This window comes from Chitinophaga japonensis, assembly GCF_007830125.1.
Classification (GTDB): Bacteria; Bacteroidota; Bacteroidia; order Chitinophagales; family Chitinophagaceae; genus Chitinophaga; species Chitinophaga japonensis.
In genome coordinates this window covers 312,328-369,998 of sequence record NZ_VLLG01000002.1, presented here as the reverse complement: position 1 = coordinate 369,998, position 57,671 = coordinate 312,328, and the positions used below count along the sequence as shown (strand labels likewise).

Below are 57,671 nucleotides of genomic sequence, written 5' to 3'. Positions count from 1 at the left end.
CCGCCGTACCTCAGTATAAGCGCGGTCAGGAGATATTGGACAGATTCCCGGATGCAAAGCTGATCGAGGTACCCTCACACTGGAAAATCCCTTCCCTTCATGGGTTTCATGGAGCAGTTGAAAACTGGCTGAAGATAAAAAGGAATGTGCTGATCCTGGGCGTGAAAAAATCTTTAAGCTGCCGGCCCAATAGCCGCAGCTCGAATTTTATATCTCCCTCGGAATCCAATGGCTGTACCATGTCATGTGCTTACTGCTATGTGCCCCGCCGGAAAGGATATGCAAACCCTATTACCTTGTTCGTAAACATAGAGCAAATAATGGGGTACCTGGAAAGGCATGCAAAAAAGCAGGGGCCTAAAACCCTGCCGGACGCCGTTGACCCCCTGTACTGGGTATATGAGATCGGGGAAAACGGAGATTGTTCCGCTGATGCAGCCTTATGTGACAACATAAAGGATCTGATGAACCTTTTCAAAAGGATTCCCAATGCCAAGCTCACTTTTGCAACAAAGTTTATTAACCGGGATATGCTGGCTTATGATCCGCAGGGGAAAACACGCATCCGGTTTAGTTTAATGCCTCATAAGCTGAGCAAGCTGGTAGATGTGCGCACTACTTCCATATCTGACCGGATAGATGCTATGAATGATTATACCGCTGCCGGGTATGAGGTAAATGTTAATTTCTCCCCGGTCATTTACTATGAAGGATGGGAAGCTGACTGGAAAGATCTTTTTACAGAACTGGATGACAAGCTGGATGCCAGGACGAGGCAGCAACTTACCTGCGAGATCATTTTTCTTACCCATAACGAACACCTGCATGAAGTGAATATGGGATGGCATCCCAGGGCGGAGGAACTGCTGTGGGTACCGGCCCTGCAGGAATTTAAATACAGCGAGACCGGCGGAAGGAATGTACGGTACAAAAGAGGGCTGAAAGCCGCCCTGGTAAGGACGCTGGTGGAGATGGTACACCGGCGGCTGCCCTACTGCAATATCCGCTATGCCTTTTAACACCTGGTGGCATGGCTGCTATTACAAATTAATTCCCGACGGTATCCTGCTTGCTGGAGCCATCTGCTTAACTTTCCCGGGTACCACTCAGGGTGCTTTCGCCGATTGATGAAATCTCCGGAACTGAAGGGGGAAGACGCCTGAAGTATAAGTTACCCGTATACCTGCTTTGATCCTAATCTTTTTTAGGCTATCTTTCTGCGCAACCCATATTCAATTACACTAGATGAAAAGACAGACTGCACTGCCTGAAAAGATCAATTATGTCCTGCTGCTAACCGGGTGCCTGGCACTGGTATTGCCGGCATGCCGGCAACAAGCCACGGACAAGCGGATCAAACAGATGGATTCCACGAAAACCGCACAAATTGCCGCTGCTATAGAAGCAGCGATGAAACCGGAGCTGGCCGAAGGGCTATCCCTTACACTATGGGGTATTGACTCGCTGGTGATTTCCCCGATCGCCATTGATATTGACGATCATGGAAAGCTGTATTACACTACTACCAACCGCCAGAACCATTCCGAGTTCGATATCCGCGGCCACCGCGACTGGGAGATACCTTCCATCAGCCTGCAGACCGTGGAGGACCGGCGCGCTTTTCTCCATAAAGAACTTTCTCCCGGGAACAGTGAGCGGAACCGCTGGCTGGAAGATATGAACGGCGACAGCTCCCACGATTGGCGGGATCTCACCGTGGAAACGGACCAGGTGTACCGCATGGAAGACCTGAACGGCGACGGCGTAGCCGACCTGTCGCAACTGGTGGTGGATGATTTCCATGATGAGGTGAGCGATGTGGCAGGAGGCGTATTGAGCGAGGGCGATGACCTGTATGTGGCGATAGCGCCGGACCTGTGGCGGATGAAGGACCGGAACGGCGACGGGATCGCTGATGAGAAGACCTCCATCTCGCATGGCTACGGCGTGCACATCGGCTTTAGTGGTCATGGTATGTCCGGCGTGGAGATGGGGCCTGACGGCAGGATCTACTGGCAGATCGGCGACATCGGTTTTAATGGCAAAGGCCCGGACGGAAAGCAATGGTCGCATCCCAACAGCGGCGTAATTGCCCGCTCCAATCCCGATGGCAGCGACTTCGAGATATTTGCATACGGGTTGCGCAATACCCACGAGTTTGCATTTGATGAATACGGGAACCTGATCAGCGAAGACAATGACGGCGATCATCCCGGGGAAAAAGAGCGACTGGTGTACATCGTGAACGGATCAGACGCCGGCTGGCGCAGCAACTGGCAATATGGCAAGTACCGGGACCCGGACAACAACACCTATAAAGTATGGATGGACGAAAAAATGTACCTGCCCCGTTTTGAAGGACAGGCTGCTTATATCACGCCCTGCATCAGCAATTTTGTGAGCGGGCCCGCCGGTTTTGTATATAACCCCGGCACCGCCCTGGGCCCTGCTTACCGGAACACTTTCTTTGTAGCGGAGTTTGTAGGCAATCCCTCCAATTCAGGCGTGCACAGTTTCCGGCTGACGCCTAAAGGCGCCACCTTTGAGCTGGGCGAGCATAAGAAGATACTGAGCGGGGTACTGGCCACCGGTATGGATTTTGGCCCGGACGGCGCACTGTACGTAGCAGACTGGATCGACGGATGGGATACGCATAAATACGGGCGCATCTGGAAGCTGGATGACAAAGCGGAGGCCCTTGCCGGGATACGTAAAGAGATCAGGTCCATCCTGGCGGCCGACCTATCGGAGTATGAAGAAGCCGCGCTGGGCGGCATGCTGAAGAACCCGGATATGCGGGTAAGAATGAAGGCGCAGTTTGAGCTGGTAAAGCGGAAGGAAAAAGGCGCGGAGATCTTCCGGCAGGCGCTGGCGCAAAGGGATAACCAACTGGCGCGGGTACACGCCATCTGGGGCCTGGCCCAACTGGGCCGCCAGGATAAGCAATATGCGGCCGCCATTGTCCAGGTGCTGAAAGACAGCGATCCGGAGATGAGGGCGCAGGCAGCAAAATGGCTGGGCGATATCCGCTACGTAGATGCCGGTCCGGCATTGATCCCTTTATTAAAAGATACGGCCAGCCGCGCCCGCTTTTTTGCAGCGGAAGCGCTGGGAAGAATAAAATATGAGCCGGCAGTAGCTGCTATCATCGCCATGCTGGCAGACAACAACGATGCGGATGCCTACCTGCGGCATGCAGGCTGCCTGGCATTAGCGCGCATCGGGAAAGCGGAGCCGGTGGTAGCGCTGTCCGCCAGCCCTTCCCGTGCTTTAAGGGTAGCAGGGGTAGTAACGCTCAGGAGAATGCAGCACCCGGGTATTGCCAATTTCCTCAACGATCCCGATGAATTTGTAGTAACGGAAGCGGCCCGCGCCATCAACGACGATCTTTCCATTGAAGGAGCCCTGCCCGCGCTGGCTGCTTTGCTGGATAATACCCGTTTCACCAACGAAGCATTGCTGCGGCGCGTGATCAATGCCAACCTGCGGGTAGGTACGGATACGGCTTTGCAGCGGCTGATCCGTTACGCGCAGCACGCGGGCGGCCCGGCCGCCATGAGGGCGGAAGTGGTGGATGTAGTGAGCGTATGGGCCAAACCATCTGTGCTGGACCGCGTGGACGGTCGGCTGCGGGGACCTGTTCAGCGGAACGCCACCCAATTGGTAAATGTATCTGCTACTGCGCTGACCGGCCTGTTGACCGATAAAGCGCTGCCCGTAAGGCTCAGCGCTGCAAAAGCCATTCACAAGCTCAATATAAAAGCTGCTGCGGAGCCGCTGCTGGCTGTACTGAAGAATGACCGGGAAGCAGCCATGCGTGCGGAAGCATTAAAGGCGTTGGCTGCGCTGAAAGGACCGCAGGTGGAGCCTGCCATCCGGCTGGCGTTGTCGGACAAAGAAAAAACAGTAAGGGTAACCGGGTTGGAGCTGCTGGAGCAACTGGACATTCCCAAAGCCGTAATGGTAAACCTGCTGGCGGACGTGATCGCCTCCAAAACCCTGGAGGAGCAGCAGGCCGCCGTGCTCACCCTGGGCAAGCTGCCGCTGGCCAATTCGCAGCCGGTGCTGGAGGACCTGCTGAATAAAATGGCGGCCGGCAAACTGGGCGCCGGTATTTACCTGGAGCTGGGTGAGGCCATTGACAGCGCCCGCGCTCCGCAGTTGCAGGCCCGCTATAAGGAGATCAGCAGCAAAGTGGCGTCCGGCGATGTGCTGGCGTCTTATGCCAGTTGCCTGCAGGGCGGCGATCCGGAGCGGGGCAGGCAGGTGTTCTTCCGCAATGAGAACGCACAATGTATGCGGTGCCATGCATTCGACGACCGTGGAGGCAATGCCGGCCCGCGCCTGAATGGCGTGGCTGGCCGGATATCACGGCAACAGATACTCGAAGCGCTGATCACGCCCAGCGCCCGCCTGGCGCCGGGCTTTGGCATGGTGACGCTGGAGCTGAAGAACGGGGAAAAGCTCACCGGCGTACTGGCCGGGGAAAGCAAATCCGGCCTGAGCATAAAAGACGGTTCGGGGCCGGACCGCTTCATTCCCGCCGGCGAGATCACGAAGAAAACATATGCCCTCTCCAGCATGCCGGATATGAAAGCGTTGCTCTCCAAAAAGGAGATCCGTGATGTGGTGAGCTTCCTGGCCGGGTTAAAAGAGGATAGCTGATATGGCCACGCCCGTTCCTGGCGATATGTTGAAATTATCAAAAGACATATTGGCCGCATGCGTACGGATACCCGCTTTGCCGCTGATGATGGGTGAAGGGTCCGTATAGTCGATCACCGGCGTGAGCATGTCGTCCAGGTATACCTTGATATTAGCGCCGCTTACTACCGCCCTGAGATGATAGAACTGGCCGGGAGTAAGCGGCTGATTATTCCGGGAAAGCTGCGCCCAGTTGTAATTTTGTTTGCCCAGTACAATACCCCCCGCTTCTATACCGGCATAATACCCCTGGAAATAATCGGAGCTGAGGGCGTCGGAGGTGCCGAACTGCGCTGCAGCCGGGTTGCGCACGCGAAACACCAGGCCGCCATTGCCGGAGGAGGGGCATTGCACATCCGCTTCCACCGTGTAATCCGTCCAGCCCACATCCCCCATGGTCCGCTTGCCAAAACCATCAATGCCGGCCCGGCCGGAGCTAATGGTATAATTGCCGTTGCTGTAATTCCACAGGCCGGAAAAGCTGCCGGAATCAAAATTGTCCGACCCATTGGGCAAGGTAGCAGCGCCGGATTCAAACCGCAGGGCGGCAAAATCAAATTCTCCTTCCACGGTTTCCAGGCGGATGGTATGGTAGCCGGCCGGCAGGTTTAGATTTTTAAGAACAGCCGTGCGCCAGGCGGACCAGCTACCGGTAGCCGGGATGGACACGATGCCGGAAACGTCTGCGCCATCGCAGTAGACGCGCAGCTTACAGGCCGTGAAAGTAGTGGCATAGCGCAGGCCCAGGTGATAGGGCCCGGTCGATTGTACGTTCACGTTATACTGGTACCATTCCCCGGTCTGGTTCCAGCCGATGTTTTGCCCGCCTTCTTCACAGTCGCGTATATCCACCCGGTCCGCCCGGTATTTGCCGCCTATGTTGGCGCTGCTCAGGTCATGGTAGCCCACGCCCTCCCCGCCTTCATTGTAATGCACGGCGGGGATGACGCCCGGCACCGGTTTATGAAAACTGAACACCCCGCTGCCGTTTACGTGGTTGCTGAAGGCCGTATACCCGAAATCGGCATGGTCATGGTAGGTAGTTACGCCGATCTTTCCGCCGGCCGTAATATTGGCGGTGCGGGCGGATTTGAGCATGCCATCCACGTAGATGCGGAACGTTGTGCCTTCCTTTTCCACGCGTATCACGTGCCACTTTTGATAATCCCATCCGGGCGGCAGCGGCACGGCGCTCACGCCAATGGATACACCGTTTACTTTGATATCTGTTTCCAGCGTATTATCGTAGCTGCTCAGCAGGGCGGAGCCGAAGGTGTTTTCATCGACATAGGAAAATACGGCTCCAAAGCGCGCATCGGTACCGCCCCGGCTCATTTCCTTGAGGTTGAATTCTGCGGTATAGTTGGCTGCGGTGGCGGCCGTGCTCACCTGCCGGTACCATTGCTGGGTGGCTTTATTATCCTGCCATAGCAGCTCCTGGTTGTAGATACCCCAGTTGCCGCCATTGATATTGGTCCAGTTGCTGCCGATAGCGGTGCGGTCAAAACGATCGTAAAAGGCGGGCAATGCAGGGGCGGGCTGCGCCCAGTTGGTAGGGCCGTACACCAGCAGTTGGCTCCCGTTAAAACCCATGGGGTCAATGTTCAGTTTGCGGTTAGGGCCTACAATGCTGCTGGGCCCCAGCAGGTTGTGGTAGGCAATGAACCAGGTATCCAGGTCGGGTCCGATGACGGAGCCGCTATGCCCCAGGCCAAAGAAGGCACCTTCCGTGTTCAGTACCACCGGGTTATTGGCGCCCGCGGTATAGCTGCCCAGCGGGGCGGCAGCGGTGCCATACACCACCCGGTAGCCGCTGCTGAAAACATGGTTGCCGCAATAGGTGAGATAATACACGCCGTTGCGCTTGAAGAGGGTAGAGCCTTCTGTCCAGCCATTGAGCGAGGTGCCGCTGATAGTGCTCCCGGTGCCGATGGACAGCGGGCTGCTCATGGCAGCGCCCCGGATGCCGCTGCCACCGGCATAAGTAAAATATAGCTGGGCGTTATCGTCAATAAATACGGAGCCGTCGATGCTGTAGCCCAGGTTGCCTGTTTGCACGGAAAAAGGGCCGGTAGGGCTGCTGGCGGACAGAACGTAGTGCCCGTTGCCCGCCGGCGAGGTATACATATAGAAGGTGCCGTTCCAGTAGATCACTTCCGGGGCGTAGGCGCCTTTGGTGGTGGTAACGGAGGCGGGCACGCACAGCCCTTCATAGGTCCAGTTGGCCAGGTCCCAACTGCTCCAGCATTTTACGCCGCTCTGGTCGTCGCGCGTGCTGCAGTACAGGTAGTATTTGCCCCTGAACTTCAGGATGTAGGGATCACCGATGCCATATTCTCCCCATTCCTGGTCAAGGGTGCGGGGGTTGGTAACCTGGGCGTAGGTAACGGGGATAAAGGTTAGGAGCAGCGCGAGCAGGAGTATCGGGTGCAGTGTAAAGGCGTTTTTCATAACAGTAAGGGTTGTAAACAAGATAAATTTAATATGTGGCGGCCGGGCCGGCTATTCACAACGGATCATTATTTATTCAAATTAGGTCAAATTACCGGTATATTTAGCATCCATCGTCTCATCTTATTTATATGAAGACAGCAGACATTATCCTGAAAATAAAACAGGGCGAGCTACCCGGGAAAGCAATCACCGTTGCCCGGAATGAGTTGCTGAAGATTAACGGCACCGTTGATACGAACATCTATTTCATTGAGAGCGGGAGCCTGCGGATCTTTGTGTTGGATGGCGATGAAGAACGGATCATCCGTTTTGGCTATAAGGACAATATCATTGTTTCGCTGGACTCCTTCTTATCCGGGCGGCCTTCTGAATTTTATATGCAGGCCATTAAAAAAACAAGTTTAAAGGTTATTACAAAGCAGGCCTTCCTCGACTTCATCCGTGCCAGTGAAGCCAACCTCCATACCTGGGTAGCGGTGCTGGAGAACCTGGTGCTGCAGCAAATCGAACGGGAAAAAGACCTGTTGATCAGCGCTCCGCGCGAAAGGTATGAACGGGTATTGAAAAGGAGCCCGCAATTGTTCCAGCAGATACCACACAAGTATATCGCCAATTATTTAAGAATGACCCCTGAAACACTATCCCGCCTGAAAAAGTCTTGATCCCGGTCAATATCTGTGTAGCAGGAAACCGGGAATTTTGCAGGCAAAAAGTATGGCTATTGCATCAGCACAATTGATCGCGGAGCTGTCGGCGCTTACCCGCCAGCATAAAGCGGCCGTGGAACTGCTCAGGGACAGGAAAGAAGAGGAGCTTGCCTGGAGAGCCTCCGTCCAAAGCTGGAATATACTGGAATGCCTGGAGCACCTGAACCTGTACGGCCGTTTTTACCTGCCGGAAATAGAAAAACGTATCCAGGCTACGAAGACCCGGCCGGATGAACAGTTCACCCCCGGTTTTATAGGGAACTATTTTGCCAATAGTATGTTGCCGAAGGGAAAGCTGAACAGGATGCAAACGTTCAAAAACATGAACCCTATTTATAAGGACCTGGACATGCGCGTGCTGGACACATTTCTTCACCAGCAGGACCATATGCTGGAGCTGCTGCAGCGCGCCGCAGGCGTGAGCCTGAACCGGGTAAAGACCGGTATCAGCATTACCGGGTGGGTCCGGTTAAAGTTGGGGGATACTTTCCGGGTAGTGGTTTATCACAACGAGCGGCATATGCAGCAGGTGAAAAGGATATGGGGGGAGATGGCAGCCATGACCGCTTTCGCAACCGGGTGATGCCGGTAGGCCGGCCCGGCAGGCCGTTCGCCCTTCAATTTATCCTTTTCACCGGGCGTTTGTGCTGCCGGAGCCTGGCGCCGGTTTACATTTGCCCTGCCTGTAAAAGCACCCTCAGATGATGAAACAGTTTTTCTGCCTCCTCCTGGCCGTGCTGCTGTTGGCGGGATGCATCAGCAGCCGGCAGAGCGGTACCGCTTATGGCCCCGGCTGGTCTGCCGTGCATGCTGATGGCCGGAATTCCGACTGCGCCCCTTTCAACGGACCGGGGAAAATAACGCCCGCCTGGCAACGAAAGTTCGACGGCCGGATCAACCTGGGGGCCACTACCAGCCGGGATGGTAAAGTATTTGTAACCACCAGCGGCAAGGGATGCCATCTCTATGCCCTGGACGCCCGGACCGGTGAAACACTTTGGTGCACAGAGGAAGTGAATAGGTTTGCCGTGGCATCTTCAGCGCTGCTGGACCGGGAGGGCCATATTTACCTTGCAGACAATGAGGCCATGCACGCCTTTGATGGAAAGGGCGCTTTGCTCTGGGAAACGCCGATAACAGGTTTCCCGCTGTCTGCACAGTTCACCCAAACCGGCAGGCTGATCTTTATTACCCATATCGGGAAAGTATATGTGCTGGACCGGAAAACCGGGCAGCCGCTGATAGGCGGATGGGACCTGTCGCCAGGAAACATGCCGGATGCAGGGTTTGACCCGGTTGCCTGCATGAAAGGCACTGAAGCCTGCCCCTGCGCCAATACGCTCGCTTTTGACCAGCAGAACGGACGTTTTTATTTTACTTACTGGAAGCCCGGCACGGCCAGTGCCGCCTTGCGGGCCATGCAGTATACGGAACAGCCGGTGCCCACTGTAACAATGGTATGGGAGAACAGCGCCCTGCCGGGCGGCAGCGCTTCCAGCCCGGACATTGCCGCCAACGGCAGCCGGGTGTATGTAAATGACAATGCCGGTTTCCTGTATGCGCTGGATGCCGGTACCGGCCATATTATCTGGAAATATGAGATCGGGTTTGAGCCAGGCGGCAGCCAGTCCACCTCGCCGGACGGATATATTATGCCGGCAGGCGCCAATGGCGCGCGGCTGCTATGCATAAAAGATCTGGGAGCGCATGCGGAACTGGTATGGCAGTGCGACAGCCTGCATAACCGCGGTGTGGCCACACAGGCAGGCGGTAAGCTGGCTTATTGTACTGTGGCATCGGGGCGCGGCCGGTTCCAAAATGATCTGGTGGTGGTAAATGTGCTGACCGGCGAAATACTCGACCGGGAGCCGCTGCCGGGTGTTACCATTTTTACGGTGGGTACAACCCTGGGACCGGAGGGGAACATATACGTACCTTCATTTAACGGCGCCCTGTTTGCATTCCGGCCGGACTGAACGGCGGCGCCGGAAAAGATATATCATGCGTAATAATTTGAATCACTCTGCCCCGCTGCAAAAGCTATGGGCCTTATCCTTGCTGGTGATGCTGGCACTCCCGTCTTACGCGCAGGAGCCGCAGGCCCGGCTGGATGTACATCTGCAGAATAATGACCAGCGGGAGCAGCTTACCCGCGATCAGTTGCTGCGGCTCATAGCTGAGCATAACGTAGCGAAATGGATATTTACAAAGAAAATAACGATAGCCGGCGGCCGCAAAGTAGTGCCGCATAGCCATCCTGTGCTCACCCTCAACACCCGCCATATAAAAGACGACGAATTGCTGTTGGCCACTTTTATCCATGAGCAGCTACACTGGTTTATAGACAGCCACCCTTCCAAACAGGCCGCCTATGAGCGCTTAAAGGCCCTGTACCCGGATCCCCCCGCCCGTTTCCCGGAAGGGAGCGGAGGAATAACGGATACCTATTACCACATTATCATATGTTACCTGGAGTTTAAGGCTCTGCAGCAGTTGCTGGGGGAGTTAAAAGCCTGGCAGGTGATCAAGTTCTGGCAGCAGGATCATTACCGGTGGATCTACAGCACCGTGCTGGAGGACCGGTACCGGCTCGAAGAACTGGTACAGGATCTTGACCTGGACATTTGATGATTCCATCCATGTTTTAACTACAACAACCATAGATTCGGCTACAGATAGTTTCCTGCCGTTGCGGAGCTTTGCACATAAAAAACAACGGACATGAAAATTATCGTAACAGGTTCAGTAGGGAACGTCAGCCAGCCCCTGACCAGAGAGCTGGTAAAAAGAGGCCATACCGTAACCGTGATCAGCAGCAGGCCGGAAAAACAAAAGGACATTGAGGTCCTGGGCGCCAGCGCTGCTATTGGCTCGCTGGAAGATGTCGATTTCCTGGTATCCGTCTTTACAGGGGCCGATGCCCTGTTTGCCATGGTGCCGCCTAACTTTGCCGAGGCTGACCAGGCAGCATATTACCGCAGGATCGGCGGCCACTATGTACAAGCTATTCAGCAGTCGGGTATCAAACGGGTAGTGCATCTCAGCAGTTACGGCGCGCACCTGGACAAGGGCACCGGGTTCATACGCGGATCTTATTTTGTAGAAGGCATGCTGAACGCGCTGCCGGACGTAGCCGTTACCCATCTCCGCGCCGGCTACTTTTATTATAATCTCTACAACTTTATGGATATGATAAAAGAGCTGGGTTTTATTGGCTCGAATTATGGCGGCCATGACAAGCTGCTGTTGGTGGCCCCTGCAGATATTGCTGCCGCCGCTGCGGAAGAGCTGAGCGCTCCTGCTGCCGGCCAGCGGTTGCGCTACGTTGTAAGCGACGAGCATACTGCCAGCGAAGTGGCGCATGTACTGGGCGCTGCTATTGGCAAGCCGGACCTGCAATGGAAAATTTTTACCGATGAACAGTTGAAAAACAGCATGGAGCAGCGGGGAGTGCCTGCGCACATTATAGCCAATGTGGTGGAGCTGGGCGCCAGCCTGCATAGCGGCAGGCTGTATGAGCTGCATGAGCCTATCGCCATGGGCAAGGTAAAATTGGAAGATTTTGCAAAGGAATTTGCCGCTGCTTTTAAAAAGGGCGATTGATTCCTGTTTCGATTTTAAGCGCTATCTTAAGGATAATGAAACACGCACAGCCATTTAGTGTTAAAACAGTCACGGAATACCATCAACTCAAGGAGCTGCCCAGCCCGGAGCATCCGTTGATCAGTGTAATAAAATTTGAGTCTATTAAAGACCTGGAGGATAAGCCGAAAAGTATCCTCCTGAATTTCTATACCATCGCGCTGAAAAGGAATTTTAACGGTAAGCTGAAGTACGGCCAGCAGGAATATGATTTTGACGGAGGCATTATGAGCTTCATGGCGCCGGGGCAGGTGCTTACCATTGACGTGGATGAAGCTTTGAAGCATGAAGGGTACCTGCTGATCGTACATCCCGATTTTTTATGGAATACACCGCTGGCCAAAAAAATAAAGCAATACGAGTACTTCAGCTATTCCATCAGCGAAGCCCTGCACCTTTCGGAGAAGGAAGAAGCAACGATTACCGGCATCATACAAAGCATTGAGCAGGAGTACCGCTCCAATATTGACAAATTCAGCCAGCAGGTGATCATTGCCCAACTGGAGCTGCTGCTGACCTATGCGGAAAGGTTTTACCACCGCCAGTTCATCACCCGGAAAATTGCCAGCCATCAGGTACTCAGCCGCCTGGAAGATGTGCTGACGGAGTATTTCAACCGCGATGACCTGGCAGGGAAAGGGCTGCCTACCGTGCAATACATCGCGGATACGTTAAATGTATCGCCCAATTACCTGAGCGTATTGCTAAAGGTATTGACCGGTCAAAGTACCCAGCAGCACATCCACGATAAGCTGATAGCAAAGGCGAAGGAAAAGCTATCCACTACGGACCTCACAGTCAGTGAAATAGCGTATGAGCTGGGCTTTGAGCATTCCCAGTCGTTCAGCAAGCTATTCAAGAGTAAAACCAGCTTTTCACCGCTGGCGTTCAGGAATTCCTTCGTTTGACCCTTTCCCGGGCCAGCGTCTGCAGCAGGTGGTAACACTTTTCTGCCAGCGCGGCGTCTTTCCCCTCAAAGCTGCACAGGCGCTTCCGGAGTTGGGGATGCTGTATCCATATTCCAACGCTGCCGGCGTTCCGCTGTAGGGAAAGCTGGTCCTGCTGCAGTGCGGAAAAGGGGATGCGCAGCTTCCCGCTACGCAGCTCCTGCTCCAGCAGTAGCAGTGTTATGCCCGACCTGTTGCCGGAAATAAATACCAGCGCAAGGAAGAATATCATCGGGAAAAGGTATATCCACCAGGGCAGCGGCATGCTGCCTATGTACAGCACCACATCCGCCAGCGCGGATACCAGCGTGGCGGCCAGGAACAGGAGGGCCAGGCCCGTATATGCCAGGATGCTCCGGCTTTCGTTAAATGAAATGCTGTGCTCCTGCTTGTGATACACACATGCGCATCTTGTGTGTCTGGTCACCAGTTCGGTAAGCTCCTGGATGCGGTCGTTCATAAGAATGGTTTTTCACAAAGATATGCGCAGCTCCAGCCAGCAGGTCAATTCCGCTGACTATACAGTGACTATAGAACAGCGACGAAGCGTCTACAAATTGTCTACATATGCATACAAAACAAAGCAGCCGCCTCGTTTCCGGGACGGCTGCTTTGTTTTATCAGATGTTAAATATGGCTTAGTACCCCTGGTTCTGGGTAAACGCATCCGAAGCGTCCAGCGTGGACTGCGGGATGGGGTAAACCCTCCTGAAAGGTTGGGAAACCGGTTTGGCGGTGCCGGCGGCCTCGTATTTACCGAAGCGGATAGCCTGCTTTCTCCTGTACATTTCCCAATACAGTTCGAACCCTATTTCATTGTAGAGCGTCTGCTCGTTAAGCGTGCTGATGGCAACACCGGGAGCATTGTTATAGAGCGCCTCCCTTGTCCGGGAAGTGCGCAGCTTGTTGATATCCGCCATTGCCAGGTCGGTCTGGCCTTTGCGGAAATAAGCCTCCGCGCGCATGCAGTATATGCCTCCCAGCCGGTACAGCGGGATGTCTACATTGCTGGAACCGTTATCCTTTTCCGGGTCAAACTCGTATTTGAAGACCCGCACACCCTGGTTGATCTGCGCCTGGGTGAAAATGGACTGGCTCGGGTTGTCAAAATTAAGCGCCGGTGTAAAATCAACGGGCAGGGTCGTGTTCTTTTCGCAATAGAGCATGATCACTTTAATACGCCCGTCCGGTGTGCGCTCGAAATCGCCGGTAGACAGCAGGTTGGGCCCGTATTGCTGCCCGGCCATCAGGCCGCGGTTGAAGTGGAACCAGGGTTGTGAGCTGCCGGCTACGGTGCTGGTAGCGGGCATGCTTACGTCTGTACCGTCGTTCATGAACCAGGTACCGTCGTCATACTGGTAGTGCCGGTGGAAACGCGGATCATCGTGGTTGCCGTCCCAGGTCGCGTAAAACTCGGGGGTGGTGCAGGAAGCGTTGGTACCCCGGTTCACCGGCGAGGGTTTCTGGATCCTTTCCATCGGCATATAGGCAAAATCATTGTCGCTGCTGCGCTGGGTATTGATCTCCTGCGTTACTACAAAGATCAGCTCCTGCCTGCCGGAGTTGTCAATATCGAAATTCCTGAAATAGTTGCTTTCCAGGTTGAATTGCCCGGACTCAATAAGCAGGGTAGTGTATTCAATGACCTTGTCCATATCTGTACCACTGCCGCTAACGGCCGGCTCACTGAAGTTGAAGCTGGAAGCGTAACGGTCCTTGAACACGGCGCGGTTCAGGTACATATCCGCCAGCAGGCCATAGGCAGCCTGCCTGGTAAACCTGCCGTTGTGGGTGTTCTGCTGGCCCAGCTCAGCCAGGTCGGGCAGTAAGGATTCCACTTCCGTGATCAGCTCATCGATGGCGGTAGCTGCCTGACGTACTTCCAGCGGAGCATTATCCACGTTGGGATCGCGGTAGGGCGCCTGGCCAAAAAGGTCCAGCGTATGGAAGGTGTAAAGTGCCAGCAGGCCCCTGGCTTCTGCCAGCAGTTGGGCTTTGTTGGCAACATTCTGGCTGTTGTTGATGCTGCTGATAGCGGTCAGCGATTGGGTGATGCCGCTGTTCAGGGCATTCCAGGTCCTGGTCACCACGGAATTATCCGCTCCCCAGGTAAACTCATGGATGGCGCGGTAAATGCCGCCGTCACCCCAGTCGCTGCCACGGGTAGGCAGCAGGGCTTCATCCGTTGAATATTCCTGCAATGCAAACACATGGCTGTGATCCACGAAGGTGGCGCTGCCCATTTGCCCGTAGGCGGCGGCCAGCGCATTTTCAGGATTTGCATTATTGGAGCCCAGCACCTCGTCGATCACTTGTTCTTTCAGGTCTGTACAGCTCACCAGGCTTGCAAAGAGCAAAGCGCCGGCTAGTTTTTTATGTAGTTTCAATGAAGTCATAGCTCGATGGATTAAAATTTAATGGTTGCGCCTAACAGGAAGGTTTTTGCCGCCGGGTAGGTGGTATAGTCAACCCCCAGGGACTGGTTGCCGTCTACGGTCTTCGTGGTGTTCACCAGCGGGTCATAACCGGAGTAGCCGGTGATGGTAAACAGGTTCTGGGCGCTTACATATATATTGAATGATTGCAGCCAGGGCACCTGGTTGAATGAGAACGTATAACCCAGCCGGAGGTTGCTCATGCGGAGGAAATCCGATTTCTCCAGGTACAGCGATGACAGTTGCACGGCATTGCTGGTGCTGGCCCCGGCATCATAGTACTTTTTCAGCACGTTGCGGTCCGATGCCAGGCTGTTAATGTTCAGGTCCAGCGCGGTATTGTTCACCAGGTATCCGCCGGTCTGTCCGATGAAAGCCACCGAGAGGTCGAATTTCCGGTAACGCAACTGGCTGTTGATACCGAAGTTGAAATTGGGAATGGCGCCCTCGAAGATCTGCCGGTCGTCTGCATTGATCACGCCGTCGCCGGTCTTGTCCTCAAAAATATCCTTGCCGTCCTTGTCATACCCCATATGTTTCAGCATATAGAAAGAGCCGGCCTCATACCCGCTTTTGTAAATGTTGGCGTTCACGCCGGACAGGCCGGGGCCGGATATGCTGCCGGAGTACAGCTCGGACACCGGCAGATCCTTGATGGTGTTGGACAGCGTGGCGCCGTTCACGTCTACGGACCAGGTCAGGTTTTTAGTGTTGATCAGTTGAGAGCCCAGCATGAACTCAAATCCCTTGTTCACGATCCGGGCATCCACGTTCTTCCACACGGTGGTGGTGGGGCTGAGCGGTTCGGAAGGAATGTTCAGGATCGGGTCCTTGGTGGTTTTGTTATAGTATTCCAATGAGCCGTACAACTTGCTGTCCCAGAGGTCGAAGTCCAGGCCCACGTTATACTGTTCCACCAGCTCCCATTTAAGACCGGGGTTGGCCGTGCGGTTTACGATCACGCCGTTTACCAGCGCCAGGTCGTCGTACAGGTAATACCCTGCAGATGGCGTCAGGGAGTAGCTGGCCTGGGTGATCTTGTTCGGTACTTCCTGGTTGCCCGTCTGGCCCCAGCTTGCGCGCAGCTTCAGGTCGCGGATGGCGGTTACGTCTTTCAGGAACTGTTCGCGGGAAAGCGTCCAGCCCAGTGCAAAAGACGGGAAGTAGCCGTACTTGTTGTCTTCACCGAAACGTGTAGAACCGTCCGCACGGAGGGAGGCCGTCAGCAGGTAGCGGTTGTCGTAATTATAGTTCACACGACCAAAGAAGGACTGCAGCTCGTTTTCCTGCGCGTAGCCGCTCGGCGTGGTCGGTATGCCGGAATAGCCCGGGTTGTACTCAGGCGGCACACCGGTTCCCTGGTTGGCGATGTTCTGCATGCCGAAAGCCGTGCCGGAGAATTTGAACTGCTGGTAGGAGAAACCGCCCAGCACTTCCACCTGGTGTTTCCGGATCGCCAGGTTATAGGTCAGGTAGTGATCCAGCAGGGTGGTTAATGACTGCAGGTTGTTCTGCACATAGGCGCCGTTGGGCGTACGGTCCGTTACGTTCGGGTAGATGGTGGAGTTACGCTCCGAAGTGGACTTGTCGATACCGTAATTGAAGCGGTAGTATAGGCCGGGCAGTATCCGCAGTTTGGCCTCGATGTTGCCCAGCACCCGGAAAGTGTTGGTCTTGTCGTCATAAATGCTCAGCAGGTAAGCCGGGTTGTAGTGCGCATTCATGTTGAAGTTGGTATACTCGCCGTTGTCGTCGTACACGGAACGGGTAGGATTGGCCATCAGCGCATGTATGATCAACTGGCCGTCAGACCCCGCGGTGTTCCCGTTGGGAATGCCTGTTTCGTCAATGTTGCTGGCGGTCAGGTTCATTTTGATGGTCAGCCGCTTGTCGTCAAAGAACGACTCCTCGGCATTGAGCCTGGCCGTGGTCCTTTTGAAGCTGCTTTTTTCCACGATCCCGTCCTGGTCCAGGCGGGAGATGGAGGCCAGGTAGTTACCGGTATTGGTGGACTTGGCAAATGACAGGTTGTGGTTCTGGATAAAACCGTTGCGGTAGATCACATCCTGCCAGTCGGTGCTGCTTCCGTGGTCATAGGCCGGGTCGGTTATTGCCTGCCTGTATTCTGATGCAGGCAGCACGTCCAGCTTTTTGATAACGGAGGAGGTGCCTACGTACATATCATAGGTCAGTGTAGGATCGCCTTTTTTACCCCGCTTGGTAGTGATCAGCACTACGCCGTTGGAGCCGCGGGCGCCGTAGATGGCTGCCGCAGAGGCGTCCTTTAAAATGGTGATGGTCTCAATATCGCTGGTGTTCAGGAAATTCAGCGGGTTTTTAGCCTCGGAGCTGCCCAGGCCGAAGTTGGGACCGCCTGCGCTCACGTTGTCATTGCTCAGAGGAACGCCGTCCACCACGAAGAGGGGCGTGCTACCGCTCCGGATGGAGCCCACGCCGCGGATGAAGACGTCCACTCCCGCGCCCGGCTCGCCGCTGGACTGGGCGATGCGTACACCGGACACCTTGCCCTGGAGCATGTTGTCCACGGAGATATTGACACCTTGTTTTATGTTATCTGCCTTTAACTGGGTCAGGGCGCCCGTTACGTCCGATTTGGTCTGGCTGCCATAGCCTACTACCACTACTTCGCCCAACTGGCTGCTGCCTTCTGTCAGCGTTATGCGCAGGGAGCTGCCGCTTACCGTTACCTCCTGCTGGCTGAAACCGATGTAGGAGATCACGAGCTTCTCACCCTGGGCCGCCTGCAGGGTAAACTCCCCGCGGTCGTTGGTGGTGGTGACCCGGCCGGTGGAAAGTGATCTCACTGTGGCGCCGGGTATCGGCGTGCCGTCTTTGCCGGCAACTACTCCCCTTACAGGCTCCTGGCGGGCAGCCTGGTCATAATTACTAAAGTATGGCGCACCAGCCCGGGACAGGCTAACGGACGAAAGCCATACTGCTACCATTAAAAGATACCGAATGTTCATAGGGAACGCTATTATGATTATTGATATAAAGCTTTGATATGAAAAAATGGAAAATTGTCCTCCTCATGATGTCATATACGTATAGGAGACCTGCCGTGGAATGCTGGGGGCCAAATTACTGAAAAATAATGCAAACCGGATGAAGCATGTTTTGTAGTGTGTAAAAATCCCCATAGACCCTCAATTTTTATGAAATTGCCTGCAATGATAGGGCTATTCCGGAATTTTGTCTATTTATCAAAGTTATGTTTACTTTAATTAAAGCGTTTTAAGCCGTCCCGTAAAAAATATCCCCTCCCAATAGTACCTGCCCCCTTCCCATCCGACATCTTCAACGGAGCAAATTCCTTCAAAAAAACCATATACTATGAAAACAAACCAATGGATAAGAGCAGGCATCCTGTCCTGCTTATTGCTTATCACATCCCTATTTTCCCTCGCGCAATTTAAAGTGGTAGGGTATATGCCCTCCTGGTCGGGTAATGTAAATGCTATACAGTATAGCAAGCTTACGCACATCAACTATGCTTTCCTGCTGCCAACCGCTACCGGTGGCCTGCAGCCCATTGAAAACCCTTCCAAGCTGCAAAGCCTCGTGTCTATGGGCCATGCCAACGGTGTAAAGGTGCTGATCGCTGTGGGCGGCTGGAACAATGGCGATGACAGCGGCTTTGAATCACTGGCGGCCAATAGCAGCTACCGTGCCGCCTTTGTAACCAATATGCTCAACTTTGTTAATCAATACGGCCTCGATGGTGTTGATATTGACTGGGAATACCCGGACCAGGGCGCATCCGCCAACAATTTCGTGGCACTGATGACACAGTTGTCCGCTGCCCTGCATGCCCAGGGGAAACTGTTGACCGCCGCTGTAGTAGGCACCGGGGGGGAAAGCATTCTCAGCTCCGTATTCTCACAGGTCGATTTCCTGAACCTGATGGCCTATGATTTCAATAATTATGATCACTCCACGTATAACTACGCCTCCCAGTCACTTGCCTACTGGAAAGGCAAGGGGCTGCCTGCCGCCAAGGCAATACTGGGCGTTCCTTTTTATGGGCGTCCCAGTTGGGAGAGCTTTGCCACGCTCATAGCACGTGGGGCCAGCCCTTATGCCGATACCTATAATGGGGTGGGGTATAATGGCATTACTACTATTAAGAGTAAGACCGACCTGGCTTACACCCAGGGCGGCGGCATTATGATGTGGGAGCTTTCGCAGGATGCGGTGGGCGCCTATTCCCTCTTGTCTGCCATTCATGAGGAGGTGCTGGCCAACGGTGGTGGCGGCGGCAACCAGGCGCCCAGCGTGACCATTACCTCCCCTGCAGCGAATGCCTCCTTTACAGCGCCTGCTACGGTGAATATTACCGCTGCTGCTGCAGATGCAGACGGCTCCGTTACCAAAGTGGAATTTTACAATGGCGCCACCAGGCTTGGTGAGGACAATGCCAGCCCCTTTACCTATTCATGGACAAATGTAGCCGCTGGCAATTATACACTTAGCGCCAGGGCTACGGATAATGCCGGTGCGGTTACTACGTCGGCAACAGTGGCGATTGTTGTGAACGGGACCGGCGGTGGTTCCTGCAACGGCATACCAGCCTGGTCTGCATCCGCTGTTTATGTGAACGGGGACCAGGCCGTCTATAACGGTAAATTATATACGGCAAAGTGGTGGACGCAGAATGAGCAGCCGGACATCAATTCGGGCGATGCCAGGCCCTGGGCTTATGTGCGTGATTGCTCCGGCGGGGGAGGCAACAATGCGCCGGTGGTGAACATTACTTCGCCGGCCAATAATGCCACATTCACCGCGCCTGCCAGCATCAGCATCCAGGCGGCCGCTACAGACAGCGATGGCTCCATTACCAAAGTGGAGTTCTTTAACGGTAGCGCCAAACTGGGCGAAACCGCCAGCGCTCCCTATAGCTTTACCTGGGCAAACGTAGCGGCGGGCACATATACGCTCACCGCAAAGGCTACCGATAATGCCAATGGCGCCACTACCTCCGCTGCCGTAACGATCGTAGTGAGCACAGGCGGCGGGGGCGGCAACTGCGCCGGTGTGCCTGCTTATGAGCCTTATCCTAAGATCTATAATAAAGGAGATCGGGTGGTATATAATGGTGTGCTGTACGAAAGCCTGTCCGACGCATTGTATAATGTAACGCCGGGAACTGCGGACTGGTGGTGGAAGCCGGTCGGCACCTGCACCGGTACCGCGGCTATCGCTGCCACCAGCACCACCGTGCAGCCTGCAGCCGCCACTAAGACGCTCACCGTATATCCCAACCCTGTTACCGGTTCCACCTTACGGATAGCAATGGAAGCACGGGTTGCTGAAAAGATCTATATCGATATCTGGAGCGTTAACGGCAGCAGCCCTGTACTGCACAGGGAATATGTTACCGGGGCAAAAGGCGGGCAGTTTATCAGCGTGGATGTTAGCCAGCTACCGCCGGGCACCTGGATCATCAAAGCCAGCGATGCCAATGGCATACCCAGGGGCAGCGCCAAGATCATACGCATGTAATAACAATAAATATACAGGGCTGATCCGGAGATCAGCCCTGTTTTTTTCTTTTGGTCTCAGTCGCTGACCTGGTTTCCCCGGCATTCAACAACAGCTTTGATTCAACGCATGTTGCCATTTCAGCATGTCTCCGTGGTGGACTTCAATAACCCGGCAGCCAGATCATTGGCGGCTTTTCAAGTGGTGGGAACTCCACTTTATAGCTGCATTTTGATGATGTTTTCTACACTGGTTGCCTTTCTTACAGGCCCGTCAGAAAATCCGGAATATGGCCATAGGTGGTTGTAAACCACAAGATTCGGGAAAATGTCGTTTGGGAATGGCAGGTACGGCATGGATATTTTGCACCTAATCAGCATTCGTTCATAATAAAATATTCATATTATGAAAAAGATGACAATTACAGGCCTGGTGCTCGGAATGTTCATTGCTGCTATTGGTTGCGGTCCCTCCAGTACAAGGGCCATAGGTGAAAATGTCGACCCTGACGTAACGAAGCTGGAAGATGCCAAAACCTATGGTTGGATCACGGATATCGACAACATACCTGACGCCCGTGCGTTTATAAGTCCAACCGGCATTTATGTATTTAACAATGAATCGGCCAGGGAAAGGATCAAGGATGCTATAGCATATGAGTTGAGCGCCCGTGGATATGAAAAGCAGGAGGCTACAGGTGGGGAGCCCGGCATAGAGGTTTCATTCCTGGTGCTGGAGCAGGCGGATACCTTGCGCAGAACAGGAGATTATGTGACGGTGCAGGGCGATGCGGTTATTCCCGAGGATAATGTAGAGCAGGTGCCTGTTATGCCCGGAACGCTTATTATTAATCTTACGGATGGCAAGACAGATAAAATGGTGTGGCAGGGGTTTGCCTCAGGAATAATTAAACCGGAAGATGTAAATGATAAGTCAAAGATCAGGCAGGCCGTTTCCTCTATATTCAGCCAGTTCAACCCCGATGCAATCAGCGGGGGATAAGCCGTTGTGCTCTTGCAAACAGGAAAATAAGGCAGCGTTAGTGCAACCTGGCGCTTACCGGCTTCATCATTAAAGCATCGAAAGCGGCTGCCACCGTGTCGGGATCAATCCCTTCCTTAAAGCTACTGATGTACTGATGCCGGGGATCGTCAGGTTGCAATCGCCACATCATGGTGCCATCTTCAAATATATGGTTGTAGCCCTGGGTATTGAGATGAAAGAATGCTTCCCAACCCCGGACGGCTACGTACACGGCTATCAGGTCGGCGCTGTGGTGGTATTTTCTTTTCCAGCTTTTTAAAAACAGTTCATAGGCCCGTGAAACCGGGTTCGAGGAGGGCTTTAGATCAAAGGTTGGCCGCCCGGTTTTAATGGCATTGGAAAAGTCGCCGCCACCGGTGAAAATGATGCGGGTAGGCCATTCTTTCGCCACGTATTGAACAGCGCCCGGGTCGGGCTTAAAATTTCCCCATTTCCCGGGATTTTGTTCGTAGGGGTATCTTCCTCCCATGCAAACCAGGTGCTTTACCTTTTTCCGGACCAGCTCTTTTCCATTCAATGGGCTGATGGTGTCCGGGGCGCTTTGCAGCAGGTAGGACAAATTGGTCAAATAACCTACGGTCACTATTACGACGCTCTGATCAGGTTGAGCGGCCAGGAGCTGCCGGTACAGCATAAGCGCATCGGGCGCTTCTTCTCCCAGCCCGATATCCTGGGGAAACTCTTCTGAAATTGCCCTGGCATACACGGAGTTGCGGTATACGCCCAACGTTTTCACCGCACCCACCGGGACATCCGGCCGGTGGCAAAAGGTGTTAATGGCATCTGTCGCGGGAACGGACCAGGGGTTCAGGCTGCATACCATGGTACCCAGGATCTCGGCCTCTCCAAGATCCGCCAGGCCATGCAACATGGCCAGCGCGCCTACATCGTCTACGTCGGACTCCATATCGGTATCAAAAATGATCTTAACAGGCTGGGCTATTGACCCGGTAGAAAAAAGGGATACGATAATAACTACAGACATTACCTTGAGAAAGTCCTTCATTGGGAGTGTTTTGGTCAACAGCGGTAAGATAAAGCAAAAAATCAGTTAAAGCATCCTCCAAAACCACCGGCCGCAAAAACAAAAATGCCAAAGGCAATAGTGATAACCTTTGGCATTGGTTTGTGTTTTACCTGTTAAACGCAATCAAGGGTGCAATCCAGGGTACGGCAACCGCAGGTGGTCTGATCAATGGATGTTAGACAAATACCTGCCTTCATTTGTTTGGGTTTGCTGAGATTGGAAATCTTGATCTTGGTCAAATGGAGTTTTTTCTGATTGGTGCTCTTTTTCATAAATGGATAGCATTTAATAAATAGTCCTCTCCTGTCTTTAGCTTGGGGCGCAATGCCATGGAGCGGTTGTTCAGCATATAATTATAGCTCCGGTAAGGGGCAGTTGGTCTTGTTAATTACAGGTGATTGTACAGGGTTAAAGGAGATCAACTCCAGGGGGAACAGCAAATGGGGGCCTGCCTTCATAGGGTTCAGCATTTGGGTGTTAAGAAATGAGTCGTGCTTACTAATTTATTGAAATTCTTTCAAATGTTGAAAAAATGTTTTACCAGGCATGCTTTATTTTACTTAGCAGGTAATGCAGGACCAGCGCAAGGATGGTCCAGTAGAAAGCAAACCCTGCGAGAAAAAATGGAGGAGGTGTATCCGGGTCCTGTTGTAAAAATTTGATAAAAGGCAATAGCGGCCCTATCAGTATAACCTTAACAGGAGATAGTATTGTGGATACCACCGCTTTCCAGGTTGTTTGCGATGATGATCCCAGGAAAGATTCCACGGGCTGATCCAGAAGCGAGATGGTGCCAAAGAGAAAGGCAAACGCGAAAATGAGGAAGATGGAAACAAATTTTATCCTTGAAGTTTTCATATGCGATCACATTTAAAGGTTAATTTTCCTTTGTGAATATCCTTTCAACCCCGAGGCGCTTCATGATCATCTGTTTTTTGGCTGCGTTGAATTCAAACGTTACCCCGTTGGTGCCTTCGATCTTGAATTTATCCTGTGCCGTTGCTTCGAGCGGTGCTGCAGACTCTCCTGGCGGCTGGATATAAAGCGTTGTGCCATTCCTGGTAATCGTAAATTTCACGGGAGCTCCCGTGGTAGCATAAACTCCGGTATATTGGTCCAGCACTTCCGTGCTAATGGCCACCGGCTCGAAAGCGGGGATATCAAAGGGTTTATTGTAGTAGATATCCATAACGCTTTTCATAATGTTTCCCACAGGGTAGACCTTCGCATTTGAAGTATAAGCGAGCGCCAGCTTTTCTTCCGGCATATAAGCAAGCCAGGCGCCATAGTTATCAGCTCCGCCTGTGTGGCCGTAGAAGGTTCTGCCGGCGAACAGGAAGGGCTCCATTCCTGATCCATCGCCGTCCCTCATTGTTTTCATCAGTTCGAGATGTTCCCGGGAGATCAGTTGCAGTTCAAACAGGGCATGGATGAACCTGGCCATATCATTTGGTGTGGAGATGATAGCGCCGCCGCCGAAAAGATTGCTTGGATGGGTTTCCGGCGTTTGTTTCCAGCCGCCGCTGTACCTGTAGGTAAGACTTTCATTTTTCTTCACATCAATGTTCCCGGTTGCAACATATGTATCATGGAGCCCGATCTTTGAGCTGATCCTTTCCTGGAGGTTCTCCCCGTAGGATTGGCCGCTTAGCTTTTCGATGATGAGTCCCAGGAGCGCATAACCGGAATTGCTGTAAGAATGCCTGGTGCCGGGCTCAAAATCAGGGGCGCCTTTGGAGATAATGCTGACTAATTCCTCCTTCGTTATTGGGACTGTCTTTGGTGCAGACCGCAATTTCCTGTCCTGGAGCGCATCATGTATCCCGCTGCGGTGGGCGAGCATCTGTGCGATAGTAATTTTCCCCGCATTCGGAATCTGCGGGAAGAATTTGTCCAGGTGATCTGTCAGCTTTAATTTCTTTTCTTCAACAAGCTGCAGGATCATCACAGCGGTGTACATTTTGGTGATGGAAGCAATCCGGTATTTGCTTGCAGCCGTTAGCGGTTGCTTGTCGTTTTCACTGATGCGGCCATAGCCGATGGACCGCGAGTACAGCACCTTGCCATCTTTGGAGATGACGAGGGTGCCCATTGCTTTATTTTTTTCTGCGAGCCGGTCAAAATACCGGTCCAGCTTTGCCTGGTCGAATGTCTGCGCATAGCCTGCGGTAAACATTGTCAATGTCAGTAACGACGCGAATAATATTTGAAGGTTCATGGATGCGATTTTTGGATGTAAAAAGTACTTTGTATTGCAAAGTTAATTGAATACTTTGAATTGCAAAGCACTTTTTGAGAGTGATGGGCTGAATTATCCTGAATCCTACGGGAGGGGTGGGGATAATGTTTGTCCTAAATTGAATGAATATTGTCATTTAAGACATGCCTACTCCCCGCTATCTTTGAGGAAATATAAAAATGATCAGAAATGTTAAGAGTTGCAATAAACGGGTTTGGAAGGATTGGAAGAATGACCTTCCGGAAATTATTTAACCAGGACAATGTTAAGATCGTAGCGGTTAATGACCTGAGCACGCCTGAAATGTTGGCTTATTTGTTGAAATATGATTCTGTACATGGCGTATTTCCGCATCCGGTGAGCGCTGGTCAGGGAGCGCTGATCATTAATGAACAGCAGGTCAATGTATATGCTGAGCGAAATCCTGAGCGTCTGCCCTGGGATAAGCTGGATATTGACATCGTGCTCGAGTGTACCGGAATATTTGAATCCAGGGAAAAGGGCTCATTACATCTGGCAGCCGGTGCAAGAAAGGTGATCATATCGGCGCCTTCGGATAATGATGTCAAAACAATAGTATTTAATGTTAATCATCATATACTCAGGAGTGACGACCGGATCATAAGCGCAGCATCGTGTACTACTAACTGCCTAGCTCCACTTGCCAAAGTTTTACATGAGCATTTTATAATTGTATCCGGGCAGATGAACACCATTCATGCTTACACCAATTCACAGCCGTTGATGGACGTACCGGATAAAAAAGCCGGATTCCGGAAATCCAGGGCCGCTGCCGACAGTATCATTCCATTTACAACAGGAGCAGCCAAGGCTATTGGACTTGTTATCCCGGAATTAAATGGAAAACTGGACGGATCATCCCAAAGGGTTCCTGTACATTCAGGCTCACTGGTAGAGTTGTATACAATTTTAGAAAAAGCAACTTCCCCGGAAGAAATTAATGACGTTATGAGAAACGCTGCAAACGCGTCTTTCGGGTACAATGAAGATCCCATTGTATCGCAGGACATTATTGGAACAAGTTATGGAGCTATATTTGATGCCACGCAGACAAAAATAACCGGAAGCGGCAGCCGGCAGTTGGTAAAAACTGCTGCCTGGTATGACAACGAGATGTCATTCGTTTCACAGATGGTCAGAACCATGCTATATTTCGGCGCTTTGTAGTTTTGGGCCGAAATTTTTTCTATAGATGCCCGGGCTGGTATTCAGGTGGCGCATGAATAGTCGCCGTAAGCCATTAGCGTTTACCAGCCCACAGGTTTGTGCCACCTGGTCCAGGCTTAAATTACTTTCTTCCAGGTATCGCCGGGCAGCTTCCACTCTTACTTTCTCTACATATTTCGCCGGGGAGATACCTGTTTCTTTCGTAAACACCCGCGAAAAATTTCTGCTGCTCATAGATAACCTGTCTGCCAGTCTCTCTACGGACAGGTCTTCACTTAAATGCTCCTGGATAAATTGAACGATCTGGTTTACAGGTAAATGATTGGTTGACTGCGTTATTAGCAACGTGCTGAACTGGGACTGATTCCCGGGTCGCTTTAGGTATAAAACCAGTATCCGGGCTACTTCCATTGCCACATCCCTCCCTACATCTTCCTCTACCAAACCAAGTGTCAGATCAATCCCGGTGGAGATGCCGGCCGAAGTATAAAAATTTCCGTCTTTTATAAAGATAGGGTCTCTTTCTACTGTTATCCGGGGAAACTGTAGGGCCATCTGATCGCATAGCATCCAATGTGTGGTGGCTTTCCGGCCATTCAGCAATCCTGTTTCAGCGAGAATAAAAGCGCCTGCACAAACCGATGCTATTCTTGTTTTGGGATGCTCTTTCGCAACAGATCTTAACCAATCCAGGATGCTTTGAGGAATATGTTGCTTATATATTCCCCGACCTGCAATGATAACAGTGTCTATTGAATAAAAAATACCGGAAAGTCCTCCTTCGCATATAACAGGCATTCCACACGAGGTTGGAACAATAGAAGTGTTATCCATTGATACCAGGTGTGTAATGTAGTAAGGCCTGTTTTGTTTGTTAGCGGATACCATACAATCATTAGCCTTCGACAAAACTTCCAAGGGCCCTGCAACGTCTAATATTGAAGTTTGCGGAGGTATTAATATTACCACGTGTTTCATGCGTATGAATGTAATTTAAATGACGCATTTTGTGGGGTCTTAAAAAGGATGAAAAGTTAAATATAAGACAAAGTATTGATTTGTAGATTTATCCCCGGAGAAACCTGCCTGAACAGTTCCTATGTTATGACACAAAAAAATGTGAAACCTGCGGATTTCACATTTTTTTGCTTTTGTTCCAATAAACGGCGTTTATAAAAGCATAGTTGGCAAAGCTTTCTTTGATCCTTATTTAACCACCGTTGCTTCCAGCTCTACATTCAGTGTTTCGTACAGGGCAACCACTTGCATCAGGGTAACTACCTGTTTCATTCCGTGCTTTGCAACAAAATCCTGGAATACGTCAAAACAGTTTTTGATAAACTCATCAGAGGAAGTCGTGTAAACTGTCAGCCTGACGATATTATGGCATTCGTAGCCCGCTTCACTGATGACGGTTTCGAGGTTCTGTATCGCCAATCCGAGCTGGGTGCGCATATCGGCATTGCTGGATGTGCCATCGGCGTGTACCGCAGCCTGCCCGGCGCAGTACAATGTTCCTGCTGTCTCTTTCACTTCTACGGCCTGTACGTAACTCCGTTCTTCCTGCCAGGTCCAGGGATTGATGATCCGCTTTTTCATTTACTTAAATTTTTGGATGTTAATAATTTGATGTATAGCGTTGATACAGTGCAAAGGTCCACGTTAAACATGAATTATACCTGTGATGTTTGTCACGATTATGCGATGCACCGGATCGCTAAAGGTTTTCTGTCCAGGAACGGGGTATAAAAAGGAGGAAGATGATATAAGCGGGCGCAATGCCTTCTTATTTTTGAAGGAGCTGACGCCTGACACGGCTCAGGGTGTCTTTAGTGATGCCAAGGTAAGAAGCAATGATATGTTGTGGGAAGCGGTGCAGCAGCTCGGGATAACAGGCGGCAAAATCTGTATATCGTTTGCTTGCGGTACCACTTATAGATGAGGTCAGCCTCCGCTGGTTGGCAATATTATTCCGCTCGTCAAGCTGGCGTATCATTTCACAAAAGGCAGGTACCGTCCTGATGAGGTCAAGAGTATTGGCCCTGTCGATCAAAAGCATTTCGGAGTCTTCCCAGGCATCGATATTATACAAGCTTGGCGTAACCATGACCCAGCTTTCCCGGTCACCCATCCACCAGCCTTCCACGCCTAACCGCACGTTGTGTTCATATCCCTTGTCATCCACCGAATACATCCGCATGGAGCCCTTTACAATAAAGGCAAAATGTTTGCACTGGTTACCAGCCTGCAGGAGATACTGTCTTTTTCTCAATTTGAACGGAGTAAATGCCTGGCTAAGCCGCATTTTTTCGTCTTCTGAAAGTGGATCAGCACTGAATTTTTTCAGGTAGTCAAAAAAAGCTTCGTTCATATTAACCTCGCGTATCTTTCTTATAATAAATGATAGCCTGGAATAGTCAATTGTTGTATAAACAAATATACTGATTAAAATGCGAACTGTCTTATCGCAAACGCCCCGGCAAACGTAGACATTTGTCTACTTTATTTTTCGACATATATCATCTTTCTCTTTTTGCCGGTTCCTGAACTTTGTGGAAGCTTGAACGAACCAGCGGCCTTACATCTGCCCCCGTAATTTTCAATTTTAGTAATTAATATACAAAATCAACAACATGTCAAAAAATGTGAAAACAGGCCTTGAAGCCCTGCTGCGTCCGGAGGACAGTATCTTAGTATTGATCGATCATCAGCCTTTCCAGTTCGCCAACCTGAACAGCCACGAACCAACGATGATCATCAACGCTGTGGCGGGAATTTCAAAAGCGGCAAAAATTTTTAATGTACCGACCATTCTGACCACGGTTGTAGAAGAACGTGGCGGTTTGATCATCCAACAGATCCAGGAAGTATTTCCGGAACAAAAACCCATCAACCGTACCCTCATTAATACCTGGCAGGACCCTGCTGTCACCGGCGTTGTGGCAAAAAGCGGCCGCAAGCAGCTAATCATTGCAGGCTTGTGGACAGAGGTTTGTGTAGCCATGCCGGCAATCCAGGCAGCAGGAGAAGGTTATGATGTATTTGTCATAACAGATGCCTGCGGGTCAGTTTCAAAGGAAGCGCACGATATGGCGGTACGCCGCATGGTACAACATGGTATTACGCCGATCAATTGGGTGGCGGTAGTCTCTGAATGGCAGCGTGACTGGGCTCGTACCGAAACAGCAGGTCCATTGGCCGGCCTTATGATAGCGCATGCCGGGGGAAGCGGGGTGGCATATGCCTGGGAACAGCAACTGCTGGCTACGCCTGTTCCTGCGGAATAATAAGTAATTTAGTAAAGTAACATCCTGGTAGATCCAGGGTGTTGCTTTTGTTTAACCAATCACTAATACGACCGCGAACAGGTTACAAGCAAGCCGTCATCCTGCATTTTATTTATAACAAGAATTTAAACGATCTCGCGATCAATATTAAACATGAAAAAGAAAAGCAGTTTTTCAACCCGGGGACAGAGAGCAGACATCGGCGACCTGGTCATACACCGGATACTGCCGAACAGGTATGCTGACGCGGTAGGGCCGTTCGTCTTTTTAGACCATATCATTCCAAAGATCCAGGAAAAGGTAAATAAAGAAGGAACCGGCGCACATCCGCACCGGGGCATCGCTACGCTAAGCTACATCCTGAATGGCGAGGATGAGCACTTCGATAGTGCAGGAAACTATGCCATAGTGCATTCCGGAGGAGTGCAATGGATGAATGCCGGGAGCGGGATCATTCACGATGAAACGCTGAATTATGACTCCCGGACTGATTCCAGGCTGACCCATGCATTTCAATTCTGGATCAACCTGCCTTCAAAGATCAAAGCAGGAAAGCCGGCCTACCTGGCCATTGAAGGCAATGAAGTTCCTTATAAAGAACTACCGGACGGGAAAGGATGGATAAAGGTGATCGTCGGTTCGTTTGAAGAATTAAGCTCTTCGATCCCAAATTATTCGGAACAATTCATTTACCATATCCATTTGGAGCCGGGCGCCGGTTTCGCCACCAATTTTGCCGATAAATTAGAGGTCGCCGCTTATTTACCTGTTCTACCGGCCTCCATAAATGATGAAAAATTCGATGCCGGTGATTTCATCGAATTTGACAGAAACGCAGGAAGTATAGCGTTGCTAAACGGGAACCAGGAGGCCGCTGACTTTATATTATTTGGCGGTGAATCCTATCAGGAGCCAATAGTCGCTGAAGGTCCATTTGTCATGAATTCCAAGCTGGAGGTCGCCAATGCCTACAGGGATTTTTATAACGGCAAGTACGGTAAGATAGATTATGAAAAGCAAAAATCGAAAGCTTAGTAAGCGACTCCGCTGGCATAAGCGCATCATATAAAAAATTCGAAGTACGGAGGATCGGATGTTGGTTTATACCATTGTATTGGTCGGATGGACCGGGGTGCTATTGCCGGGCGGCTTGTGGTGGAAGGGCGCTTTGCTTATGATGAGCTCAGGCCCGTGCGCTTTTGGAAAAAGGAAGATATATGCAACATTAACGTATGCTGCTTTGAAAATTAAGGAGGGCTTCCGGAGGTAATAGGAATAAAATATCTTTCCTAAGCGTTTTGCTGGCAAATTGTTGGCAAATTACAAAGGCCATCTCCGGATGGCCTTTGTAATTAATTGGAAATTAAGTGACCCCACCGGTACGTTTTTCGAACTTTTTTATGGAAGATTTAAAGCGGCTTGCAAGTATAGCTATTTGATAGCTAATTACTTGTGAGCCTTTTTTGTGCATACTTAATTCGTGAACCTGAAAATTGTGTTGTATGAAAAAATTAATGTGCGCCGAGGCCAAACAGATTGACCTCGTAGATTACCTGGCCTCATTAGGCCATCGGCCCCAAAAGGTAAGGAACCAGGATTACTGGTATTTATCCCCTCTACGGGAGGAAAAAACACCGTCCTTTAAAGTAAACCGCCAGCTAAATGTGTGGTATGATCATGGAACCGGGAAAGGTGGCGACCTGATAGATTTTGGAACCCTATACTTTGGTTGTAGCGTTAGTGATCTGTTGGACCGCTTGTCGCACCATCAACCCGCCCCATCTCTTTCTCTTCACCCGCCCACCCATGCCAGCCGTCAGCATTCCGGCCCCGCTTCTTTTGCTGGTGAAAGGAAAGATGCCAGCGGGAGCCGGATTGTTATTTTGGACGCACGTCCCCTGGCGGAACCGTCCCTGTTGGAGTACCTTCAAAAGCGATGTATCCCGCTGGAAATTGCCACCCGTTTTTGCAAGGAGGTGGACTTTCTTTTGTATGGCGAAAAGCGCACCGTGATCGGCTTTCGGAACAACGCGGGAGGGTACGAGCTGCGTAGCGGAAATTTTAAAGGGAGCAGTTCTCCCAAGGACGTTACATTTATTGATAACCATGCCGGAGAAATTACCGTTTTTGAGGGCTTCTTTAGCTTCCTTTCTTTCCAGACTATTAACAACAATCAGCAGGACACGGTGTCAAATTGTCTTATCCTCAATTCCCTTTCTTTCTTTGAGAAAAGCCGTCCCCTTATGGAACAACATGGAAAGGTACACCTGGTTTTAGATCGGGATGCTGCCGGCATTCACCACACTCAAAAAACCTTGCAGTGGGACCGTGATAAGTACCAGGACCGCAGCGATTTTTATCATGGTCACAAGGATTTAAATGAGTGGCTTGTTCACCATCACCACAGCCAAAAGGAACCCCAACGGCTGAGAAGAAGGCCCTGAAGTTTGGGTAGCCAGCTATGTTTTGGTTTAACCAAAACGGCTGGCTCACCTCATGCTACCGCATTCGGTGAGGAATTTTTTTCATGCTATCGCATTCAAAAAATAAAGTGAAGTAGGTTATGAAGGAGGAGAATGTACAAACAAAAAGGAACGTCGGCCGTCCCAGGAAGGCCGTTAAAAAAGATCAATTCCTGGCAATCAAATGCAGCCTTTACGAAAGGCGTATCATAGAAGCTAAAGCTAAAAACGCCAACCTTTCCGTATCAGAATATTTACGGGGAATTGGCATGGCCGGAAAAATTGACAGACGGGAAAAAGCATTGCCTAAGCAGGTATTGGCGTTGACCGGTACGCTCAATCACTTGGCCGCTAACCTGAACCAGATCGCCAAAAAGCGTAACGGGATAGAGGAATTAACCCCGCTGGAACGGGCAATGTTGAAAGTGCAATCGGGAGATTTAAAGGAGCTGGCCAGCCAGATTAAAATGTACTTCCAATGATCGGATATGTAGGAACGGGCAGCTCCTTTTTTGAATGTATCCGGTATTGCCTTCAGGATAAAAAGGAGCTTTGCGAAAAGCAGAAGCAGGAACTTTCTCTAAGGGATAACCTGCAGCATGAAAACCGGGCGGAAGTGTTGGCGTATAATCAATGCTTCGGGAATTTACGCGAGCTGACGGCGCAGTTTAAAGATGTTGCCAAATTAAGCGGGCGGGTAGAAAAACCGGTATTTCATTTCTCCCTGCGGCTGGCGCCGGGAGATACCCTGAACCGGAGTCAACTGGAAGAAATTGGGCGGGAATGTGCAAGGGAGTTCGGCGTGGATGATAACCAATATATCTGCGTGTTACATAAGGATACCAGGGAACAACATATTCATGTTGTAGCCAACCGGGTGGGCTTTGATGGCAAGGTTGCCAGTGATAGCAACAGTTATAAACGGATGGCTGTTCTTTGCCGCCGGTTGGAGAAACAGTATCATTTACGGGAAGTCCTAAGCCCCCGCGCTTTTCTTTCTCCTAAAGAGCGGTCATTACCCCGGCAGGATTCCCGGAAGATCCGGCTACAAAAAGACATCCGGCAAACTTTGACGGAGGTGAGCCATTTCAGTGAATTTGTGGATAGAATGAAAGAATTAGGATACACGGTTATTAAAGGCCGGGGCATTTCATTTATTGATGATAAGAAGGTAAAGACAAAGGGCAGTGAGGTTGGCTTTTCTTTGTCCAGGATAGAGCAGATACTCAACCTGAAGCAAAAGCTGGCTGTTAATGTAAAAGAACAGGAGCGGTACAAGCAGGCTATTGAGCGCAGTATGGCGCAACAACGCAATTATACCGCCGCGCAGCGTTTGCTACAGGAAACAAGGGCAGAAGGGCTATTAGAGCGTTCCCCCTTTATTCCTGTTATAAAGGAGGCCGCTAACCTGTTAGATGAACTTTTACAGCCGGAACAATCTTTTGATCCGATACCCTATGAACTAACGGCGGAGGGCTACAGGCGTAAAAAGAGGAAGGAAGAGGCCAAACGGAAGGGGCTACGTCGTTAACCATTAAAATGTAAATATTATGGAACCAAAGAAAAATATAGAAACCGTAGAAAGGGAGAGTTTGATGCTGGTATTGGAAGAATTTACCCAGGAGCAGGATAAGCACTCAAAATCTATAAATGACCTGGTTTCGGCTGTCAACAGTCTAACAGACAAAGTAAAAGATTTTGAGGGAAAGCTGGATAAGCCTAAATCGGTAACCGTTTCTACGGATACCAGGCCTATACAGGCAATTGTAAGGAAGGGCATCATAGATATGAAGTTAGCCGCTGCCAGTCAGCCCAAAAATGTGATACGAAAATTTCAGTTGTTACTTTTTCCTGAGCAGGATGTGAAATTATTTTATAAGATTGTTTTTGGCCGGTGGTTTCTTTGGTTGGCGGTGATGTTATTTCTCACTAACTCGTATAAATGGGGGATCCATTGGAATGACAATCAGAAGGAAATAAAGATACAGCGGCTGGAAAATGACAGGCTCAGTAGAGCATGGAACTACCTGTATGACAGTCAAGGGAGAAAAATAAAACAGGTAATGGATAGTGCCTATATCAAAGCAGGTAATTAAAATATCATTAGATTTTAATTATGTGTAAATAATAATAATTTTGTTAAATTATGTAGATGGCACTGGGATAATTTGTATATTCACATTCGTCGCCTTAAGCAACAGTTATTGAACCCTAACCTATGGCTTCACGACATCTACAAAGACAGAGATTATTAATTTTCTCAGGAACAGGCATATTTTATAATGATTGCTTAGAGGAACCCAATATTCGATTTAACTTTAGTCCATAACTTTAACAACGTATTTTCAATGAATATTTGCATTGGCTGGATCGCAATAAATTTCCTGTCTTCGCAAAAGGCAAGTGTTAACGATCATATTTGCAGAAATTAACTAAAAAGAAATCATGTTTGACATTATTCATAATACAGTGGTGGTAAAATGCCCCAACCCTTCTTGTAAAGCAAATATTCAACTCTCAGTTGGTAAAGTACCAGGCGGTGTAAACGATAGTGGTGGATGGATTTTGGAATGTGAAAGGTGCAAGACGAAATTTCCATATAGCGTAAAAAATCCTGATGACTATTCATCTGTTGAAAAGGGAGCAAAAATTTTAGACACTTGGGATAATGATATACCTGACTCAAAGAAAGAAGTATTAAAAAAACATGGCTTGGAGAGCTTTCCTAATGATTTCTCTTATGAGAATTTATTATTTACTCAAACAGGTGAGTATGAAAAAACTAGTTTTAACGATATAGAGGAAAACATTTTTTTCTGTCCAAAATGCAAAACGCATCTTGAACCAATACTTTATTCTCAACTCCCGAGTAAATTGCCCTCAATAAACAATGCTATAAAGGAGTATTTAAACTACTATGTTAAAGGGAGTGCCGGAAATCCAGATAGTATAATTGTCACAATAGACTATAAATGTTCTTGTGGGTTTGATACTAAAGCAGTATTATATAAAGCATTCAAAGAAAGTGAATTACCCATTCAGGAGGGACATGAATTAATTTTAATAGATGTTTTAGGAGCAGATTTAGAATATACGATTGATGGTATTTATAACAGAGACAATTGTCTATCAGTACTTCAAAAGCTTTTGATAAGATGGCAGGTTTACTATAATAGAGTTTTCTTGGCAGTTCCCTTTATTGGCTTTGACTTTAAAAATAGTGAGGCACAACGCGTTGAACTTTGGAATTGGATTTTAAAAAATACATTGCCACATAAGACAACTTTGTTAACACGAAAAGCGACGCTTAATTCTTTTCTTGAAGGCTCAGCAAACACTGGTTTAGACATAAATGTACTAAAACATTATGGGTTATTAAATCCGACCGTAGATGAATTAACAGAGAAAAAAGCCTTATTGAAAACTGATTTTCATGCTAAGTTTTATGCTGGCTTTGACAGAAAAAATGCCGAGTTATTAGTTGGATCTTTCAATATACACGAAGGTGGTTATGTGGAAAATATACATTTTAAATCATACGCATTTGGAGACTTTTTCTCAAAATACATATTGAAAATGAACATAATCTTTGACCCAAGAACTATTGATGAAGAGGGAGAGTTCTTATTTATCAATGAAAATACTGATGATAAAAGCTTTGTTCCAAAAGTTGAGAAATACACATCTTCAAGACGTGAAAAGATATATGAATTGATTATCAAATCATAAATGAAACAGAATAAAGAAAGAGCACCTGCTCCCAATCAATCACTGGAATTCAGCTTATTGTCCCAGCATGTTTCACATATTTCGATATCTTCATCGTCCTTTTTAAGGAATAATTCGCCGCATTCGCAACAATAGCAGAAATCAGTTTCATGGCTTTGAACCCCACAATTGAAACAAATGAACTCGTCATTTTTTTTTACCATTGTATCTGTGCATTCACAATAAGGGCAGTCATATACAGGAAATTCACCACCATGCATTGCTGCTATATGAGCGCTTTCATCTAAGATATTTTCAGCGTAAAGGACTGCTATGTTCTCCGGAGCATCCGTGTATCCACAGAATGCACAGTGTTCCTCATTAATAATTAACGCAGGTTGCCTGCACATAGGACAAATTTCAATTTTCCCTTTTTTTGCTGCTTGAGTCAAAAGTTCTTTTATTTGAGCAGTTCTTAATTTTACGTATTCACTAAACTTGCCCTGAAGTTCTCTTAGTTCATCAATATAGTTCTTCGCACTTATTGACAAATGTTTTCTTTCGAAATTGGTATTTACAAAGTTTAATACTATACTGAGTACTTTAGAACATACGGATCTAACTGCTTGAACATTAATTGTAAATTCAAAATGTTGAATTTTATTTCGGAGGTTACGTAGGTCTTTTAGGATTCGTATATCCTTATCGGATATTTCAATTACGCAGATATTTACCAACCTGTTTAAAATGGTTTCAAAATCAATACTTTTAAAGTCTCCTGATGATAGTAGAGAGTATTTTGCTTGGTTTATATTGTCAAATATCAGCGTCCAATGTTCTCGTCTTATTCTGTCTTTTAGAATAAGTTCAACTCCTGCTGAAAGATGTAATATAGCATATTTGTATGCTGTAAAATCATGTTCTTTTATTATATGTTCTGTACCAGACTTGACATAATCCAAACCATTTTCAAGTATGTCAAATTTCAAAGTATTTTTGGACATATTTAAATCGTCATTAGGTTAGGTCGGAAGTATCTTGCATTTCGATTAACGTCTGAATACAATTTTAGCTCTCGAGCCGTTGGTTCAGATTGTCATTTGCAGATTACTTTAACTTCTTGTTTTTCTGCCTCCTACTCGCCTCAATCACTAATTTCGCTACTACCACATCATCCACACCAATCAGCTCTGCCATTTTCATTATCTCTTTCACGGTAAACCTCCCGCAATCCGCCTGCCTTTTCGTGAAATTGTTGTAATTTATACCTAAATGTCTCGCCATTGTAGACGGCGGCATAATATCAAAAATCTTATTGAAATCGCTGATCCCGCCCCGTTCTATGAGTTCCTTAATAGCATTATATCGCTTATCCTTTGCCATATAGTTAAAGTAGCAAAAAATATTGTAAAGCATAATGAAATGATTATTAATAGTAATCAAAGTGTTTAATTATCATTATCAAATTGATTATCATTAGTAGCGTTTCCTTTTAATTCTTCCTTATCTTTGTGGTGTTGTGGGGCCTGACACACTGTTTTCAGGCATACCAAGGAAAATATTAGCTTTGCGGTTCTTCATAAATGAACTATCCGCATTGCCATCGTTCTCGTCCCGTACGCCGTCGGAAGCCCGGGATTGAGTAGGGCGATGCCTGCACCTAATGGCGCAGGCTCGCTTGTTGATGACCTGGGCTTCCGACGGCGTACAGGCATCGCAAGTTGAGTCCTGCGCTCTTTTTTTGCGCAGCACCTAACTATTATCTAACACTTTCAAATCTGCTTGCTATGAAAAGGATAATAGGCGCAGTGCCGGATAATATGCTAAAAGACATTCACCTGAAGCTGACAGCACTACCTAACCTTTTCAGGGACAAGGTAGGGGAGGAATGCTCCTGGAGTACCCCGACTTTTTACCGTGAGCTGAGGCATGTTACAACAATAAGCAACGCCGAAAGGGAAAAGATAATGGACGTATTGGATGAAGTCTTTAATGAGGTATGGGATTATTGCGGTAGATATCGCAGGCCCAGGAGGTAATAGCATACCCGTAATGAAAAGCCTGTTCGGATGGAAGCACTTTACATAGAGGATAACCCAATAGAGCAACGGCTAATATCCCTGTATATGGCGGATATGAGTATAAAGCTGCACCTGGCTGGTAATGGTTCAGACGGGCTGGCTATAGCTTGTAAAGTTCTTCCAGCCTTTATTATGATGGACATGGTTATCCCGGACATGGACGGGGAAACCTTATTGAAGCTGCTGAAAGAAGATCGGCAGTTACAGGATATACCTGTGATTATTATGACGGCTGATCTTTTGATTGATAAAAAGGTAGACGTTTTCGGGTTGGGCGCTACGGGCTGCCTGATCAAACCGGTAAGTAAAAGTGATATAGCGGGTATACTGAGGCAATTGTTTTAAGCTATAAAACAGAAGTTCTTTGACATATTGGATTTAAGGTAACGGACGATTAAGCCTGTTAATAACAGGAGATAGGTATTTGCATTGAGGTTTAAGAGGGCAACAATTTCATATCATATAGCGAAACTGGGTTTCTACCCGGTTTCATTAAAATTAAACGGAGTTCATTCTTAATCATTGTAAAAGGGATGTAATACGGCAGTGGCAAAATGTTCTAACGACAATATATCTGTATATTTGTATTCATAAAATTTGAATTTAAGAGAAGTTTTAATTAAGCTATTCACATAGCGTTGATGCGTGCGGAAATCTTCTTCAGATATAATCCCGCTTTTAATCCATTCTGCCTTTACTTTATTACTCAACACACCGATTTGCATTCCTATTTCTCTGAATCGTTGCTCAAGTAATTTCTTATTAAAAGTATGGCTACGAAAATCAGAGGCAAGCTCTCGCATCCTAATTTTTCCCTTGCGGCTGGTCTGACCAACGTATAAGTATTCTCTCGTCGAGGAATCTGGTTCTTTGAATATTATGTATAGGCCGTCACTTTTAACTGTGAGCACATCGTTGTATAATAAAGTAGGGCTATTTAATGCTTGGAGGAGATGATTGTTTAACCAGTTTATTCTTTCGTTGATATGAGTAGTAGAATTATTTTTCATAGTGGGTGGAGTTAAATTATTTGCAGGATTATATTAAAAAATTCCACGCAGCATGGGAAAATGTATCGCAATTTATAATAGTATAAAAAGAAATTACAATAATTTTTCTACATACCTTTTCACTTCCATTCTGTCATACTCAGGAAAGGATATCTTTAAAATAATGCTCAATAAAACCCACGTTTCAGGCTGTTTCCATTCAAATACCGGAAAGCTCAATAACCCTTTCGGATGCCGTTTCCTGATCAAAGCTACCAGCGGAATATAAGGCGGGGCGTAATAGACAGCATGTTCTATCATTTTAGCATATAGTGCCGGTTTCATGCCATCCTTGAACGTTTCTACGATCTGGATAGCCGTCAGGCTGTCGGAGATGGCCCGTACTATACCGGCATATCTGGGCAATCCTTCATCCATAAAGAAAGTGACCATGTAGTCTTTGAATGGCTCATCTATAAGGTCTAACAGGTCGGTACAGTAATATTTGTAGTCCTCGGAGAATTTATCCAGGCTAAAGCTGTCGGCATTTTTCTCGATAATATATTCAATCAACCGGCTTTCCTGCTCTTTGATTTGATCAATATTGGTTTCCAGCTCCGCATACTTGGGCTGGGCAAACAGGTCAAAGTAATAGCTTTTGAAGAATATGGATTTACGGTCAAAGGTTACCTGTATGTACAGCGGGTGCATATCTTCCCCGTGAAAAGCAACGGGCTTGATCCGTTCATTAAAGTAAGGCTTGTAGGTAACTTTATATGTCTTTGCCAATCTTAACCGATTTTTACTTTGCTACTCACAATTTACAAAAAAAGTTTTACCAAATTTGGAAATTAATCAAAACTTTACTATATTAGTATCCCAACCCTTCCCATCACCCACCCACCCGTTCAAATAATGTGCTGATTGATAATGTGAAAATGATAACGAATGAAGGGAAAAATGACGCCGGAGGAAGCAGTAGCAATACTGCGAAGGCATGGTTTACAGGTGAGCAGGGAACAGGCCGTTTTGATCTTGGAATTTGTTTACGCTATGGCAAAAATCGCTGTAGCTCAATGTTTAAGAAATGAGGATAGCAGATTTATACATCCGGGTGAGCACGGACGAACAGGCGGAGAAAGGATATAGCCAGCGTAACCAGGAGGAAATGTTGCGCAGGTACTGCGAAATACACGCCATCCAGGTACGCAGGGTAATATTTGAGGACCATTCCGCCAAGACCTTTGGCCGCCCTGAATGGCAAAAGCTGCTGTCTGATTTGCGTAAGCGCAGGGGCCAGACAGATGTAATCCTGTTTACCAAGTGGGACAGGTTCAGCCGTAATGCCGGGGATGCCTACCAGATGATCAGCATACTTGCCAAGCTGGGGGTGGATGTGCAGGCAATAGAGCAGCCGCTGGATTTAACCATCCCGGAAAACAAGATGATGCTGGCTATTTACCTTGCCGCTCCCGAAGTGGAGAATGACCGGAGAGCCTTAAATACCTTCTTTGGTATGCGCAGGGCGAAAAAGGAAGGCCGGTGGATGGGGACAGCGCCGATTGGTTACATAAACAAGGTAACTGATGACGGTAAGAAAAAATATATAGCTCCCAAATATCCCGATGCTGACATTCTTCGTTGGGCATTTGAAACAGTGGCGAAGGGAATATTTACTACTGAACAGGTTTGGAAACAGGTAAAACAAAAGGGCCTGAAGGTTAGCAAAAATGGCTTTTGGATCATTATCCGTAATCCTGTTTACTGCGGGAAGATTTTTATTCGCAAGTACAAGGAAGAGGAAGCCCATTTTGTAAAGGGCCAGCATGAGCCTATTATTTCAGAGGCGCTTTTTTATGAAGTGCAGGACGTACTGGACGGAAGAAGAAAGCAACGCGGTACGCAAATAGTAGTACATGACGATTTGCCGCTACGTGGTTTTCTAATTTGTCCCCGTTGCGGGCAGTTGTTAACCGGCAGCGCGTCCAGGGGCAAATACAGATACTATCATTATTACCATTGTACATCTTCCTGCGGTTGCAGATATAATGCGGATAATGCAAATAAGCTGTTTGTGGTAGAATTGAAAAAACTGGTACCTCACCCCGGTATGGCGGAGATATACAAATCCGCGATTATCGGTGAATATGACAGCCAGACCCAAGACCACATGGATGGCTACAGGGGGATGCTGGAACGTCTGGAGGAACTAAATAAAGAGCTTGCCAAAGCCAGGCGGTTGATGCTGAAAGAGGAGATCACAGCGGCCGAGTACCGGGAAATAAAAACAGAATACCAACCCGAAATAAACTCCCTGGAAGCACGATTATCGAACTATACCGCCCCGGTTAGTAAGATTGACGGTTTGGTCAATAAGGCCGTAGATAACGTTTCAAAGCTGGATTGTCTGTTTGAAGAGGGAACGATTGTCGAAAAGCGGGAGATCGTGAGTTCGATATACCCGGAAAAATTGACTTTTGACGGATTTAATTATCGAACTCCTCGCCTCAATGAGGCTGTTCGCCTTATATGCGCCATGGACGCGGCTTTTCGGCAAAAGGAAAAGGGACATTCCAGCAAATTTTCTGAAATGTCCCCAGAGGTGACCCCGTAGGGACTCGAACCCTAGACCCGCTGATTAAGAGTCAGCTGCTCTACCAACTGAGCTACGGAGTCAGTTTCCTTTTTGACAGGGTTGCAAATTTAAGACCTTGATTTAAAATTCACAAAAGTTATTTAACTTAAATAAAAAAACGGACATTTTCCGTAAAAAGGAGCATCATATGGAAACAGCTTATATAGTAGCCGGCTATCGTACCGCGGTAGGCAAAGCCAAACGCGGCGGTTTTCGCTTTTACCGGCCAGACGACCTGGCCGTAGATGTTATTACCGGCCTGCTGAAGAGCGTACCCCAGTTGGAGCCCGGCCGGGTAGACGACCTGATCGTGGGCAATGCGGTGCCCGAAGCAGAGCAGGGCCTGCAGATAGGCCGCATGATATCTGTCCGGGCGCTGGGGGAAGGGGTACCGGGCATGACGGTCAACCGTTACTGCGCTTCCGGCCTGGAAACCATTGCCATCGCCACCGCCAAAATACAGGCCGGCATGGCGCATTGTATCATTGCCGGCGGTACCGAAAGCATGAGCCTGGTGCCTACTGCCGGCTGGAAAACAGTACCCAACTACCAGGTAGCCAGCACCACGCCGGATTATTACCTGGGTATGGGTCTTACCGCAGAAGCCGTAGCCAGGGAGTATAAAGTGTCCCGGGAGGAGCAGGATGCCTTTGCCCTCCGTTCTCACCAGAAAGCGCTGGAAGCCATCAAAAATGGCTATTTCAAAGAAGGCATTCTCCCCATTTCGGTAGAAGAAGTATATGTAGACGGGAAAGGGAAGAAGCAAAAGCGCTCCTATACCGTGGATACCGACGAAGGTCCCCGTGCCGACACCTCACCGGAGGCGCTGGGCAAGCTGAAACCGGTGTTCGCCGCCGGCGGCTCCGTTACCGCGGGCAATTCTTCGCAAACATCCGATGGGGCCGCCTTTGTGATCGTCATGAGCGAAACCATGATGAAGGAGCTGAACCTGAAACCCATCGGCCGCCTGGTAGCCTGTGCTTCCGCCGGCGTACATCCCCGCATTATGGGTATCGGCCCCGTGGCCGCCGTGCCCAAAGCCCTCAAAATGGCTGGCAAAAGCCTGCAGGATGTAGACCTGGTGGAGCTTAACGAAGCTTTTGCCTCCCAGTCGGTAGCCGTCATCCGGGAGCTGGGCATGAACCCCGATATTGTCAACATCAATGGCGGGGCCATCGCCCTGGGGCACCCCCTGGGCTGTACCGGCGCCAAGCTCACCGTGCAGATACTGAATGATCTCAAACGCCTGGACAAGAAATATGGCCTCGTCACGGCCTGTGTGGGCGGCGGACAAGGCATCGCCGGCCTGATAGAACGGATAGATTAATGCATTGCCATAAATTGCAACCGGCTGTTACCGTAAAGGTGATGGCCGGTTTTCTATTGTCCCGGAATGAACAGCCGTGACCGGAAGCGGACACTCCCTGTCCCGGTAACGCACCTATGTTTTTGATTATCAACAGCGCATTACTCTGGCATTGCTTTGGTGGTGCCCCATATTTATGCTACAGAACTATTTCAGGATCGCCATACGGAATCTGCGCCGGAACAAGCTGTTTTCCGCCATCAACATATTTGGCCTGGCAATAGGTATGACCTGTTGCATGCTTTTATGGATGTACATCCGCAGTGAGCTGCTGTACGACAGGCACCAGCAGCATGCCCGGGAACTGTATTTCCTTAAAAGCAAAGGCGGAAGCCTCTCCGGCGGGGATCTCCATGACCTGACCACCATCTCCGGCGCATATGGCCCCGCCCTTAAAGCGGAATTCCCCGAAGTGGCCCAGGTGGCCAGGCTCTGGGAAAATGTGATAGACTCCAGGATATTGCTGCAGGTAAAGGAAGCCGACCAACCGGTACGCTCGTTCTATGAAACCAGGGGATATAATGTAGACAGCACCTTCTTCGACCTTTTTACTTATCATTTCACGGAAGGCAGTCCTGCCACAGCTTTGCGCGACCCTGATGCCATCGTATTATCCCTGCCGCTGGCCCGCAAGCTCTTCGGGAATGCGACGGCCCTGGGCAAAACCATCACAGTAGGCGGTGATACCGGCGGCGGCGCGCTGTTTAGAGTAACGGGGGTATACAGGGATGAAAGCCATCGCTCGCATATCAACGCCCGGTTTTTTGTACCGATGTCCGCCGGCTGGGTAGGGGAGTTCCTCCGCAGCCGTCCGCTCAACTTCTCCTTTAACAATATGTTCGTGACCTACCTGCGCCTCCGTCCCGGTGCAGACGCCCAAAAGCTGGAAGGCAAGTTCCCGGCTTTTATGGAAAGGCATGCCAATAAAGACCTGGCGGCGGCGGGCTATACGAAGCAGCTCTCCCTCTTACCCGTAACGGATGTGCACCTTTACGACAAGCTGGATAATGTGGTGACGCCCACCAGCAGCAGCACCTATCTCTATATCCTGGGCAGTATTGCCCTGCTTACGCTCCTCATTGCCTGCATTAACTTTATGAACCTGTCCACCGCGCGCTCCGTGCGTCGCGCTGCCGAAGTTGGCGTCCGGAAGGTAATGGGTGCAGACAAAGGGTCCCTGGTCAGGCAGTTCCTGGGGGAAGCCGTTCTCCTGGCGTTCGCGGCCTTGCTAATGGCGGTGTGCATGGTGCTCCTGGCGCTGCCATTGTTCAATCAACTGACGGATAAAACACTCAGCGCCGCTGTACTGCTCGCGCCGGATATCCTGGGAGGATTTGTGGCCCTGGCGCTTTTAACGGGCCTGCTGGCCGGCAGCTATCCAGCATTTTACCTTTCTGTTTTCAATCCTGTGCAGGTGCTGAAAGGAAGGTTTGTCAATGCGATGTCCGCTGTCGCGCTGCGCAGGGCCCTGGTGGTATTCCAGTTTGTGATTTCCATTGGCCTGGTGCTGGCCACCCTGATGATCCGGGAGCAGATGCAGTTTCTGCGCAACAAGCCCCTGGGTTTTACAAAAGACCAGCAGATCGTCATTCCCCTTCGCACGGAGGATGCGCACAACGCCTATACGCCGCTCCGCAACAGCGTGCTGCAGAGCCACCTGGTAGCCGGTGCAGCCGGCGCCATGTCCTATCCCGGTATTTTCAACCCGCAGAATTTCAGTGTGCACAAGGCGGAGGAAACAGTGGCGGAAGGGAAGCATATCAATGCCAACTGGGTGGCTCCCGGTTTTATGCAGATGATGGGCTTCCGGCTATTGCAGGGGCGCATGTTTTCCGAAAAGTTCATGAGCGATACCAGCGGCCGGATCGTGGTGAATGAAGCCGCGCTGCGGGAGCTGTCCATACCGCCGGATAAGGCCATCGGGCAAAAGCTGAAGTGGGAGCTAAAAGAGCAGGTGTCCGAAACCTACGAGATCGTAGGCGTGGTAAAGGATTTTCATTTCCAGGACCTGCGCCATCCCATCCGGCCCTACCTGTTCTTCCTGAGCAGGAATGACTACTATAACTACCTGGTGGTACACGTACAGGCAGCGCGGGTAGATGAAGCGCTGCAGTTTTTATCCCGCCAGTGGCAGACCCTCTGCCCGGATGAGCCTTTTGAGTATACTTTCCTGGACCAGGATTTCCAGCATAATTACCAGGCAGAGGCCCGCACTTCCCGTATAGTCAGCTCGTTTACTGCCATTGCCATATTCATCTCCTGCCTGGGACTGCTGGGTCTGGCCGCTTTTGCCGCCCAGCAGCGTACCCGCGAGATCGGTATCCGCAAAGTGCTGGGCGCATCCGTGTTAAATATTACCGCCATGCTCTCAAAGGATTTTATCCGCCTGGTGCTGATCGCCATATTGATAGCCAGTCCGCTTGCCTGGTACTGCATGCACCGGTGGCTGGATGATTTTGCCTACCGGGTGCAGATCAGCGGCTGGATATTCGCAGCAGCCGGCGCTTTTGCCGTGATCACAGCATTGCTGACGGTAAGCACACAGGCTGTACGGGCCGCGCTGATGAACCCCGTGAAGAGCCTGCGGTCAGAATAGCAGGGCGTTGTTAAAAGCAGCATGTCGTATCTTGCGTGAAAAACAACGTATGTTGATTCCCGTATTGAAGGCCATGTTCCGCCGCGACCTGGAAAAGCTCAAAGAAGAGATAGCTGCCTACAACAGCGAGCAACAGCTCTGGCATATAGAAAAAGGGATCGCCAACTGCGGCGGTAATCTCTGCCTGCACCTGGTCGGTAACCTCAATGCTTTTATCGGCGCGGAAATCGGTAAAACCGGCTATGTCAGGAACCGGCCGGAAGAGTTTTCCCTGAAAGATGTTCCCAAACAGGAGTTGCTGGAAAGGATAGCTGCTACTGCCGATGTGGTGGACGCCGCACTGGACCAGCTTACAGACGCCGACCTGGATAAGGAATATCCCTTAGTGGTGTTCAAAGAAAAAATGTCCACCGGCTATTTCCTGGTGCACCTGGCTACGCATCTGGCGTATCATTTAGGGCAGGTGAATTATCACCGGAGGCTGCTGGATGAGGGAGTGTGAGCCTGTCGACAATGGCAAGGGCTATTCGTGATCTGTATGTTTTAATTGTTCTTCCAGTCTGGCAATAATAGCTTTCATTTCATCAATCGTGGAGCGAATGTCAGTACGAGCTTCTGTTTGAGGACTAATGGACCAGACTACCTTCCACATTTCCAGGATATCTTCGGCGTCCAATGGTATGATCGGGTATTCATCTTTAATGGTTTGATTATCCGATAGCAAAAAAATCTTTCCTTCTTCTTTTACACGATTAAAAGCCCGCTTTACTAAAAGGCCATCCTGCTTGGTTACTACTACATAGGGTTGATTACTTTTTATACGGGAACGGCTGGCGAATTGGCATATGACAATATCTTTATCATGATAAGTAGGATACATAGAGTGTCCATTCACTTCAAACATACGGTAAGTACCATCTTTTAACTGAGGCAAGCTAAAAGCCGGCAAGGAGGCTATAAATTCAGGGTCGGCATACCCGCTCAAATAACCGGCTGCGGCTTTTACATTAACGTATAGGACATTATCCTTTCCTTCATTATCTACGGTAACTATTGTGGGAATGTCGTTGTCAGGCAGGGAAAGATTATCAGATACCAACATTTTCCCCTTTCCATGAAATAACCAGTTGCAATCCAACTGATCAAATTTTGATAAGGTCTTGTAAAGTGTAATGGGGCCAACTTTAGTTCTGCTTTTTATTAATTCTGTAACCATTGACTTACTAACACCGGTCCGCCTTTCAAAATCGGTTGCATTCTTAATTAACCCTTTTGATTCGAGATACTTGTAAAATTCTATGAATCTTTTGGTTACACTTTCCATTTAAAAAAATGTACAGAATACTGTATTGTTATTGGGCTATTTTACAGAGTATTGTATATTGCATTGAGAAAGTAAAGATGTATAACATATTTATTTACAATAGTAAAATACAAATTCAATAATGATCACCTAGTTGTCAATGCGATAATACGAATAATTTTCGGAAGAAGTAAAAGCTGACCAGCTACAGGAGTAGACCGAAGAGGAGTGTGATTGTATATTAACAAATAATGGTACTATATTAACAATATATAAGAAGACGGTAAGTGCTTAATAATTAATGCATTGATAAATAGATAGATAGTTATGTTAACGACTTGTTAACAAATATATGTTCCAGATTGTTTCGTATTGATATTGTGATTATCATTTTGCAAATTTATATTTGCATTAACCAGGAGTTAACAAATGGTTGGTTTTATTTTGAGAATTTTATTATCAAAATAAAAACCCTTGAGTAGAAACCCAAGGGTATTGCTTAAGTGATACGAGTGTTGCGGAATTTGTTATTCTTTACTTCGCCAAAAGAAGAACAACGAAAACATCCGGCGAAACCGGAATGAAAAAAATCCGACACTTTTTTTGCGCCTGTTAACAGGCGCATCTTTTTTTGTTTTCATAGTTATTACTGAGTAAGGGGAATGTTAAGTCCCTTATTCAGTTTTTTTATCTCAGCACAGCCGAGAAATCAAATTATTCCGCAACAAAAAAAGATCATCAAAAATAAAAAAGAACCCATTTTGAACAAAAAGAAATTTCTCAAGTAAGAGGTAAATTACCCTAAGACAGTTGACTGATGCTCATTAAGATGAGAATTTTTTTTGCATAAACATTTTTCCACCAAAATATTGCTCACCGACAATGTAACAGCGAGAGTTTTTACCTTAATAAAAGCGGAGAAAATCAAAAAAAGTACTACTTAAAGTAGCCTCTTTTTTAAAATTCTGCGCTTCAGACATTTTGGTTCACAATAGTATACAATTATCACCATTGTCATCGTTCCCACACGCCTTTACTTCCTTCTCCATTTTTTCAAATAAAATAATCCCTATAAATTAAAAAATTTACTAATTTGGTGCCGTTATCTATATCGCCATAACATAATCCGCTATAACCATATCCTGTAACAATATGGATCGCAGACAATTCCTCACTTTATCCCCTGCCCGCCGGAAAACGGTGAAAGCCTCCTTTGGCCGTACCACTACCGGGATCAGTCCTTATACCGGCACCTTTGATACGCCGCAGGCAGTGCATTTGCTCAAACGTGCATTGTTCGGCGCCTCACCGGCAGATCTTGCCTGGGCAAAAGGAATGACCATGGACCAGGCTGTAGACGCCCTGCTCACACCGCAGGCTACTGCCCCGCAACCGCCCGTCAACAACTACGGTAACGACGCTACGGGTATCGCGCCCGGCGCTACCTGGGTCAACTCAGCGTCCTACACGGATGATGATGAGCTGGACCAGAATCGTCGCAACTCCTATAAAGCCTGGTGGCTGGGCGTAATGCTCAACCAACCCAGAAGCATACACGAAAAAATGGTGCTTTTCTGGCACAACCACTTCGTTACTGAAACGCAAACCGTAACAGATCTGCGGTATGTGTATAAATACAACGCCACCCTGCGGCAATATGCCCTGGGCAACTTTAAGACCATGACAGAGGCCATTACTCTGGACCCTGCCATGCTGATATACCTCAACGGTTACCTGAACGGCAAGGAAGCCCCGGACGAGAACTACGCCCGCGAGCTGCACGAGCTCTTTACCGTAGGTAAAGGACCGGACTCCCATTATACCGAGGAGGATGTAAGGGCCACTGCCCGCGTGCTCACCGGCTACCGCGTGGATTCTAATACCATTACCAGCTACTTCGACAGCACCCAGCACGATTTTACCAATAAAAAACTGTCTGCGTTTTATGGCGAGCAGCAGGTAACCGGCAGAACCGGGCCCAATGGCCGCCAGGAGCTGAATGACCTGCTGGATATCATCTTCTCCCAGCCGGAAGCCGCCAGGTTCATCGTGCGGAAGATATACCGCTACTTCATCTACTACAAGATAGATGATGCGGTGGAGCAGAACGTCATTGCGCCGCTGGCAGACATTTTCCGCAACAACAATTATGAAATACTGCCGGTGCTCAGTACCCTGTTCAGGAGCGAGCATTTCTACGATCCCCTGAACATGTCCTGCCTGATCAAAAGCCCCATCGATTTCTGCGTGGGCCTCTGCCGGGAGTTCAGCGTGCAGTTCCCGCCTGCTTCAGACTACAGCATGGCGTACGATGCCTGGCACTACGTGCAGGATACCGCCGCCCGTATGCTGCAGAATATCGGCGACCCGCCGCTGGTAGCCGGTTGGGATGCCTATTACCAGGAGCCGCAGTTCCACGAGCTGTGGATCAATACAGATACCTTCCCTAAACGCAATATGTTCTCCGATATGCTGGTCAGCGGCCAGGGCGCCATGGGATTGAGCATAGATGTGCTGGCCTTTGCAGACCAGTTGTCCGATCCTTCTGACCCGGTAGCGCTGGTAAAAGACTCCCTGGACCTGCTGTATCGTGTAGACGTTTCCGATAACCTGCGCGACTTCCTGAAAAACAACATCCTGCTCAGCGGACAGAATCCTAACAGTGACTATTACTGGACCAATGCCTGGCTGGCTTATAAAGGTAGCCCCGGCGATGCCAACCTCAGGGGAGTAGTGGAATCACGCCTGCGGGCATTGTATAAATACATCATGAATTTGTCTGAATACCAATTATCCTGACCTTCTGAAAGACCTCTCAATATGCGTAGAAGAGAATTTCTCAAATATACTGCGTCCGCCACCGTACTGCCATCCTTCATTGACGGCTTCTCGGTAAAGGCATTTGCCGCATCTCCGCTGCTGTCTGCCTTGCAGGGCGCTGCTACGGACAATGACCATGTGCTGGTAATGATACAGCTCACCGGCGGTAATGATGGCCTGAACATGGTAATTCCCCTGGACGTGTACGATAAATACCAGGCTGCCCGCGCCAACATCGCTATCCAGCAGGGTCAGGTGCTTCCCCTGGTCAACAATATAAAGACAGGCCTCCACCCGGCCATGACAGGCATCCAGGAGCTGTACAACGATGGCAAGGCCTGTATCATACAGAGTGTGGGCTATCCATCTCCCAACTTTTCGCATTTCCGCGCTACGGACATCTGGATCACCGGCTCCAATGCCAACGAGGTGCTGACCACCGGTTGGGGAGGCCGTTATCTCAACTTTGAGTATCCCAATTTCCCGGAAGGTTTCCCGAATGCCGATGCGCCGGACCCGCTGGCCATCCAGATAGGTTCCATCATATCGCCGGCCTTCCAGGGCCCGGCAGCCAATATGGGTGTGGCCATTACCAGCGCTACCGACTTTTACGACCTGCTGGAAAATCCCCAGCAGGACCCGGTGCCCAACACGCACTGGGGCGATGAGCTGACCTACATACGCCTGATCGCCAAACAGGCCGATAAATACAGCGATACCATCAAGCTGGCCGCCAGCAAGGTGACCCAGCAGGGACCTTATCCCGATACCAGCCTGGGAAGGCAGTTGAAGATAGTGGCCCGGCTGATAGCGGGCGGTTTAAAGACCCGCATGTACATGGTAAGCACCGGCGGTTTCGATACGCACGCCAGCCAGGCTAATGCGGGTGATACCGCCACCGGCCTGCACGCCAACCTGCTGGGCGGTGTGAGCGATGCCGTGAAGGCATTTATGGATGATCTTACACGGCTCAAGGCCTCCCGCCGCGTAGTGGGCATGACCTTCTCCGAGTTCGGCCGCCGTATCAAATCCAACGGCAGTATGGGCACGGACCACGGTGCGGCCGCGCCGATGGTCGTTTTCGGGGATTATGTGCTGCAGGGCGTGCTGGGCAACTCGCCCAACATCCCGGACGCTTCCTCCGTGAACGATAATATTCCCATGCAGTACGATTTCCGTTCGGTATACGCCTCCATACTGGAACAGTGGTTCTGCGTAAAGGAAGCCGACCTGAAAACCATCCTGCTGGAAGATTACCAGCGCCTGCCTATTGTGAGCGGCATCGCCTGCGGACTGATCACCGGAACAGACGATATCAACCAGAATGCCGGCAACAACTATATCACCAACTATCCCAATCCCTTTACCGATAAAACCTACATCAAGTATAAAACAAAAGGCGGGCACACCATGATCCAGATATTTGATACCATGGGCCGTTTGCTGCAGGTGCCTGTCAATAATGTGCATACGCCGGGTGAGTACACCATTACCTTTGACGGTGAACATCTGCCCAATGGCGTGTTCTATGCCCGCTTCCAGAACGGGGCCACCCAGCAGGTGCGCACCATGCTGAAGGTCCGGTAGCCGGAAAGGTACCGTTCATCACTTATTTACGCAACACTGTTGCAAACGGAGCTTTTTTGCTATCTTTGCTCTTCAAGAAGCTGTCGAGTGAAAAGGCAATGGCTACATAAGATACTGGCTGTCATACTCCTGGGAGTGTTTGCGCTGCATATTACGCCCCGGGAGTTCCTGCACCTGCTGGTGCCGCATGAGGACACCAGGGACGACCATGCCGCTTACGACGGTACCGCTTTCTCCATCAAGCACCAGCACTGCGATTTTCTGCAGATAGGCGTAGAGCCTTACAACCAGATCAGCTTTCACTACCAGGCCCCGGTACGCTCCGTGCTGTGGACCTACGCACTGCCCTACATTCCCGTGGTAGAGAAGCTGCGCTATGCAGATGCATCCCTCCGTGCGCCCCCGGCACGTTTTATCTGACTTCCTCATTAACTGCTAAAAGCTGATAGCTGGCTGCTATTGGCGCATTATTGCTTCATTTTACTTTATTTATCAAGATATTTATGCAAACATTGCGTTTACTGTTTACCGCATTACTATGCTTACTGATCACCGGGTCATCCTTTGCCGGCCCCCTGGAAGAAGTTTACGATAACACCTTAAGCGGAAAGGTAGTGGATAAAGCCAGCCATCAGCCCCTGCCCGGCGCTACCGTGTACCTGCCGGACCTGCATGTGGGGGCCTCCGCCGATGCACAGGGCAATTACACCATTAAAAACCTGCCTAAGGGACGGTTCCTGGTGGAAGTGCGCTATATAGGCTACGCGGCTTTCACGGCCAACGTTAATATCAACGGCGCCACCACCCATGATTTTGAGCTTTCTGAAACGCTGATCGAAAAGAACGAGGTAGTAGTGACCGGCGTAAACCTGGCCACCTCCCTGAAAAAAAGCCCGGCGCCCGTCAGCATTATCCGCCGCGATTACCTGGATCAGCATATCTCCACCAATATCATTGATGCCATCGCCAGGATACCGGGCGTGAACCAACTGACCACCGGGCCGGCTATTTCCAAACCGTTTATCCGCGGCCTGGGATATAACCGGGTAGTGGTGATAGGCGACGGTATCCGCCAGGAAGGCCAGCAATGGGGCGACGAGCACGGCATAGAAATAGACGATTACAACGTGGGCAAAATAGAGGTGCTGAAAGGACCGGCCTCGCTGGTATATGGTTCCGATGCGCTGGCCGGCGTGGTGAACATTGTACCGCCTCCCGTTTTACCGGAAGGCCATATCAAAGGCAACGTGGCCGCCAACTACCTCACCAACAACGGCCAGGTGTCCTACCACGCGGACCTGGGCGGCAACCTGCACGGCTTTAGCTGGAACGTATTCGGCACCCAGAAATGGGCGCATGATTACAAGAACAAATACGATGATTATGTGTTCAATTCCCGCTTCAATAACACCAACTACGGCGCCAGCATCGGGCTGAACAAACAGTGGGGCTATTCCCGCCTCAGCTTTACTTCCTTTAACCAGAACCTGGGCCTGGTGGAAGGGGAGCGGGACAGCGAAGGCCGTTTCCTCAAAGTGATCAATGTGAATGGCGAGGAGCAGGAAGCCGTGGCGGACAATTTCAAGTCCTACAGCATGAACCTGCCCAAGCAAAAGATCAACCACCAGAAAATTGTATGGGATAACAACCTGTACCTGCATAACGGCGGCCGCCTGGGCTTAACGCTGGGCTACCAGTACAACCAGCGCCGGGAGTACGAGGATGTGCTGGCGCCCGATGATCCGGCGCTGCGCCTGCGGCTCAAAACCTTCAATTACAACCTGAAGTATTTCTTCCCGGAAATGGCCGGCTGGCAAACCACCGTAGGGGTGAACGGCATGCAGCAGCAGAACCGCATCTCCGGCGAAGAGTTCCTGATACCGGAATACAACCTGTTTGATTTCGGCGTTTTTGCCATTACCCGTAAAACCTTTAACAAGCTCACCTTAAGCGGGGGCCTGCGCTTTGATACCCGCTCGCTGGATGCTAAGGCGCTGTACCTGGATGAAGAAGGCGCACCTATAGCGGAACCTAAAGATGGCGGCTCTACGAAGTTTACCGCTTTTGACCGCAACTTTTCCAACGTATCGGGCAGCGTGGGGCTGAGCTATGAGGCCAGCGACAAGGTAGTGCTGAAGCTGAATGCGGCCCGCGGTTTCCGGGCGCCCAATATTGCCGAGCTGGCGGCCAACGGCGTGCACGAAGGCACCATCAAGTATGAGTACGGCAACCAGGACCTGAAGCCGGAAGTCAGCACCCAGGTAGATGGCGGCGTGGAGTTTAACACGCAGCACGTATCCCTGGGCGCGAATGTGTTCTATAATCACATCACCGATTTCATCTTTTCCCATAAGCTGCTGAATGCTGCCGGTACGGATTCCATCCCCGCGGAAGACAACGAGGAAGGGTACAGCGCTTTCAAGTACGAGCAAAATACGGCCAACCTGTATGGCGGGGAGCTGATGCTGGATATTCACCCGCATCCTATTGACTGGCTGCATTTCGAGAACACGTTTTCTTATGTGCGCGGTACGGCCAGCAATGCTACGGACTCCACCAAATACCTGCCCAATATTCCCGCCGGCCGCTGGCTGAGCGAGCTGAGAGGCAATTTCAAAAAAGTGGGCGGTACGCTGCGCAATGCTTACGTGGGCCTGCAAATGGATATGAACCTGGACCAGAACAACGTGTTCAGCGCCTATGAAACAGAAACGCCTACAGAAGGGTATACTTTGCTGAACGCCAACCTGGGCGCAGACTTCGTGAACAGGAACAAGAAGGTGCTGTTCTCCCTGCACTTTGCAGTGAACAACATTGGCGATGTGGCTTACCAGAATCACCTGAGCCGCCTGAAATATGCGCCTGAGAATGAGGCCACCGGCCGCATGGGCGTGTTTAACATGGGGCGTACCTTCAGCGTGAAACTGGCCGTGCCTATTGATATTAAATGATAATCCGGGGTGTTACTTTTTCTTTATTAAGAAAGGTCCCGCTCACTGGCAGTGGCGGGACCTTTTTATTTTATATTCATTTTACGCCGGAAGCATCATGCTCCGCCTCCGCTGTATCTTCATCGTAGTACACAAAGAAATACAGGTAAATAACGCGGCTGATGCGCATCAGCCAGGGCTGGAATATCAGCAGTATAAACCCGTTCACCCCCAGCCATATAAATACGCTGTTATCCCTCCAGGAGAGGCCGAAGATCAGCCAGTACCAGATGAGGTTGAACACCGAAAAAGCCACCCCCAGTGCGTAGCTTACGTAGCCGGTGCCAAACCAGAAACCGGTTTCCAGCTCAAACTGCTGGCCGCATACCGGGCAGTGCTCGTGCATGTTGAAGATCCTGGAAAACCGCCAGTGAAAGGGATTTTTGTCCTTGAACATATCTCCCCGCCGGCAGCGCGGGCACTTCATAGATAACAGGCTCAGGAAATAATTCGGGCGCTTTTGCTTCATGGCCGCAAAGATAGCTTAAATCAGGCCGTTTCCACCATTTTCCTCTCCCCGATCTGCTGCCGCCACATGGCGTAGTACAGCCCCTTTTCCGCCAGCAGGCTGGCGTGGGAGCCGGTTTCAATGATACGCCCTTTCTCCAGCACATATATCCGGTCCGCATGCATGATGGTAGACAGGCGGTGTGCGATCATCACGGTAATATGCTCGCGGGTGGCCGTTACCTGTTGCACCGTCTGGCTGATCTCCTCTTCCGTGATGGAGTCCAGCGCGGAAGTGGCTTCATCGAACACCAGCAGCCGCGGGTGGCGCAGCAGGGCGCGTGCAATGGACAGCCGTTGCTTTTCCCCGCCGGATATCTTGATGCCACCTTCCCCGATCACGGTATCTATCCCGTTGTCCGCCCTGGCCAGCAGGCTGTGGCAGGAAGCTTTTTGCAGCACTTCCATAATTTCCTCGTCTGTAGCGCCGGGGTTTACAAACTGCAGGTTCTCCCTGATGCTGCCGGAGAACAGTTGTGTATCCTGCGTTACAAAGCCGATCTGGGTGCGCAGCTCTTCGATGTCTATTTTCGTACTGTCCACGCCGTTGTACAGTATACTCCCTTCGTTCGGCTGGTACAGGCCCACCAGCAGCTTTACCAGGGTGGTTTTACCGGAGCCGGAGGGGCCTACAAAGGCAATGGTCTGGCCCAGGTTCACATCAAAATTGATGTCCTCCAGCGCCTTGTTGGCCGCTGTCAGGTGGCGGAAACCTACATCCCGGAAGCTGAGGTGCTCGATCTTTTTGACCGGCACGGGCAGGGCCGGCTTTTCTTCTACCGGCGTATTCAGGATGTTCTGGAAGTTCAGCAGGGACACCTGCGCTTCGCGGTAGGCCAGGATAATGTTGCCCAGCTCCTGCAGCGGTCCGAAGATGAAGAAAGAATACAACTGCAGGGTGAATAGCTGCCCGATGGTAACCACCCCGGGATACAGCAGGTACAGCAGCAGGAACAGGATGCTGGACCGCAGCAGGTTCACAAAGGTGCCCTGCACAAAACTGATGCTGCGGATGGTGCGCACTTTCTTCAGCTCCAGCAGCAGTATCTTGATGGTGGTGGAGTTGAGGCGGCGTATTTCCTGGTTGGTCAGCCCCAGGCTCTTTACCAGCTCAATATTGCGGAGCGACTCCGTGGTGGAGCCGGCCAGCATCGTGGTTTCCTTTACAATGGTCTTCTGTACGATCTTGATCTTCCGGCTCAGCACATTCATGAGGAAGGCCAGCAGGATACAACCGCCAAAATATACGAATACCAGCGACCAGTGCACCTTGAAAGCATATATCATTACAAATACCACCCCTACCAGGGCAGTGAACAACACGTTGATAAAGGAGGTGATGAACTTCTCGGAATCCGTGCGCACCTTTTGCAGCACGGCCAGGGTCTCGCCGCTGCGCTGGTCCTCGAACTGCTGGTAGGGCAGGCGCAGGGAGTGCCGCAGCCCGTCTGTATATACCCGGGCCCCGAATTTCTGTATGATCACGTTCACAAAATAATCCTGGAAGGCTTTGGCTATGCGCGATACCATGGCCACGCCAATGGAGGCCCCTATCAGCAGCAACACCCCGTTCAGGTATGCTGGCATGGAGCGGGCCGCGCCGCCTTCCGCGGTCTCCGTTTGCGGATGGGAGGCAAAGCGGTCAATGATCTTCCCGAAGATATAGGGATCCAGCAGGGAAAACACCTGGTTCACCGTAGCCAGCAGTAAAGCCAGCAGTATAAGCCATTTATAACTTTTAAGATAATGCAGGAACAGCTTCATGTAATCAGATATTGAGTTTGATGGTAGTTGGATGATGGCCGTACACAGTACAGGACTGTACAGTATACAAAGATAAGGTAAAAACATTGAATGTATGTTGCAACACCTTTTTATTATCCCTGCTAAGTTTACGTAAAATATGTTAACTTAATAGAAGCGTACGCACATTCCACGATTTATGAAACCGAGAGGTTCATCTGACCCTTTAAAACATTAACAGATGAAGACGTATGATGAAAAACACATTAAGAACGTCGTACTGTTAGGCGCTGCTAAAAGCGGGAAAACCACCCTCAGTGAAACCATGTTATTTGAAGCCGGTATTATCAGCAAGCGGGGTACCGTAGAAGAAGCCAACACAGTATCTGACTACCACGAAATAGAGTACGAAAGAGGAAGCTCCGTTTACGCCACCTGCCTGCACACGGAATGGAGGGACTACAAGATCAATATCATAGACACGCCGGGACTGGAAGACTTTATAGGGGAGGTGATCTCCTCCATCCGGGTATGCGATACGGCGCTCCTGCTGCTGCATGCCCAGTACGGGGTGGAAGTGGGCACAGAGCTGATATGGGATTACGTGGACAAATACCGCAAGCCTACCATACTGGCGGTCAACCACCTGGACAACGAGGAAGCTAATTTCAGCAAGGTAGTGGACGACGCCAAACGCATCCTGGGACCGGCGGTTACCATTATGCAGTATCCTGTAAACCAGGGCATTGGCTTTAACAGCGTGATAGACCTGCTGAAAATGACCATGTACCGCTTCCCGGCCGATGGCGGCAAGCCCGAAAAGCTGCCCATACCGGACAGTGAAAAGGAACGGGCTGAACAACTGCACAACGAGCTGGTGGAGAAGGCGGCGGAGAACGATGATACCCTGATGGAGCGCTACTTCGAAAAAGGCAGCCTGGACGAGGACGAGATGCGTGAAGGGCTTAAAATAGGCATGCTGCAGCACCAGGTATTTCCTGTATTCTGCCTGTCCGCCAAAAGGAACATGGGCAGCGGCCGGCTGATGGGCTTTATTGACAACGTGGCGCCCTCCGCCGTTGAAATGCCGCCGGAAACAACGGAAGACGGGCAGCCTGTTCCCTGCGACCCGGATGGCCCGGCCTGCCTTTTTGTGTTCAAAACCCTGCTGGAGCCGCATATTGGGCGGCTCACTTTTTTCAAGGTATTGTCCGGTGAAGTGCGGGCCGGCATGGAGCTGATGAACGAAAAAGGCGGCGGTACAGAGCGCCTTAACCAGCTCTTCATTGCAGACGGGAAAAACCGGAACCCGGTAGACCGCCTGCGCTCCGGCGATATTGGCTGTACCCTGAAACTGAAAAGCACCCTCACCAATCATACGCTGAATGACAAATCATTTAACGCCCAGGTAGATCCCATCCATTTTCCCCCGCCCAAGGTAAGAACAGCCATCGAGGCCAGGAACAAGACCGATGATGAAAAGCTGGGCGAAGTGCTGGCGGAGATCCACATGGAAGACCCTACCCTGGAAATAGAATATAACCGTGAGCTGAAACAGGTGATCCTGCACGGACAGGGCGACCTGCACCTGGCCGTTACCAGGTGGCGACTGGAAAATATCTACAAGATGCAGGTGGACTACCTGCCGGCGAAGATACCCTACCGCGAGACCATCCAGAAACCCGCCATGGCCAACTACCGCCATAAG

The 57,671-nt window shown here is 49.9% G+C and carries 46 protein-coding genes and 1 tRNA gene (2 of these 47 only partly in view); 29 read left to right on the top strand and 18 right to left on the bottom strand.

Annotated elements, in window-relative coordinates; all coding sequences use genetic code 11:
• Both LX66_RS01425 and LX66_RS01420 read left to right on the top strand, forming a co-directional pair.
• Positions 1-1,019, top strand: partial view of a spore photoproduct lyase family protein gene (locus tag LX66_RS01425; protein WP_145710111.1) — the 3' portion only. It extends 58 nt beyond the left edge of the window; 1,019 of the gene's 1,077 nt are visible here — the last part of the coding sequence; its start codon lies beyond the left edge, outside the window; the stop codon is at positions 1,017-1,019.
• A gap of 226 nt (positions 1,020-1,245) precedes the next feature.
• Positions 1,246-4,665, top strand: coding sequence for a DUF7133 domain-containing protein (locus tag LX66_RS01420; RefSeq protein ID WP_145710110.1), 3,420 nt, complete (start codon positions 1,246-1,248; stop codon positions 4,663-4,665).
• Here the strand turns inward: LX66_RS01420 and LX66_RS01415 are convergent.
• Positions 4,648-7,155, bottom strand: coding sequence for a family 43 glycosylhydrolase (locus LX66_RS01415; protein WP_145710109.1), 2,508 nt, complete (start codon positions 7,153-7,155; stop codon positions 4,648-4,650). The two genes, LX66_RS01420 and LX66_RS01415, sit on opposite strands and share 18 nt — an antisense overlap.
• A gap of 131 nt (positions 7,156-7,286) precedes the next feature.
• Here LX66_RS01415 and LX66_RS01410 point away from each other — a divergent pair, with 131 nt between their 5' ends.
• From LX66_RS01410 to LX66_RS01385, 6 genes are all read left to right on the top strand, one after another.
• Positions 7,287-7,820 carry a Crp/Fnr family transcriptional regulator gene (locus LX66_RS01410; protein ID WP_145710108.1) on the top strand — a complete coding sequence of 178 codons (534 nt, stop codon included), beginning with the start codon at positions 7,287-7,289 and terminating at the stop codon, positions 7,818-7,820.
• 52 nt (positions 7,821-7,872) lie between these two features.
• Positions 7,873-8,448: a DinB family protein gene (locus LX66_RS01405; protein WP_145710107.1), complete on the top strand. Its 576-nt coding sequence runs from the start codon at positions 7,873-7,875 to the stop codon at positions 8,446-8,448.
• 118 nt (positions 8,449-8,566) lie between these two features.
• Positions 8,567-9,841, top strand: a complete 1,275-nt coding sequence (locus LX66_RS01400) for an outer membrane protein assembly factor BamB family protein (protein WP_145710106.1) — start codon at positions 8,567-8,569, stop codon at positions 9,839-9,841.
• 25 nt (positions 9,842-9,866) lie between these two features.
• On the top strand, positions 9,867-10,493 hold the full coding sequence (locus LX66_RS01395) for a hypothetical protein (protein ID WP_145710105.1): 627 nt from the start codon (positions 9,867-9,869) through the stop codon (positions 10,491-10,493).
• A gap of 93 nt (positions 10,494-10,586) precedes the next feature.
• Entirely contained in the window at positions 10,587-11,468 is an 882-nt protein-coding gene (locus LX66_RS01390; RefSeq protein WP_145710104.1) for an NmrA family NAD(P)-binding protein, read from the top strand.
• Positions 11,469-11,503: 35 nt separating this feature from the next.
• Complete coding sequence (locus LX66_RS01385; RefSeq protein ID WP_145710103.1) at positions 11,504-12,415, top strand: helix-turn-helix domain-containing protein; 912 nt, start codon at positions 11,504-11,506, stop codon at positions 12,413-12,415.
• Here the strand turns inward: LX66_RS01385 and LX66_RS01380 are convergent.
• The 3 genes from LX66_RS01380 to LX66_RS01370 all read right to left on the bottom strand — a co-directional run bounded on the left by LX66_RS01380 (position 12,396) and on the right by LX66_RS01370 (position 17,876).
• Entirely contained in the window at positions 12,396-12,914 is a 519-nt protein-coding gene (locus tag LX66_RS01380; RefSeq protein WP_145710102.1) for a hypothetical protein, read from the bottom strand. The two genes, LX66_RS01385 and LX66_RS01380, sit on opposite strands and share 20 nt — an antisense overlap.
• A gap of 178 nt (positions 12,915-13,092) precedes the next feature.
• On the bottom strand, positions 13,093-14,850 hold the full coding sequence (locus LX66_RS01375; RefSeq protein ID WP_145710101.1) for a RagB/SusD family nutrient uptake outer membrane protein: 1,758 nt from the start codon (positions 14,848-14,850) through the stop codon (positions 13,093-13,095).
• A gap of 11 nt (positions 14,851-14,861) precedes the next feature.
• The gene (locus LX66_RS01370; RefSeq protein WP_145710100.1) at positions 14,862-17,876 is read right to left on the bottom strand and encodes a SusC/RagA family TonB-linked outer membrane protein; all 3,015 of its coding nucleotides are present in this window, start codon (positions 17,874-17,876) and stop codon (positions 14,862-14,864) included.
• Positions 17,877-18,243: 367 nt separating this feature from the next.
• On the opposite strand from LX66_RS01370, the gene LX66_RS01365 reads away from it, so the two are divergent.
• Positions 18,244-20,412: a glycosyl hydrolase family 18 protein gene (locus LX66_RS01365; protein WP_145710099.1), complete on the top strand. Its 2,169-nt coding sequence runs from the start codon at positions 18,244-18,246 to the stop codon at positions 20,410-20,412.
• Between the two features lie 384 nt (positions 20,413-20,796).
• Positions 20,797-21,393 carry a DUF4136 domain-containing protein gene (locus tag LX66_RS01360; RefSeq protein WP_145710098.1) on the top strand — a complete coding sequence of 199 codons (597 nt, stop codon included), beginning with the start codon at positions 20,797-20,799 and terminating at the stop codon, positions 21,391-21,393.
• Between the two features lie 37 nt (positions 21,394-21,430).
• On the opposite strand, the gene LX66_RS01355 is transcribed toward LX66_RS01360, so the two are convergent.
• From LX66_RS01355 to LX66_RS01345, 3 genes are all read right to left on the bottom strand, one after another.
• Positions 21,431-22,441 (bottom strand): nucleoside hydrolase, encoded by a 1,011-nt coding sequence (locus LX66_RS01355; protein ID WP_145710097.1) that lies wholly within the window; start codon positions 22,439-22,441, stop codon positions 21,431-21,433.
• A gap of 558 nt (positions 22,442-22,999) precedes the next feature.
• Entirely contained in the window at positions 23,000-23,320 is a 321-nt protein-coding gene (locus LX66_RS01350; RefSeq protein WP_145710096.1) for a hypothetical protein, read from the bottom strand.
• Positions 23,321-23,339: 19 nt separating this feature from the next.
• The gene (locus LX66_RS01345) at positions 23,340-24,680 is read right to left on the bottom strand and encodes a serine hydrolase domain-containing protein (protein WP_145710095.1); all 1,341 of its coding nucleotides are present in this window, start codon (positions 24,678-24,680) and stop codon (positions 23,340-23,342) included.
• Between the two features lie 210 nt (positions 24,681-24,890).
• On the opposite strand from LX66_RS01345, the gene gap reads away from it, so the two are divergent.
• A complete protein-coding gene (gene gap / locus LX66_RS01340; protein WP_145710094.1) occupies positions 24,891-25,889 on the top strand; it encodes a type I glyceraldehyde-3-phosphate dehydrogenase in 999 nt (332 codons plus the stop codon).
• On the opposite strand, the gene LX66_RS01335 is transcribed toward gap, so the two are convergent.
• The 3 genes from LX66_RS01335 to LX66_RS01325 form a co-directional block, all read right to left on the bottom strand.
• Entirely contained in the window at positions 25,869-26,867 is a 999-nt protein-coding gene (locus LX66_RS01335; RefSeq protein WP_145710093.1) for a GlxA family transcriptional regulator, read from the bottom strand. The genes gap and LX66_RS01335 overlap by 21 nt on opposite strands.
• 228 nt (positions 26,868-27,095) lie before the next feature.
• The gene (locus LX66_RS01330; protein ID WP_145710092.1) at positions 27,096-27,488 is read right to left on the bottom strand and encodes a RidA family protein; all 393 of its coding nucleotides are present in this window, start codon (positions 27,486-27,488) and stop codon (positions 27,096-27,098) included.
• 187 nt (positions 27,489-27,675) lie between these two features.
• Entirely contained in the window at positions 27,676-28,260 is a 585-nt protein-coding gene (locus tag LX66_RS01325; RefSeq protein ID WP_145710091.1) for a Crp/Fnr family transcriptional regulator, read from the bottom strand.
• Positions 28,261-28,522: 262 nt separating this feature from the next.
• Here LX66_RS01325 and LX66_RS01320 point away from each other — a divergent pair, with 262 nt between their 5' ends.
• The 7 genes from LX66_RS01320 to LX66_RS01290 all read left to right on the top strand — a co-directional run bounded on the left by LX66_RS01320 (position 28,523) and on the right by LX66_RS01290 (position 35,367).
• Positions 28,523-29,176 carry a hydrolase gene (locus LX66_RS01320; protein ID WP_145710090.1) on the top strand — a complete coding sequence of 218 codons (654 nt, stop codon included), beginning with the start codon at positions 28,523-28,525 and terminating at the stop codon, positions 29,174-29,176.
• 153 nt (positions 29,177-29,329) lie between these two features.
• A complete protein-coding gene (locus tag LX66_RS01315) occupies positions 29,330-30,211 on the top strand; it encodes a pirin family protein (protein WP_145710089.1) in 882 nt (293 codons plus the stop codon).
• 467 nt (positions 30,212-30,678) lie between these two features.
• The gene (locus tag LX66_RS01310; protein WP_145710088.1) at positions 30,679-31,620 is read left to right on the top strand and encodes a toprim domain-containing protein; all 942 of its coding nucleotides are present in this window, start codon (positions 30,679-30,681) and stop codon (positions 31,618-31,620) included.
• Positions 31,621-31,739: 119 nt separating this feature from the next.
• Positions 31,740-32,120 carry a plasmid mobilization protein gene (locus LX66_RS01305; protein WP_145710087.1) on the top strand — a complete coding sequence of 127 codons (381 nt, stop codon included), beginning with the start codon at positions 31,740-31,742 and terminating at the stop codon, positions 32,118-32,120.
• Positions 32,117-33,169 carry a relaxase/mobilization nuclease domain-containing protein gene (locus LX66_RS01300; protein ID WP_145710086.1) on the top strand — a complete coding sequence of 351 codons (1,053 nt, stop codon included), beginning with the start codon at positions 32,117-32,119 and terminating at the stop codon, positions 33,167-33,169. The genes LX66_RS01305 and LX66_RS01300 overlap by 4 nt, the downstream gene beginning before the upstream one ends.
• Positions 33,170-33,188: 19 nt before the next feature.
• Positions 33,189-33,734 (top strand): hypothetical protein, encoded by a 546-nt coding sequence (locus LX66_RS01295; protein WP_145710085.1) that lies wholly within the window; start codon positions 33,189-33,191, stop codon positions 33,732-33,734.
• Positions 33,735-34,083: 349 nt separating this feature from the next.
• Positions 34,084-35,367 (top strand): hypothetical protein, encoded by a 1,284-nt coding sequence (locus LX66_RS01290; RefSeq protein ID WP_145710084.1) that lies wholly within the window; start codon positions 34,084-34,086, stop codon positions 35,365-35,367.
• Between the two features lie 35 nt (positions 35,368-35,402).
• Here the strand turns inward: LX66_RS01290 and LX66_RS01285 are convergent, their stop codons facing one another.
• Positions 35,403-36,350 carry a hypothetical protein gene (locus LX66_RS01285; RefSeq protein ID WP_145710083.1) on the bottom strand — a complete coding sequence of 316 codons (948 nt, stop codon included), beginning with the start codon at positions 36,348-36,350 and terminating at the stop codon, positions 35,403-35,405.
• A 103-nt stretch (positions 36,351-36,453) separates the two neighbouring features.
• Positions 36,454-36,729 carry a hypothetical protein gene (locus LX66_RS01280; protein ID WP_145710082.1) on the bottom strand — a complete coding sequence of 92 codons (276 nt, stop codon included), beginning with the start codon at positions 36,727-36,729 and terminating at the stop codon, positions 36,454-36,456.
• A 404-nt stretch (positions 36,730-37,133) separates the two neighbouring features.
• Between LX66_RS01280 and LX66_RS01275 the strand changes: the two genes are divergently transcribed.
• Positions 37,134-37,385, top strand: a complete 252-nt coding sequence (locus LX66_RS01275; protein ID WP_145710081.1) for a hypothetical protein — start codon at positions 37,134-37,136, stop codon at positions 37,383-37,385.
• Positions 37,386-37,415: 30 nt separating this feature from the next.
• Positions 37,416-37,772 (top strand): response regulator, encoded by a 357-nt coding sequence (locus LX66_RS01270; protein WP_145710080.1) that lies wholly within the window; start codon positions 37,416-37,418, stop codon positions 37,770-37,772.
• A 170-nt stretch (positions 37,773-37,942) separates the two neighbouring features.
• Here the strand turns inward: LX66_RS01270 and LX66_RS01265 are convergent, their stop codons facing one another.
• A complete protein-coding gene (locus tag LX66_RS01265) occupies positions 37,943-38,437 on the bottom strand; it encodes a hypothetical protein (protein WP_145710079.1) in 495 nt (164 codons plus the stop codon).
• A gap of 93 nt (positions 38,438-38,530) precedes the next feature.
• Positions 38,531-39,205: a hypothetical protein gene (locus LX66_RS01260; protein WP_145710078.1), complete on the bottom strand. Its 675-nt coding sequence runs from the start codon at positions 39,203-39,205 to the stop codon at positions 38,531-38,533.
• A gap of 298 nt (positions 39,206-39,503) precedes the next feature.
• Here LX66_RS01260 and LX66_RS01255 point away from each other — a divergent pair, with 298 nt between their 5' ends.
• Positions 39,504-41,030, top strand: coding sequence for a recombinase family protein (locus tag LX66_RS01255; RefSeq protein WP_145710077.1), 1,527 nt, complete (start codon positions 39,504-39,506; stop codon positions 41,028-41,030).
• Here the strand turns inward: LX66_RS01255 and LX66_RS01250 are convergent.
• Positions 41,020-41,092, bottom strand: a tRNA-Lys gene (locus tag LX66_RS01250). The two genes, LX66_RS01255 and LX66_RS01250, sit on opposite strands and share 11 nt — an antisense overlap.
• A gap of 107 nt (positions 41,093-41,199) precedes the next feature.
• Between LX66_RS01250 and LX66_RS01245 the strand changes: the two genes are divergently transcribed.
• The 3 genes from LX66_RS01245 to LX66_RS01235 all read left to right on the top strand — a co-directional run bounded on the left by LX66_RS01245 (position 41,200) and on the right by LX66_RS01235 (position 45,515).
• Positions 41,200-42,378, top strand: a complete 1,179-nt coding sequence (locus tag LX66_RS01245) for a thiolase family protein (RefSeq protein WP_145710076.1) — start codon at positions 41,200-41,202, stop codon at positions 42,376-42,378.
• A 175-nt stretch (positions 42,379-42,553) separates the two neighbouring features.
• Positions 42,554-45,013: an ABC transporter permease gene (locus LX66_RS01240; protein ID WP_145710075.1), complete on the top strand. Its 2,460-nt coding sequence runs from the start codon at positions 42,554-42,556 to the stop codon at positions 45,011-45,013.
• Between the two features lie 49 nt (positions 45,014-45,062).
• Entirely contained in the window at positions 45,063-45,515 is a 453-nt protein-coding gene (locus LX66_RS01235) for a DinB family protein (RefSeq protein ID WP_145710074.1), read from the top strand.
• A gap of 21 nt (positions 45,516-45,536) precedes the next feature.
• Here the strand turns inward: LX66_RS01235 and LX66_RS01230 are convergent, their stop codons facing one another.
• Complete coding sequence (locus LX66_RS01230) at positions 45,537-46,337, bottom strand: S24 family peptidase (protein ID WP_145710073.1); 801 nt, start codon at positions 46,335-46,337, stop codon at positions 45,537-45,539.
• Between the two features lie 1,131 nt (positions 46,338-47,468).
• On the opposite strand from LX66_RS01230, the gene LX66_RS01225 reads away from it, so the two are divergent.
• The 4 genes from LX66_RS01225 (at position 47,469) to LX66_RS01210 (ending at position 53,674) form a co-directional block, all read left to right on the top strand.
• Positions 47,469-49,115, top strand: a complete 1,647-nt coding sequence (locus tag LX66_RS01225; RefSeq protein WP_145710072.1) for a DUF1800 domain-containing protein — start codon at positions 47,469-47,471, stop codon at positions 49,113-49,115.
• Positions 49,116-49,136: 21 nt separating this feature from the next.
• Positions 49,137-50,723: a DUF1501 domain-containing protein gene (locus LX66_RS01220; RefSeq protein WP_145710071.1), complete on the top strand. Its 1,587-nt coding sequence runs from the start codon at positions 49,137-49,139 to the stop codon at positions 50,721-50,723.
• Positions 50,724-50,810: 87 nt separating this feature from the next.
• The gene (locus LX66_RS01215; protein WP_145710070.1) at positions 50,811-51,143 is read left to right on the top strand and encodes a hypothetical protein; all 333 of its coding nucleotides are present in this window, start codon (positions 50,811-50,813) and stop codon (positions 51,141-51,143) included.
• Positions 51,144-51,226: 83 nt separating this feature from the next.
• Positions 51,227-53,674 (top strand): TonB-dependent receptor, encoded by a 2,448-nt coding sequence (locus LX66_RS01210; protein WP_145710069.1) that lies wholly within the window; start codon positions 51,227-51,229, stop codon positions 53,672-53,674.
• Between the two features lie 76 nt (positions 53,675-53,750).
• Here the strand turns inward: LX66_RS01210 and LX66_RS01205 are convergent, their stop codons facing one another.
• Both LX66_RS01205 and LX66_RS01200 read right to left on the bottom strand, forming a co-directional pair.
• Positions 53,751-54,182 carry a DUF983 domain-containing protein gene (locus LX66_RS01205; RefSeq protein WP_145710068.1) on the bottom strand — a complete coding sequence of 144 codons (432 nt, stop codon included), beginning with the start codon at positions 54,180-54,182 and terminating at the stop codon, positions 53,751-53,753.
• Positions 54,183-54,202: 20 nt separating this feature from the next.
• The gene (locus LX66_RS01200; RefSeq protein WP_145710067.1) at positions 54,203-55,984 is read right to left on the bottom strand and encodes an ABC transporter ATP-binding protein; all 1,782 of its coding nucleotides are present in this window, start codon (positions 55,982-55,984) and stop codon (positions 54,203-54,205) included.
• A 220-nt stretch (positions 55,985-56,204) separates the two neighbouring features.
• Here LX66_RS01200 and LX66_RS01195 point away from each other — a divergent pair, with 220 nt between their 5' ends.
• On the top strand, positions 56,205-57,671 hold the 5' portion of the coding sequence (locus LX66_RS01195; RefSeq protein WP_145710066.1) for an elongation factor G. Its footprint extends 663 nt past the window's final position; 1,467 of the gene's 2,130 nt are visible here — the first part of the coding sequence; it begins with the start codon at positions 56,205-56,207; its stop codon lies off the right edge, out of view.

What these genes read in the sequence shown, in the direction of transcription:
- LX66_RS01275 (WP_145710081.1), top strand. Translation starts at nt 37,134, where the DNA reads ATGAAAAGGATAATAGGCGCAGTGCCGGATAATATGCTAAAAGACATT.
- LX66_RS01245 (WP_145710076.1), top strand. Translation starts at nt 41,200, where the DNA reads ATGGAAACAGCTTATATAGTAGCCGGCTATCGTACCGCGGTAGGCAAA.
- LX66_RS01265 (WP_145710079.1), bottom strand. Translation starts at nt 38,437, where the DNA reads ATGAAAAATAATTCTACTACTCATATCAACGAAAGAATAAACTGGTTA.
- LX66_RS01365 (WP_145710099.1), top strand. Translation starts at nt 18,244, where the DNA reads ATGAAAACAAACCAATGGATAAGAGCAGGCATCCTGTCCTGCTTATTG.
- LX66_RS01310 (WP_145710088.1), top strand. Translation starts at nt 30,679, where the DNA reads ATGAAAAAATTAATGTGCGCCGAGGCCAAACAGATTGACCTCGTAGAT.
- LX66_RS01305 (WP_145710087.1), top strand. Translation starts at nt 31,740, where the DNA reads ATGAAGGAGGAGAATGTACAAACAAAAAGGAACGTCGGCCGTCCCAGG.
- LX66_RS01355 (WP_145710097.1), bottom strand. Translation starts at nt 22,441, where the DNA reads ATGAAGGACTTTCTCAAGGTAATGTCTGTAGTTATTATCGTATCCCTT.
- LX66_RS01410 (WP_145710108.1), top strand. Translation starts at nt 7,287, where the DNA reads ATGAAGACAGCAGACATTATCCTGAAAATAAAACAGGGCGAGCTACCC.
- LX66_RS01295 (WP_145710085.1), top strand. Translation starts at nt 33,189, where the DNA reads ATGGAACCAAAGAAAAATATAGAAACCGTAGAAAGGGAGAGTTTGATG.
- LX66_RS01375 (WP_145710101.1), bottom strand. Translation starts at nt 14,850, where the DNA reads ATGACTTCATTGAAACTACATAAAAAACTAGCCGGCGCTTTGCTCTTT.
- gap (WP_145710094.1), top strand. Translation starts at nt 24,891, where the DNA reads ATGTTAAGAGTTGCAATAAACGGGTTTGGAAGGATTGGAAGAATGACC.
- LX66_RS01240 (WP_145710075.1), top strand. Translation starts at nt 42,554, where the DNA reads ATGCTACAGAACTATTTCAGGATCGCCATACGGAATCTGCGCCGGAAC.
- LX66_RS01225 (WP_145710072.1), top strand. Translation starts at nt 47,469, where the DNA reads ATGGATCGCAGACAATTCCTCACTTTATCCCCTGCCCGCCGGAAAACG.
- LX66_RS01350 (WP_145710096.1), bottom strand. Translation starts at nt 23,320, where the DNA reads ATGAAAACTTCAAGGATAAAATTTGTTTCCATCTTCCTCATTTTCGCG.
- LX66_RS01345 (WP_145710095.1), bottom strand. Translation starts at nt 24,680, where the DNA reads ATGAACCTTCAAATATTATTCGCGTCGTTACTGACATTGACAATGTTT.
- LX66_RS01360 (WP_145710098.1), top strand. Translation starts at nt 20,797, where the DNA reads ATGAAAAAGATGACAATTACAGGCCTGGTGCTCGGAATGTTCATTGCT.
- LX66_RS01385 (WP_145710103.1), top strand. Translation starts at nt 11,504, where the DNA reads ATGAAACACGCACAGCCATTTAGTGTTAAAACAGTCACGGAATACCAT.
- LX66_RS01280 (WP_145710082.1), bottom strand. Translation starts at nt 36,729, where the DNA reads ATGGCAAAGGATAAGCGATATAATGCTATTAAGGAACTCATAGAACGG.
- LX66_RS01320 (WP_145710090.1), top strand. Translation starts at nt 28,523, where the DNA reads ATGTCAAAAAATGTGAAAACAGGCCTTGAAGCCCTGCTGCGTCCGGAG.
- LX66_RS01325 (WP_145710091.1), bottom strand. Translation starts at nt 28,260, where the DNA reads ATGAACGAAGCTTTTTTTGACTACCTGAAAAAATTCAGTGCTGATCCA.
- LX66_RS01400 (WP_145710106.1), top strand. Translation starts at nt 8,567, where the DNA reads ATGATGAAACAGTTTTTCTGCCTCCTCCTGGCCGTGCTGCTGTTGGCG.
- LX66_RS01315 (WP_145710089.1), top strand. Translation starts at nt 29,330, where the DNA reads ATGAAAAAGAAAAGCAGTTTTTCAACCCGGGGACAGAGAGCAGACATC.
- LX66_RS01415 (WP_145710109.1), bottom strand. Translation starts at nt 7,155, where the DNA reads ATGAAAAACGCCTTTACACTGCACCCGATACTCCTGCTCGCGCTGCTC.
- LX66_RS01420 (WP_145710110.1), top strand. Translation starts at nt 1,246, where the DNA reads ATGAAAAGACAGACTGCACTGCCTGAAAAGATCAATTATGTCCTGCTG.
- LX66_RS01270 (WP_145710080.1), top strand. Translation starts at nt 37,416, where the DNA reads ATGGAAGCACTTTACATAGAGGATAACCCAATAGAGCAACGGCTAATA.
- LX66_RS01370 (WP_145710100.1), bottom strand. Translation starts at nt 17,876, where the DNA reads ATGAACATTCGGTATCTTTTAATGGTAGCAGTATGGCTTTCGTCCGTT.
- LX66_RS01380 (WP_145710102.1), bottom strand. Translation starts at nt 12,914, where the DNA reads ATGAACGACCGCATCCAGGAGCTTACCGAACTGGTGACCAGACACACA.
- LX66_RS01255 (WP_145710077.1), top strand. Translation starts at nt 39,504, where the DNA reads ATGAGGATAGCAGATTTATACATCCGGGTGAGCACGGACGAACAGGCG.
- LX66_RS01230 (WP_145710073.1), bottom strand. Translation starts at nt 46,337, where the DNA reads ATGGAAAGTGTAACCAAAAGATTCATAGAATTTTACAAGTATCTCGAA.
- LX66_RS01405 (WP_145710107.1), top strand. Translation starts at nt 7,873, where the DNA reads ATGGCTATTGCATCAGCACAATTGATCGCGGAGCTGTCGGCGCTTACC.
- LX66_RS01300 (WP_145710086.1), top strand. Translation starts at nt 32,117, where the DNA reads ATGATCGGATATGTAGGAACGGGCAGCTCCTTTTTTGAATGTATCCGG.
- LX66_RS01220 (WP_145710071.1), top strand. Translation starts at nt 49,137, where the DNA reads ATGCGTAGAAGAGAATTTCTCAAATATACTGCGTCCGCCACCGTACTG.
- LX66_RS01205 (WP_145710068.1), bottom strand. Translation starts at nt 54,182, where the DNA reads ATGAAGCAAAAGCGCCCGAATTATTTCCTGAGCCTGTTATCTATGAAG.
- LX66_RS01335 (WP_145710093.1), bottom strand. Translation starts at nt 26,867, where the DNA reads ATGAAACACGTGGTAATATTAATACCTCCGCAAACTTCAATATTAGAC.
- LX66_RS01235 (WP_145710074.1), top strand. Translation starts at nt 45,063, where the DNA reads ATGTTGATTCCCGTATTGAAGGCCATGTTCCGCCGCGACCTGGAAAAG.
- LX66_RS01210 (WP_145710069.1), top strand. Translation starts at nt 51,227, where the DNA reads ATGCAAACATTGCGTTTACTGTTTACCGCATTACTATGCTTACTGATC.
- LX66_RS01395 (WP_145710105.1), top strand. Translation starts at nt 9,867, where the DNA reads ATGCGTAATAATTTGAATCACTCTGCCCCGCTGCAAAAGCTATGGGCC.
- LX66_RS01285 (WP_145710083.1), bottom strand. Translation starts at nt 36,350, where the DNA reads ATGTCCAAAAATACTTTGAAATTTGACATACTTGAAAATGGTTTGGAT.
- LX66_RS01200 (WP_145710067.1), bottom strand. Translation starts at nt 55,984, where the DNA reads ATGAAGCTGTTCCTGCATTATCTTAAAAGTTATAAATGGCTTATACTG.
- LX66_RS01290 (WP_145710084.1), top strand. Translation starts at nt 34,084, where the DNA reads ATGTTTGACATTATTCATAATACAGTGGTGGTAAAATGCCCCAACCCT.
- LX66_RS01330 (WP_145710092.1), bottom strand. Translation starts at nt 27,488, where the DNA reads ATGAAAAAGCGGATCATCAATCCCTGGACCTGGCAGGAAGAACGGAGT.
- LX66_RS01390 (WP_145710104.1), top strand. Translation starts at nt 10,587, where the DNA reads ATGAAAATTATCGTAACAGGTTCAGTAGGGAACGTCAGCCAGCCCCTG.